The 41,307-nt window shown below is 41.6% G+C and carries 33 protein-coding genes; 9 read left to right on the top strand and 24 right to left on the bottom strand.

What is annotated here, in order from left to right:
- Nucleotides 1-187: 187 nt before the first annotated feature.
- The gene (locus tag FC30_RS00160; protein WP_010690149.1) at nt 188-754 is read right to left on the bottom strand and encodes an ECF transporter S component; all 567 of its coding nucleotides are present in this window, start codon (nt 752-754) and stop codon (nt 188-190) included.
- An 18-nt stretch (nt 755-772) separates the two neighbouring features.
- Nucleotides 773-1,597: a pyridoxamine kinase gene (locus FC30_RS00155; protein ID WP_010690148.1), complete on the bottom strand. Its 825-nt coding sequence runs from the start codon at nt 1,595-1,597 to the stop codon at nt 773-775.
- A gap of 191 nt (nt 1,598-1,788) precedes the next feature.
- Here FC30_RS00155 and FC30_RS00150 point away from each other — a divergent pair, with 191 nt between their 5' ends.
- On the top strand, nt 1,789-2,160 hold the full coding sequence (locus tag FC30_RS00150) for a DUF1304 domain-containing protein (RefSeq protein WP_010690147.1): 372 nt from the start codon (nt 1,789-1,791) through the stop codon (nt 2,158-2,160).
- A gap of 52 nt (nt 2,161-2,212) precedes the next feature.
- Here FC30_RS00150 and FC30_RS00145 read toward each other — a convergent pair whose 3' ends face one another.
- Nucleotides 2,213-3,454, bottom strand: a complete 1,242-nt coding sequence (locus tag FC30_RS00145; RefSeq protein ID WP_010690146.1) for a NupC/NupG family nucleoside CNT transporter — start codon at nt 3,452-3,454, stop codon at nt 2,213-2,215.
- Between the two features lie 991 nt (nt 3,455-4,445).
- Between FC30_RS00145 and FC30_RS00140 the strand changes: the two genes are divergently transcribed.
- Both FC30_RS00140 and FC30_RS00135 read left to right on the top strand, forming a co-directional pair.
- Nucleotides 4,446-7,109, top strand: a complete 2,664-nt coding sequence (locus FC30_RS00140) for an HAD-IC family P-type ATPase (protein ID WP_010690145.1) — start codon at nt 4,446-4,448, stop codon at nt 7,107-7,109.
- A gap of 129 nt (nt 7,110-7,238) precedes the next feature.
- Nucleotides 7,239-7,748: an acyl-CoA thioesterase gene (locus FC30_RS00135; protein ID WP_010690144.1), complete on the top strand. Its 510-nt coding sequence runs from the start codon at nt 7,239-7,241 to the stop codon at nt 7,746-7,748.
- A gap of 52 nt (nt 7,749-7,800) precedes the next feature.
- Here FC30_RS00135 and FC30_RS09565 read toward each other — a convergent pair whose 3' ends face one another.
- The gene (locus FC30_RS09565; RefSeq protein WP_010690143.1) at nt 7,801-7,947 is read right to left on the bottom strand and encodes a hypothetical protein; all 147 of its coding nucleotides are present in this window, start codon (nt 7,945-7,947) and stop codon (nt 7,801-7,803) included.
- An 810-nt stretch (nt 7,948-8,757) separates the two neighbouring features.
- On the opposite strand from FC30_RS09565, the gene FC30_RS00130 reads away from it, so the two are divergent.
- Complete coding sequence (locus FC30_RS00130; protein WP_235804157.1) at nt 8,758-9,465, top strand: SAM hydrolase/SAM-dependent halogenase family protein; 708 nt, start codon at nt 8,758-8,760, stop codon at nt 9,463-9,465.
- Nucleotides 9,466-9,470: 5 nt separating this feature from the next.
- Here the strand turns inward: FC30_RS00130 and FC30_RS00125 are convergent, their stop codons facing one another.
- The 10 genes from FC30_RS00125 to FC30_RS00080 form a co-directional block, all read right to left on the bottom strand.
- Nucleotides 9,471-9,980, bottom strand: coding sequence for a hypothetical protein (locus FC30_RS00125; protein WP_010690141.1), 510 nt, complete (start codon nt 9,978-9,980; stop codon nt 9,471-9,473).
- Nucleotides 9,981-10,116: 136 nt separating this feature from the next.
- The gene (pflA, locus tag FC30_RS00120; protein WP_010690140.1) at nt 10,117-10,959 is read right to left on the bottom strand and encodes a pyruvate formate-lyase-activating protein; all 843 of its coding nucleotides are present in this window, start codon (nt 10,957-10,959) and stop codon (nt 10,117-10,119) included.
- A gap of 39 nt (nt 10,960-10,998) precedes the next feature.
- A complete protein-coding gene (pflB, locus tag FC30_RS00115) occupies nt 10,999-13,260 on the bottom strand; it encodes a formate C-acetyltransferase (RefSeq protein WP_010690139.1) in 2,262 nt (753 codons plus the stop codon).
- Between the two features lie 191 nt (nt 13,261-13,451).
- Nucleotides 13,452-14,717, bottom strand: coding sequence for a glycosyltransferase family 2 protein (locus tag FC30_RS00110; protein ID WP_010690138.1), 1,266 nt, complete (start codon nt 14,715-14,717; stop codon nt 13,452-13,454).
- Nucleotides 14,718-14,874: 157 nt separating this feature from the next.
- Complete coding sequence (locus FC30_RS00105; protein ID WP_010690137.1) at nt 14,875-16,173, bottom strand: adenylosuccinate synthase; 1,299 nt, start codon at nt 16,171-16,173, stop codon at nt 14,875-14,877.
- A gap of 192 nt (nt 16,174-16,365) precedes the next feature.
- On the bottom strand, nt 16,366-16,665 hold the full coding sequence (locus FC30_RS00100) for a hypothetical protein (RefSeq protein WP_005920938.1): 300 nt from the start codon (nt 16,663-16,665) through the stop codon (nt 16,366-16,368).
- Between the two features lie 39 nt (nt 16,666-16,704).
- Entirely contained in the window at nt 16,705-17,424 is a 720-nt protein-coding gene (locus tag FC30_RS00095) for a MerR family transcriptional regulator (RefSeq protein WP_010690136.1), read from the bottom strand.
- Nucleotides 17,425-17,703: 279 nt separating this feature from the next.
- A complete protein-coding gene (locus FC30_RS00090; RefSeq protein ID WP_010690135.1) occupies nt 17,704-19,053 on the bottom strand; it encodes an NCS2 family permease in 1,350 nt (449 codons plus the stop codon).
- 197 nt (nt 19,054-19,250) lie between these two features.
- On the bottom strand, nt 19,251-20,174 hold the full coding sequence (gene cysK, locus FC30_RS00085) for a cysteine synthase A (RefSeq protein WP_010690134.1): 924 nt from the start codon (nt 20,172-20,174) through the stop codon (nt 19,251-19,253).
- 13 nt (nt 20,175-20,187) lie between these two features.
- Nucleotides 20,188-21,015: a homoserine O-acetyltransferase/O-succinyltransferase family protein gene (locus FC30_RS00080; RefSeq protein WP_010690133.1), complete on the bottom strand. Its 828-nt coding sequence runs from the start codon at nt 21,013-21,015 to the stop codon at nt 20,188-20,190.
- A gap of 162 nt (nt 21,016-21,177) precedes the next feature.
- Between FC30_RS00080 and pepF the strand changes: the two genes are divergently transcribed.
- A complete protein-coding gene (gene pepF, locus FC30_RS00075) occupies nt 21,178-22,980 on the top strand; it encodes an oligoendopeptidase F (RefSeq protein ID WP_010690132.1) in 1,803 nt (600 codons plus the stop codon).
- 335 nt (nt 22,981-23,315) lie between these two features.
- On the opposite strand, the gene frc is transcribed toward pepF, so the two are convergent.
- Entirely contained in the window at nt 23,316-24,674 is a 1,359-nt protein-coding gene (frc, locus tag FC30_RS00070) for a formyl-CoA transferase (RefSeq protein WP_010690131.1), read from the bottom strand.
- Nucleotides 24,675-24,680: 6 nt separating this feature from the next.
- Nucleotides 24,681-26,417 carry an oxalyl-CoA decarboxylase gene (oxc, locus tag FC30_RS00065; protein WP_010690130.1) on the bottom strand — a complete coding sequence of 579 codons (1,737 nt, stop codon included), beginning with the start codon at nt 26,415-26,417 and terminating at the stop codon, nt 24,681-24,683.
- Between the two features lie 287 nt (nt 26,418-26,704).
- Between oxc and FC30_RS00060 the strand changes: the two genes are divergently transcribed.
- Nucleotides 26,705-27,883: an AEC family transporter gene (locus FC30_RS00060; RefSeq protein WP_010690129.1), complete on the top strand. Its 1,179-nt coding sequence runs from the start codon at nt 26,705-26,707 to the stop codon at nt 27,881-27,883.
- A gap of 125 nt (nt 27,884-28,008) precedes the next feature.
- On the opposite strand, the gene FC30_RS00055 is transcribed toward FC30_RS00060, so the two are convergent.
- The 8 genes from FC30_RS00055 to FC30_RS00020 all read right to left on the bottom strand — a co-directional run bounded on the left by FC30_RS00055 (nt 28,009) and on the right by FC30_RS00020 (nt 36,953).
- Nucleotides 28,009-28,674: a hypothetical protein gene (locus FC30_RS00055; protein WP_010690128.1), complete on the bottom strand. Its 666-nt coding sequence runs from the start codon at nt 28,672-28,674 to the stop codon at nt 28,009-28,011.
- A 203-nt stretch (nt 28,675-28,877) separates the two neighbouring features.
- Complete coding sequence (gene hemH / locus FC30_RS00050; RefSeq protein ID WP_010690127.1) at nt 28,878-29,831, bottom strand: ferrochelatase; 954 nt, start codon at nt 29,829-29,831, stop codon at nt 28,878-28,880.
- Nucleotides 29,832-29,916: 85 nt separating this feature from the next.
- Nucleotides 29,917-30,192, bottom strand: coding sequence for a hypothetical protein (locus tag FC30_RS00045; RefSeq protein ID WP_010690126.1), 276 nt, complete (start codon nt 30,190-30,192; stop codon nt 29,917-29,919).
- Nucleotides 30,193-30,946: 754 nt separating this feature from the next.
- Entirely contained in the window at nt 30,947-31,663 is a 717-nt protein-coding gene (locus tag FC30_RS00040; protein ID WP_010690125.1) for an aspartate/glutamate racemase family protein, read from the bottom strand.
- A gap of 6 nt (nt 31,664-31,669) precedes the next feature.
- Nucleotides 31,670-32,926, bottom strand: coding sequence for a carboxylate--amine ligase (locus FC30_RS00035; RefSeq protein ID WP_010690124.1), 1,257 nt, complete (start codon nt 32,924-32,926; stop codon nt 31,670-31,672).
- Entirely contained in the window at nt 32,926-34,473 is a 1,548-nt protein-coding gene (locus FC30_RS00030) for a UDP-N-acetylmuramoyl-L-alanyl-D-glutamate--2,6-diaminopimelate ligase (protein WP_050778957.1), read from the bottom strand. Before FC30_RS00030 ends, FC30_RS00035 begins: the two co-directional genes overlap by 1 nt.
- Before the next feature lie 320 nt (nt 34,474-34,793).
- Nucleotides 34,794-35,666 carry a homoserine kinase gene (thrB, locus tag FC30_RS00025; RefSeq protein WP_010690122.1) on the bottom strand — a complete coding sequence of 291 codons (873 nt, stop codon included), beginning with the start codon at nt 35,664-35,666 and terminating at the stop codon, nt 34,794-34,796.
- 3 nt (nt 35,667-35,669) lie between these two features.
- The gene (locus FC30_RS00020; RefSeq protein WP_010690121.1) at nt 35,670-36,953 is read right to left on the bottom strand and encodes a homoserine dehydrogenase; all 1,284 of its coding nucleotides are present in this window, start codon (nt 36,951-36,953) and stop codon (nt 35,670-35,672) included.
- 171 nt (nt 36,954-37,124) lie between these two features.
- Here FC30_RS00020 and thrC point away from each other — a divergent pair, with 171 nt between their 5' ends.
- The 3 genes from thrC (at nt 37,125) to FC30_RS00005 (ending at nt 41,275) form a co-directional block, all read left to right on the top strand.
- Nucleotides 37,125-38,618, top strand: a complete 1,494-nt coding sequence (thrC, locus tag FC30_RS00015; protein WP_010690120.1) for a threonine synthase — start codon at nt 37,125-37,127, stop codon at nt 38,616-38,618.
- Nucleotides 38,619-38,641: 23 nt separating this feature from the next.
- On the top strand, nt 38,642-40,000 hold the full coding sequence (locus FC30_RS00010; RefSeq protein ID WP_010690119.1) for an aspartate kinase: 1,359 nt from the start codon (nt 38,642-38,644) through the stop codon (nt 39,998-40,000).
- Nucleotides 40,001-40,618: 618 nt separating this feature from the next.
- Complete coding sequence (locus FC30_RS00005) at nt 40,619-41,275, top strand: hypothetical protein (RefSeq protein ID WP_056938445.1); 657 nt, start codon at nt 40,619-40,621, stop codon at nt 41,273-41,275.
- Nucleotides 41,276-41,307 lie beyond the last annotated feature (32 nt).

The raw sequence follows: 41,307 nt of genomic DNA, 5'->3' as shown, positions 1-41,307 counted from the left end.
AACCCTGGACCCACGGATTAAGAGTCCGTTGCTCTGCCAGCTGAGCTAACCACCCAATTTATCAACAAAAAATATTATAGCAAAGAAGCCCTGCTAAAACAAGCAAAATTTTAAAAATATTTTTATGGATAAAAATAAGATCTGTTTGGACAACCCCAAACAGATCTTATTTTCTAAATTCAGTTGTTTATAATGAGCCTCGGCGCTGATGCACCAAGGTGTAGATCTTTTTGATCACGAAATACAATAATGGTACGCAGATCGCCGTTGAAATGGAATTGATGACAGTCGCCGGTAAGCTGAAAAAGGCGGCCACCGCAGCTGTTTTAAAGCTTGTCCCGACCATCAATGCTTCAACGATCGAAGCTAGATACGAAGTCACGATCTTAGTCGATCCTGCAGCTATCGCCAAAATCATGATATTTCGCTGACTGTCAACATATCTCATAGCCTTGAAAAGTCCGGAAATTATCAAAGCTACAACTATGACCTCAAGCATCGTCAGCCAAGAGACAGCAATGTATCCATTTAAGATATCAAAACCACCCAGGCCAATGATACCGGCCAACATACCATTGCGTTTTCCCAAAAAAAGAATCGCTGTTACTGTCAATGTATTGCCAAAATGGATAAACGGGCGGCCGACCATCGCAGGGATCGGGATCCGTAACGTCCAAATGCCAATATAGATCAGTGCAGCAAATAGACCCGTTAAAATGACCGCCCGCAATGTATTTTGCTGGTCACGCAACATAGTATTTCCTCCAAAAAATCATAACTTTTCTAACAAATATGGTAATGCACGCGCATAATCGACGCCAAAACGCTGATCTCTAGGGGTCGGTGTCAGCTTTATCGCCTGAAAAATAAATTCCATCGCGAGATTCGCAGCAGCCTTGACCGCTTTTCCCTTCATGATCCCCGCCAGTAAAGCACTGGCAAACAGATCACCTGTCCCAAAAAAGTTCCCAGCCAATTTGGGACGCGTCAAGATCCAAGTTTGGCCCATTTCATAACCGATCACGGCGATCTTGTCACCGCAGTCTATCCCAGTTAAGATCGCAGTTTCTAACTTGAATTTAGTTGCAAAACGCACAAGCAGTTGCGTTGCTTCAGCGATCGCTAGTGGAGAAGTAGTCAAAGCCTCATCTAAAAGCAGTTGGGCTTCCGTTAAATTTGGAGTTGCGATCGTTGCTTGGTGCACTAATTTGCGCATCTGTGCTACATAATTCATGTCAAAACCGCGGTAAAGTTTACCATGGTCGGCCATTACGGGATCAACTAAAAAAAGCGTTTCAGGTGTCTTAAGAACTGACAAATGCTGTAAGATCACATCTAAAGGTCTAGCCCCCAAATATCCCAGATAGACGGCTGAAAACCTAAGTTGTAATTTTTGCCAATGCTGGAGAATGTGTGACATTTCAGAAGAAAGATCTAAGTAGGTATTTTCACCAAAGCCCCCCGTATGCGTTGATAAGAGTGAGGTCGGTAAAACATCTGGTCTCAAGTTTGCAGCCGCCAGCAAGGGTAGCGCTACACTCATGGAAACCTGACCCACACAGGACAGATCCTGACTGATCAAAACATCGGCATGCATTCTGTCACATCCTTTTCATACATCTGCAACTGATATCTGTTAGAGCGCTCAAACATAAGAGCTTGTATGTATTATATCATCTTTAATGTTTACTAACCACGGCATTTGGCATTCTTTTGCATTTAATTGTGGAATTATTGCATGCAACATTATATAATACTTCTATTAATTTAGTTAAAGGAGTTTTTTGTATGTCGATCATCTCAACTGTCCTGATCATAGTCGTTGCCCTGGAAGCTCTCTATATCATGGGAATGGAAATGTTTGGGAGTGAAGAAAAATTACATCAAACTTTTGGCCTTAGAAAAGAGTATCTCAAAATGCCCGAAGCGCGTGTCGCAATGGCTAACCAAGGACTATACAATGGTTTTATCGGTATCGGTCTCTTGACCTGTCGCTTTATTTTCCCAGAAAATGCTCAATATATGGGGAGTATGATGTTTGTGATCTTCGTTATTGTCGCCGCAGTCTATGGCTGGTTAAGCGCTAAGAACCCTAAGATCCTACTTGCCCAAGGAACACCAGCTATCCTGGCTTTACTTGCACTTTTGATCTTTAAATAAAAAAGGGTCGCCTGAATGAAAATTCAAGCGACCATTTTTATTACTATTTATTTTACCAAACGAATAAACCAACCATTGCTGCAGATAAGAGGGAAACTAAGACCCCTGAAAGCAACATGTAGCCAACGTTTTTGGAGATAAGATCGTTCTTTTCACGATCAACGATACCTTTGAAACAGCCAATGATCATCCCGACCGTTGAGAAGTTAGCAAAGGAAGTTACAAAGACTGTCAAGACAGCTTTGTAGTGTGGTGCAAAGTCATTGATCGTGCTTGTTACACGACCCATAACAACAAATTCATTTGTAACTAATTTTGTACCCATATATTGTGCAAATTGGAAAGCTTCGCCGTGTGGTAAGCCCATCAACCATGCAAGTGGGTACATAATGATCCCGAGAATGTGTTCCAAGGAAAGCCAAGGATTGATCATACCAAGTAACTTATCGATCAAGGCTGCCAAAGCAACAAAGGCGATAACGTTAGCGGCAATGATCAAGACCAAGCGACCAGCGCCTAAGATGGAATCACCCAAGAAGGAGAAGAATGGTTCTTTTTTAGCATTACCATCAGCATCAACATCACCGATCTCAGTTTCAGCCATCGCTGAGCCTTTCATCGTAGCGATCGTGTCTTCTTCTGGTGTAACAGTGACTGGGTTCAATAAAGCAACTACGATCAACGCATTGATAACGTTGACTGGAACCGCCGTAAGGATATATTCCCCAGGCATCATTTGCGTATAAGCACCGATGATCGAAGCTGTCACACAGCTCATCGACATCATCGCTAACGTTAAATTACGTTTAGCATTGATCTGCTTAAGTTGTAAAGAAGAAACCGCCAAAGCTTCTGTGTTACCAAGAAACATCATTTCGATCGCAAAGAATGATTCAAACTTAGGTTGTCCTGTAATAAAGGATAACCCACGTCCGATCCACTTGATGATCCATGGCAAGATACCGATATAAGTCAAGATATCAAACAATGGAACGACCATCAAAATTGGAAGCAACACTTGCACGAACCAGTCCATTTGTTTAACTTGGACCATGCTTGGAAGTGCAAATTCGATCCCGATATATGCGATCTTCATCAATTCGTTAAAACCAGCAGCAGCACCTTGAACGATCATCCGTCCACCTTCAAAGCTGGTCAAGAACCAAGCTAATACGAGGTTAAAGATGACCATCGTACCTACACCACGCCAATTGATCTCACTGCGGTTCTTAGAAAAGATCACGCCGACCGCAAGGAAGATCACTAAACCTAAAACATTTATTGCTAAATACAAGATTATTTCTCCTCTCTCTATCAATAAAATAAATAGCAATTTATAAATGACTGTAAAACTTCAATTAGTATATCTATTTCTTTGGGATTTGTAAATATTTTTATTAACATGGTTTAATTTTTAAAAATAATAAAAATATAATTTAATCCGCCAAAAGATACGTACCAATCGCAAGTAATAAACTTAACAAACTACAAAAATAGCAAACATTGCTCAATACCATCTCCGAACGATTACCTAGAGATTATAATGTTAACCAAAAAATAATTTAAAATCACACTTAATTTTAGCAAAACATTCGGAAGTGGTAAAGAATGACGCCCAAAAATGAAAGCGCTTGACTTTTGAGTGTCATTTAGTATAATTAAAGGTGAAAAGGGGGCAATTAAGCCTTCACATGTTGCGCACATACTAGCGTCTGACATTGACGTAGCAGGTGTTTTGGACACTTTGGTCTGAGGGCTTGGATCCTCCTTTTAGAACCACCCCGACAGTTCAAATAAACGGATCGCCAATAATGTAAAATAAGATCGTGAAAGAACATAAAGGTGGCGATGAAAGGTCTATTTGACTGTGCTATATATAATATAGACCATGGAACTCCTAGCTAGCTTCCATGGTCTTTTTCTGTATTTAACAAGGTTTTTAGAAATTAAAACGAATGTTATATCCAATGTAGATCATATTTTTCGTTTTTTATTAATATCATCACTATTTACTAAGCCATACCTCTTAAACTTTACCTAAGCTGTTTTAAGTTTACTTTAAATCTCTTTGTAACCAGTTCCATCCCCTTGCTTATCATAGTAAAATATACTTAAATTATTCGAACTATTAAATCACATAGAAAGGTAGGTAACACGAGTGGACGACCCTTATCCGCCTCGCGCTATTTTTGTACGCTTAGAAAAGATTTTCTTTGTCTATCGTAGTTAGTGCTAGGCAGCAAATGTTAGTGCTAGATATGAATTACAGAAAGGAAATATAATAAGTGAGACCTTATCAGAAGAATTTAGAAGAATTACTACAAAATTATGAGCAAGAGGACCCTTTACAGGGCCTTTCAACCAAAACTGCAACTGAAAGACTAGCAAGTGACGGGCCTAATGCCCTAGTTGCTAAAAAAACACCAAACTGGCTGTTATTTATCCGCCAGTTCAATAACATGATCATCTATATCTTGTTATTTGCGACACTATTGACGCTTTTTCTAGGACACTATACCGACGCGATCGTGATCAGTGTCGTGATCATCGCCAACGCTATGATCGGTTACTATCAAGAAGCAAACGCCGCTGATGCTTTAGCTAAGATCAAAGACTTGCTGGCAACTAATACCACGGTCTACCGTGATGGGATCCGACAAGATATCGATGCGACCAAATTAGTTCGGGGCGATGTCGTCTTTCTTGAAGCGGGTGACCAAGTTCCCGCCGATCTAAGTTTGATAAATACCGCTGACCTTAGGATCCAAGAGTCCGCTTTGACGGGTGAAGCAGATGCGGTGACCAAACACGCTGATGCTTTAGAAACAGCTGACTTACCTTTGGCTGAACAAGCAAACATGGCTTTTTCATCCACTACAGTCGTCAACGGTTCTGGTTTAGGCGTGGTCGTAGCGACCGGTGAAAAAACCGAATTAGGAAAGATCTCGACCGCAGTTGCTAGCGCTAAAACGCGGCCAACTCCATTAGTCAAAGAGATCAACGCTTTAGGTAAAACCGTTTCACTTTGCGTTTTAGGGGCAGCCGTCTTACTGTTTATCTTAGGTTTTATCTTTGAGACCTATTCCCTACCCGTCTTGACTTTAGCGATCGTAACGATGATCGTTGGCTCGATCCCTGAAGGCCTGCCAGCTACAACTTCGGTGATCTTAGCTTTAGGTGTGTCTGACCTCGCTAAAAATAAAAATGCGATCGTTAAATCACTGCCTTCAGCTGAAACATTGGGGGCGGTCGATGTGATCGCAACAGATAAGACCGGGACATTGACTAAAAACGAAATGACCGTGACCGACATTTACATTGATGAACGTCATTTTTCCGTCAGTGGTAGTGGTTATGCTCCAACTGGGACGTTATTTATCAATGGTGAAGCGACTACTGAACGTGAAGCTAAGCTAAAAGAGCTTCTCTTAGCTGGTTATTTTGCCAACGATACGACTTTGACCCAAGTTGATGATACTTGGACGATCAACGGTGAACCAACTGACGGAGCTTTCTTGACCGCTTATCACAAGTTGATGCCAAACAAAGAAAGTGTCCAACTAGAAAAATTAGATCTCTTGCCTTTTGATTCGTTCCACCGTTACATGGCAAGCCTTATCCAGCTTTCAAATGGTGCTAAAAAGATCTATCTGAAAGGTGCACCAGATAAGTTGTTCAACTTTGCCCAACAACAAGATCCAAACTTTGAGCGTTCATTTTGGCAAGCCAAAGCCGACCATTTAGCCAACCAAGGCAAACGCATCGTGGCTTTAGGTGTGATTAAAGACGCTGACCAAATCACTGAACTAGAACATGAACATCTCGAAAATGGCTTTACCTTCCTGGGCTTGACCGGGATCATCGACCCGCCACGCCCAGAAGTTATCACAGCTTTACGTGAGATGAACAAAGCCAAAGTCGAAGTCAAAATGATCACCGGCGACGCTCCCCTGACCGCAGCTGCGATCGGACGTCAATTAGGCTTATCTGATGGTGAATTGCACACGATCACTGGGGTAGAATGGGATCAACTGACGGCAAAAGAAAAGTGTGAAGCAGCCGTTAAAAATCAGATCTTTGCTCGGACAACACCGGAAAACAAACTCGAGATCATCGAAGCTTTACAGCAAAGTGGCAAGGTTACGGCGATGACTGGTGACGGTGTCAATGATGCCCCTGCGTTGAAAAAAGCTGACATTGGGGTTTCTATGGGGATCAAAGGAACTGACGCTGCTAAAGAAGCTTCCGATATGATCTTAACCGATGATAACTTTGCGACTTTAGCTACTGCGATCAAAGAAGGTCGCCGGATCTACGACAATATCAAAAAGAGTATCCTCTTCTTATTGCCGACCTCATTTGCTGAAGGGCTGATCATCTTCTTGACGATCCTTTTCAACCAAGAGATGCCTTTGCAAGCGACCCAACTGCTTTGGATCAACTTAGTCTCTGCGATCACGATCCAATTTGCGTTCATCTTTGAACCAGGTGCAAGTGACTTGATGAAACGTCCACCACGTAAGAGCAATAGCCGCTTGATCTCAGGACGTGAAATGCTTCAGTTAGGCTATGTTTCATTACTGATCGCCTTAGTCGGCTTAGGTGCTTATGAGCTGCTGATCGCGACAGGTGCTTCGGCAACGCTAGCAAGTACAGCGATGGTCAATATCATCGTCTTTAGCAAGATCTTCTACTTGTTCAACATCCGCACCGAAGAATCGGCCTTCTCGAGTGCTTCATTTACAAATAAAAAGGCCTTCTCGATCATCTTAATCATGATCTTGTTACAAATGGGATTGACCTACTTGCCATTCATGCAAGATGCCTTTAGCACAACGGGGATGCAACTAGGCGAATGGATCTTGACGATCGTCTGCGGTTTTAGCGTGCTAGCTGTGACTGAATTGGATAAATTCTTTAAACTTCGCTTAGCTCGGGCTAGAAACTAATTTTAAATGAGAAGCTCACCATGGTGTTTAGGCATCATGGTGAGCTTTTTTGCTATCCATTGCCACACGCTTCTTGCACTAGATCTCAAACACCTATGTTACAATAAAGCTAAAAAAGAAGGTGTCTACATGTCCGAAACTATCTCGTGTCGGCAAACACTTGCCGTGACTAGCCATCGCGTCCTAGCTAGCGACCTAAACGAACATGAAACTGTCTACGGGGGCGCACTACTATCTCTACTCGACGGGACGGCCTCGATCTCTGCCAGTCGTTTTGCCCGCTCACAATGTGTCACAGCTGCCCTCGACCAGGTCAACTTCATCAAGCCTTTTGTGCTAAATGACTCACTATGTATCGAAAGCTACGTGACTGGGCACGGTAAACGGTCGCTCGAAGTTTTCGTCAAAGTCATCGGCGAGCATCTCGATACCGGTGAACGTTTCTTAGGGATGACCGCCTTTTTGACCTTTGTTGTTTTAGATAAACAAGTCATTTTACCCGAACTGAGCGCTGAAACACTGGAAGAAAAAAGCCTCTGTGCTGACTTTCAAAAACGCGAAGCTTATCGACGCCAAAAAATAGCCGAACAAAAGAAACTTCAAGCTTCATTGAGCCTAGATTTTCCGTGGCAAAGTTAAAATTATCAAAAAAGCACGCCTTGAGCCGATCTCAAGACGTGCTTTTTTAATATTATTTTTTGTTCGTTAAAGAACCACTATCGACCGCACCTTGCGCCAAGTTCAATAACAACTTGATCGCTTCTTCATAACTACAAGCTCTTTCGTTCATAACTGTCCTGATCAACTCTTCAGTTGACGTCTTAGATGAGATCATCATACTAGTTCCGCACTATATCATGTGAGCAACACCAAAAGGATATAGCCTTCCTTTCTCCAAGATCTGAAGCGCCCCGCTTCTCTTACCGTACATTGAACACTCATAGCAGGCCCACATCTAACCTTTGATCTGCCACGTATGTCTACCACCAACTAGCAAACACGTGTTCATTTATTTTCGTTACTTTTATATTCTAGCGCGCCACCATCAAAAAATAAAGCATTAATATTATTCAATTTTTTTAACTATCGCAACTATCCGTGGTAAGACAAGCAAACTTCCCTATAAAAAAATTTTGGACTTCTTTTTTATTCATTTTCACTCGCAAATATTCATTAAAAGCTTTAATAACAACAATAATACGATTTTTCTTATAGTCCGCCACAAAGCCTTATCCAACTTGCTTTTATAGTCATTTACATTCCTTTATATGTTATTATTAATTAAACTTTTAATATACATAAGTTAATAGTTATGTTTGTTTGAGATAAAATTTTGCGTAGCTAGTTAAAAACAATTGACGTTCATTTCAAAAACAGCTATAATCGCACTAACTTGATCGAACTATCGCTTTGATGAGATGAGTGGCAACGCCCAACAGAGACTAGCTCAATGCTGAGAGAACTAGATGTTAGCCACGGATGAACTCGGAGCTGTCCAACGGTGCGAGCCGTTAACGTCCGAACTGGGCCTCCAATTCATGAGATAGCCAGTGTGAGCTGACTATAAATCAAGGTGGTACCGCGGTAAAACGTCCTGACGATTCTTTCGTGAGGGCGTTTTTTGTTTCTAGCAAAGAAAGGTGGAATTTTGATAACAAATAAGCAATTAGTATTACAAACTGATTTTGGTTTAGGAGATGGTGCGGTCAGTGCGATGTATGGTGTCGCTAAAACGATCGCTCCCGCATTGCATGTGGCCGATCTGACCCATGAGATCACACCTTACAACATTTGGGAAGCTTCCTATCGTCTCTACCAAACGCTCAGTTATTGGCCAGTTGGAACGGTCTTTGTTTTCGTCGTTGATCCTGGCGTCGGAAGCGAACGTAAAAGCGTCTGTGCGCTCACTAAAACGGGTCACTATGTTATTACACCAGACAACGGTACCCTTACGCATATCGCCAAATTTTTTGGTTTAAAAGCCGTCCGTAAGATCAATGAAACTACGAGCCGCTTGCCCCACTCCGATGAAAGTCACACCTTCCATGGCCGCGATGTCTACGCTTATAATGGTGCCCGCTTAGCCAGTGGCCAACTCGATTTTTCTGATATTGGACCTAAGATCGACCCAGCCACGATCGTCAAATTGCCACCAGTCGTCACTGCCGATTCGATCACCGGCATGGTCGATATCTTAGATGTGCGCTTTGGCTCAAAGAAAAAGCGGACTTGGTATACACAACAACCGTTCAAAGCAAGCGACTGGTTCGTCGTCATTTTAGCTATCGCATTATTTGGGATTACACTTTACCTCTTCAAATTGAATCATAGGCGTTTTTATGACCCATTCAACTAAAAAAGCTACCAGTCTACACTGATAGCTTTACATAGAACGATCCCGATCACCTCTAAAACAGCATAGGTCCCGGTCAGATATAATGTTCCACGCTTATCTTGTTTACTCAACTGATAGTAGATCACACCAAAGAGCAGTATTTGTAAGATATTATTATTCACGTAAGCTGATCCAAAGACTGATCCTGTGATCACTATATAACTAGCCGAAAAAACACTAAGCAGACAATTAACGATCACCAGTGTCAAAAATAATGCCTCTTTATCGCCTTGATCGCTAGCTATGATCACTAAGAGACCGATACCCCATATTACTAAAAAACCAATCAAAGAGCCGATCGCTGTCCCAATGAGCGTGATTGCATTAATAAAGAATTTTCCTTCAAGCGGTACCTCAGCTGGGAGGGGCGTTGCTACTTGTGTAACAAGATAGACCCCCGCCACTGAAAGAGCAACGACTAAAAAGACAAGGCCCACCTTGGTCAACACAGATAATTTAAGTCCTGAATGTGACATCTCGAACACCTCTTTTTACAATTATTTTCTTCAGTATATACTGTTTTATCACATGGTAGTCCAAGTAAGCATAAGTGGTCATTTATTCGACTTATTTGGCTATCAAAAAAGCAGAGACCATAATGATCTCTGCTCGTTAGCAACGACTTAAAGCCCCCTGCTCTTTTGTATTTATCCCTGGCTTCCAAGTTAAATAGCCTTTATAGTCATCTACGCAAAGGAGTTTTTCAGCATTTTCGATCCGATCAGCCGTTGGCGGTTCAACACCTTCCAAGCGATACTTGATCCCCATTTCCTTATACTTACGAACTCCCATTGTGTGATAAGGCAAGACTTCGACTTTCTCGACATTTTTCAACGTCTTGATATATTCGCCGAGTTCTTTTAAATACTTATCATTGTCGGTGATCCCTGGGACCAAAACGTGTCTGATCCAAACTGGTTTACCGAGTTCAGATAGATACTCACACATGTCAAGAATGTTCTCGTTTGGATAACCGGTCAAGAGTTTATGCTCATCGGAGTTGATATGCTTGATGTCCACCAATAAAATGTCGGTATATTCCAGCAACTCATTGAATAAGCTAAACCATGGTTCACGGCGCGTAAATGGCGCTCCACATGTGTCCAAGCAAGTGCTGATACCAGGTTCTTTACACTTCTTGAACACTTCCAAAGCAAATTCTGGCTGCAATAAGATCTCGCCTCCTGAGAGGGTGATCCCACCGTCTTCACCCCAGAATGCTCGGTACGGTAAAGCTTTTTCTAAAAGTTCACTGGCGGTCATTTGCGTCCCAACATTTTTCTTCCAAGTATCTGGATTGTGGCAAAACTTACAACGCATATTGCATCCCTGCATGAAAGCCACAAACCTGATCCCTGGTCCATCGACTGCGCCAAAGGTTTCAAGGGAATGCACGTAGCCTAAAACCTGACCGTCTTTAGTTGGAACTGGATTAATATATGGATTAGCTTTCATTATTACGCCGCCTTTACTAATTGACTGTTGTGCTCTTAACTACATTGAAGTATGGAATGTTCTTGAAATAACGTCATCTTGTTGTTCCTTGGTCAGATCAGCGAAGTATACACAGTAACCAGAAACACGCACGGTCAACGTTGGATATTCTTCTGGATGTTTTTGAGCATCAAGTAAAGTATCACGGTTGAAGACGTTGATGTTTAAATGGTGACCTTCATTCTTCATATAACCACTGATCATGTTTACCAAGGTCTTTTCTTCTAATTTTTCATCGTGACCAAGTGTTGATGGTGTTACGGCGAAAGTATTGGAGATCCCGTCTGTTGCGTAGCGATATGGTAATTTAGCTACGGAAAGCAAGGATGCCAATGCCCCGTGTGTTTCAGCACCGTAAGCTGGGTTAGCACCTGGTGAGAATGGTTCGCCTGCTTGACGGCCATTAGGTGTTGTCCCGGTATTCTTACCGTAAACAACATTAGAAGTGATCGTCAAAACAGATGTTGATAACTTAGCATCACGGTAGAGGTGATGTTTGTTCATCTTGGTGTAAAGTTGTCTTACTAACCATGCAGCGATCTCGTCAGCACGGTCATCGTTGTTACCATAACGTGGGAAGTCTTTTTCAGTCTTGAAGTCAACTGCCACACCGTTTTCATCACGGATAACTTTAACTTTACCGTACTTGATAGCTGAAATGGAGTCAGCAGCAACTGCTAAACCAGAGATACCTGTCGCAAATGTACGATCTAAACGTGTATCCTTCAAAGCAAGTTGGGCTGATTCATAGTAATACTTGTCGTGCATGTAATGGATCACATTCAAAGCATTTACATAAACGTCAGCGACCCATTCCAACATGTCATCGAATTTCTTCAAGAATTCATCATAATCAATGTATTCTGAAGTGATCGGTGCATAAGCTGGACCACATTGCATCTTGGTCAATTCATCGACCCCACCGTTGATCGCATAAAGAACGGTCTTAGCCAAGTTAGCACGAGCCCCGAAGAATTGAACACCATCAGCGATCGGTTGCGCAGACACACAGCAAGCAATGCCGTAATAGTCTGTGCCCCATGTTTCCATCATCAATTCATCGTTTTCGTATTGGATCGTTGAACTTGCGATCGATACACTAGCTGCGTAGTTCTTGAAGCCTTCTGGCAAACGTTCTGACCATAATAAGGTGATGTTTGGTTCTGGCGCAGCACCCATGTTATGCAAGGTGTGCAAGAAACGGAAAGCTGTCTTTGTAACGTGGTGACGGCCATCCATACCCATCCCAGCGATCGATAACGTTGCCCAAATTGGGTTACCAGAGAACAAGGAGTTGTATTCTGGTGTCCGAATGAATGTTACCATCCGGAGTTTCATTGTGAATTGGTCGATCAATTCTTGTGCTTCTTTTTCGGTCAATAAACCGTTGTCCATATCACGTTTGATATAGATATCGATAAATGAGTCGATCCGGCCGATAGACATCGCAGCCCCATTTTGTTGCTTGATGGAAGCTAAGTAGCCGAAGTACAACCATTGGATAGCTTCACGCGCATTGGTAGCTGGATAAGAAATATCGTAGCCGTAAGAAGCAGCCATTTTCTTCATGTCTTGTAAAGCACGAATTTGTTCGGAAACTTCTTCACGTAAGCGAATAACTTCATCTGTCATTTGACCGTCGCCATAGTTAGCTAAGTCATCTTTCTTAGCTGCGATCAAGCGATCGATCCCGTAAAGAGCAACACGAGGGAAGTCAGCGATGATTCGACCACGACCGTATGAGTCAGGTAAGCCTGTCACGATCTTGTTGTGGCGTGCACGCTTAATTTCGTCATTGTATGCATCAAAAACGCCTTGGTTGTGTGTCTTATGCAAGTCGGTGAAGATCCGTTCTGTTTCCGGATCAATTTCCATCCCGTAAGCAGCCAAAGCAACTTTAGCCATCCGAATACCACCATAAGGCATCAAAGCTTTTTTCATTGGCTTATCTGTTTGCAAACCAACGATCTTTTCTAAGTCTTTATCTAAATAGCCTGGTTTGTGTGAAGTGATCGTAGAAACAACTTTGGTGTCAGCATCTAAAACGCCACCAGCAGCACGTTCTTTCATCTTGATGTCAACTAACATGTCGTTTAATTTTGTGGTTGCTTCAGTTGCTTCTTCAAGGAATGATTGATCACCATCATAAGGTGTGTAGTTACGGTTGATGAAATCACGTACATCGATCTCGTCTTGCCAGTCCCCGCCGTTAAAACCGTTCCAAGCAGTTGTTACTGTTTCTTTGCTGTTATCTTTGAGCATCTATATTCCTCCCTGTGTAAAAAATCCGTCTGACCTAAATAATATAACCTAGCACGTACTAAAAAACGTTTGTTAACGTTTTCATCCTTATATTATCTAAAATCGCGCATAAAAACAAGTCATAATCCATTATTTTTGTACAATTTTAAAAAAATGTTATTTCTATTTTTTTACTTAAATATAATGAAATATTAAGCTTTTTCGCCCACGCCAACATGGGTCGTTTTGACCCACTTAGTCTGGCGCCGAATTTTCTTATAACAGGCCAAAACGATCGCAAAATAAAAAAGGTAATTATACCCCAATATGATGGTCATAAAGAACAGCTTCTTAATAATTCCTAAGCGCCGAGTCTCGTGTTCATAAATACTTAGAATATAGAAATTAAAACAACTATTGATAAACAATAGACTCACTACGATCGGCCAATACAACTGGATAAACCAACTGACAAAGACCAAGACTAACAGATTCGCAAGCCCTGTCGCTAGCGAGATGAATGGTAACAACAAATAAAATGTCATTTCCATTTTAGCTTTAGTTCCTATGGCTTTACTTAATAAGATCTTGGGCCAATAACCCACTAAGCAGTCTAATCCCCCTTGAGTCCAACGAGCACGCTGGCGGATAAAGGGCCGAACTTGAGCAAGTGCCTCTTGATAGACCACGATCTCAGAAGCATAGTGGGTCGCTTTAGCTTGCAGTAAAAAGCGCGTGCTAAACTCAAAGTCTTCCAGCAAAGCATTGCCCCACGGATAATACCCGTTTACTGCACTGACCCGGATAAATTGGCCATTCCCTGACGCTGCTGCATTACCTAACCGATTCCGGATGTTTTGGATCCAATTATTGATGATGACAAATTCGATATCTTGTAGTTTTTGTAGCCAATTTTGCTCCTTAAACATAGCTACACGTGTTTGTAACAACGATAATTCTGGATCAAATGCAAAGTGTTCCATGACCCGCAGATAAGCTGCTTCATCCATATAAGCGTCGGCGTCTAAAACACCACAGATCACGCGCTTACGCAAACTTGGGGCTAGTGGCTCAACGAGTTGCTGGTACGCCCAATTTAATGCCTCGCCCTTACCCTGTTGCGCTTCTGGCAAATACCGTTGCAGCAGCTGGACTTTGCTCCCACAGGCCAGTTGTTGCAACGTTTCATTAACGACTTGAGCTGTCTGATCACTTGAGGCATCATCAATGATCACCATTTTAACTTGTGGTAAGCTTGCTGTCTGCGCCACAAAATTGGTGATCGTCTGCCTGATGACTAGCGCTTCGTTTAGCGCTGGGACCAAGATGATCAGTTGCTCAATGGGCTCTTTCAGCTGCGTTTGTTGCAGCTTTTGATCTTGCCCAAATAAAATTAAAATCAGCACCCACACCAAATAGATACCTATTCCAACAAAAGAGACACTAAAGATCAATTCATCGATGACCGATCCCTCCATTTAGTGCTTTTTGTTAAAAAACCATATAGATTTTACCACACGATTAACTCTAAATGATATAGCTAATTTATTTTAAATAAAAGTAGATATTTTTTAATCTTTTTACCTAAAAAGAGGCTGATAGCCACGAATGACTACCAGCCTCTTTCTAATTTATTTAAATTTCTTCCCAAATATCCTTTAAGACATTTGTTTGATCACGATCTGGACCAACAGAGAAGGTCGAAACTTCGACGCCAACTAATTCTTCGATACGTTTAACATAGTTACGCGCATTTTCAGGTAGATCAGCTAAAGTCTTAGCCCCTGTGATATCTTCTTTCCAGCCTGGCATTGTTTCATAAATTGGCTTGCATTGTGCCAATTCTTTCAAGCTAGCTGGGTAACGGTCGATCTTTTCACCGTTCAATTCATAAGCTGTACAGATCTTGATCTCATCTAAGCCAGTCAAGACATCCACACAGTTCAAGCACAAGTTGGTCAAACCTGAGACCCGCTTGGAGTGACGCATTACGACACTATCGAACCAACCGATCCGACGTGGGCGTTTCGTGACTGTCCCATATTCATGACCCGCTTCACGGATGTAGCTACCGATCTCATCGTGTAACTCAGTTGGGAATGGACCATCACCAACACGTGAAGTATAAGCTTTGCAGGCACCCACAACTTTATTGACCTTTTCTGGACCAACGCCAGAGCCAGTTGTGACCCCACCGGCGATCGGGTTAGAAGATGTAACGAATGGATATGTCCCATGATCAACATCTAACATAACACCTTGAGCACCTTCAAATAAAACGTGTCCGCCGTTGTCCAACGCATCATTTAAAATAACTGATGTATCAGCTACATACTTCTTGATACGTTGACCATATTCATAATATTCATTGTAAATTGTTTCAAAATCAAGCGGTTCGCCTTCATAATCGTACATCTTTTGGAATAAACGATTCTTTTCTTCCAAATTACGACGTAGCTTTTCAGCAAATGTATCTGCTTCTAACAGATCTGCGACCCGAATACCGATACGAGCTGCTTTGTCCATGTAGCAAGGACCGATACCCTTATTAGTCGTACCGATCTTGTTGTCTTTTTTGGCGCTTTCTTGTAAGCTGTCCAAGACAATGTGGTATGGCAAGATCACGTGCGCACGGTTTGAAACACGAAGGTTATCTGTTGGGATTCCATTTTCATGCAAGTATTCCAACTCAGCAACTAACGACTTAGGATTCAAAACAACGCCATTACCAATGACACTGATCTTATCGGAATAAAAAATTCCAGATGGGATCAAGCGCAATTTATAGGTCTTACCATCAAAAGCGATCGTATGACCGGCATTGTCTCCACCTTGATAACGTGCGATAACATCGGCATTTTTACTCAAGAAATCAGTGATCTTTCCTTTGCCTTCATCGCCCCATTGACTACCAACAACTACTACTGATGACATATACAGTCCACCTCATAATATTTCTAAGCATTACTCTGCTTGCTAGTCTAAATTAATGACCTTGATAATTGTAACAATCAAGCTTAGTTTTTTCAAGCAATTACGAATATTACTTCGCTAAAAAAAGGCTAAGTTTATTAATTGCGAACTTTAGCCTTTTTAATTTAAATTATTCTGATTTAAAACGAATAACTAATCCCAAGGATCATAGCGCCGAAAGGGCAATAAGCTACGCGTCCGGGATAATTCTTCCATTTGTTTGACGATCGCTAGTGTTTCTGCACTCATTTTGATCTTACCTTTGCCCCGTAGCACCGCCTCATAGGACGCTGTTACCATTTTTTCCATAATGATCTGGGGCGCGATCTGGCGGTCTGCCAAGGCATCTTTTCCGTAAGCGACGATCTTTAAAAATACTTTGTCATCGGTGCTTTGCTCAAAAGACTGTGTCAATTCATTTGCCAGCCGTGCGATCTCTTTGCGTGACTTCATCTCACTCACCTCATCTACATCTTACACCAAAGCTAAAAATTAAGCTTGTTTATCGGCATAGACTTCGATACAAAAATTTTTCTGTCTACAATTTGGACACACTAACTTTCGTGTACTCGGAGTGTGGGCAGACCAAAAATACTCTTTGAGTCCTGGACGAAATTGGTGCTGACAGTTAGGACAAATATACGCCGTATGCTGCCAAACATAGCGCACTAAAGCTGTTGTGAGCCCGATCGAGATCACTAAAGCCCCGGCTACTAACCACCATGAGCCATGGGTCAAGAATACATAGATGATACTGCCCCACAAGATCAAGTCGATCACCAGTCCAATACCGATCATTTGCCAGTGTAATTGATGTAATTTCTTTGTCTTTTCCATTTCAAACTCAATTCCTTTCGTAAAATTTCCCGGGAAAACTTGAAATTTCTCCAGTTGCTCGGCTAAATAATCCAACTTGGCGGCGCGTTTTTTAACCAATTCCAAAGCCTTAGCATTTTGTTCTTGGTGCTCCGCCACTAACAGCTGTAAAATTTTATAGTTTTCCGGTGTATCTAATAGACCTTTGATATCTTTTAGCGTGAAACCTAGTTCTTTATAGGTCAAGATCAGTTCTAAACGTGTGACTTGATCTTCAGCATATAAGCGGCGATCTGCTTCAGTACGACTAGCGACTAATAATCCTTGCCGTTCATAATACTGCACCGTCCGCAAAGTGACATGACACTGTTTCGCTAATTGTCCACTTGAATACATTATTTACCCCCTTTCTAACTTCACTATAAATGATAACGTTACGTCATCAGCAAGTAAAAAGATAAGAGTGTGGGCCAAAGCGGTCAGCTCCGTACAGATAACAGAAAAATCACTATGATGCGCTTTTTGCATCGTGATCAGTTCATTCATATGCGTGCTAAAAAGGCCCTATCACGCTGCAAAACATACATCATGATAGGACCTGTTGTTATTCATACAATGCTGATCGTATTGTCGAACATTGTGTATCTAAGTCGTGCTCCGAAAATCAGCACTGTGTTAGTTATGTGGCAAGATATTTAGTACATACAACATCGCGATGAAGATGAAGAACAAGACGATGACCACTGGATTTAATTCTTTCCGACGGCCAGCCGCGATCATTGTGATCGGATAGACTAAGAAACCAAATGCGATCCCGTATGAGATGTTAGAGGTCAACGGCATTGCAATGATCGTTAAGAACGCTGGTAAGGCGATCTCGAATTTTTCCCAGTTGATAAAGCGCATCGATTGTGCCATCAAAGAGCCAACGATGATCAAGGCTGGGGCTGTAACTTCAGTCGTCACCACACTCAATAATGGTGAGAAGAATAAACTTAGCCCAAACATACCCGCGATCACTAATGAAGTAAAACCAGTCCGCCCCCCGACTGCGATCCCAGCAGAAGATTCAACATAAGCTGCCGTCGGAGTCGTTCCCATCACAGAACCAGCTAACATTGAAAATGAGTCAGCCATTAAAGCGCGCCCGATCCGAGGCATCTTATCATTTTTCATCAAGCCAGCCTGTTGGGCTAACCCGACTAAAGTACCTGCTGTATCAAAGAAAGTCACCAGTAATAACACGATGATCACAGCTAACATCTGTGGCGTGTTGATATTACCTAAGTTTGCTAGTCCGACCCCAAAAGTTGGTGCCAAACTTGGGATCGAAGAAACGATCTTATCTGGCATTGGGATCAAGCCTGTCACTAGGCCTAAAAGCGTTGTAGCTAAGATCCCGATAAAGATCGAACCTGGGACGCGGCGTGCCATCAATAAAGCAGTCACAAAGAAACCAAAGATCGTTAACCAGGTAGTTGGAACCGTCAATGATCCTAATTCGACTAACGAAGATTTGCTGGCAACGACTATCCCGCCACCCTTTAAACCGACAAAAGCGATAAAGATCCCGATCCCAGCCGCCATTGCGAGCTTGAGATCATGTGGGATCGCATCGATAACGATCTCGCGGATCTTGAATAATGAAAGTAACGTAAAGATAATGGAAGCCACCACGACTCCAGCCATTGCAGTCTGCCACGGGATCCCCATCGTCAAAACAACGGAATAAGTGAAGAACGCATTATCCCCTAGACCAGGTGCGATCCCGATCGGATAGTTAGCTAAAAATGCCATCAAGGTACAACCAATGATCGCTGAGAGGGCAGTTGCTGTGAAGACAGCACCCTTATCCATCCCTGCAGCCCCTAGGATATTAGCGTTGACGAACAAAATGTAGGCCATCGACACGAACGTAGTCAAGCCAGCAACGGTCTCCCGTTTAGTATTAGTTTTTAATTCTTTAAAATGGAAGGTTCTTTCGAGCCAACCTGCTTTGGTGGCTGTTGTTTGACCATTATCCAATTTCTTTCACCTCTGATTTATTTTTACTTTGATAAGTATTACACGTATGATTATAAAAATCAACCCCTAAATAGTTCGTGTTTTTATCAAAATATATCCATTTTAAGGTAAAAAACTTCTGCTTCGGTTGAATAGCAGTATTTTAGCATGAATTTTCACAAAAAAAGACCACGCAAATTCACGTGGTCTGGCGGCAATTAGCCTTCAAATAATTCAGTTGAAAGATAACGTTCGCCGTTATCTGGGGCAACAGTCAAGACACGCTTACCAGCACCCAATTTTTTAGCTACTTCGATCGCGCCATAAATATTAGCACCAGCTGAGATCCCAGGTAAGAAGCCTTCATTTTTACCAACTTCGCGGGCCATCTCAAGCGCTTTTTGGCTTGGAACTTCTAAAATATCATCGTAAAGTTTTGTATCCAAGATCGAAGGCACAAAGCCAGCTGAGATCCCTTGGATCTTGTGCTTGCCCTTCTTACCTTCTTTTAAGACTGGAGATTCACTTGGTTCAAGAGCGTATACTTGAATATCAGCCTTCTTAGCCCGCAAAGCACGACCTACACCCGTCAACGTTCCACCCGTGCCGACCCCAGCAACAAAAGCATCGGGTAAGTCAGCTCCAAAGGCGCGCAAGATCTCTTGGCCAGTCGTTTGTTCGTGGATCAAAGCGTTAGCAGGGTTATCGAATTGCATCGGTAAGAAATAACCGTTCTTCTCAGCTAATTCCTTAGCGAGTTTGATCGCACCACCCATGCCTTCTTCACCTGGGGTCAAGATCAATTCAGCTCCATAACCTTGCATCAATTTACGCCGTTCGATACTCATCGTTTCTGGCATCGTGATCAATAAACGATAGCCCTTAGCCGCCGCTACTGCAGCTAATCCAATACCGGTATTGCCCGAAGTTGGTTCGATGATCGTGCCACCCTTGGTCAACTTGCCAGCTGCTTCAGCGGCTTGGATCATCGCTAAAGCTACCCGATCTTTGACTGAACCAGCTGGATTGAAAAATTCAAGCTTAACATAAACATCAGCTGCCTCAGCTGGAACAACATTATTCAACCTGACGATCGGTGTGTTCCCAATAGTATCTAAGATCGAATCATAAACTTTACTCATATCAAGACCTCCATTAATTTTTGATAAGTTCTTTAGCTTTGCGCGTCCCAGCTACTTGCTGTAACCAGTTAGCAAAGAATTGTTTTTGTAACGTTTCCCATAAAAACTGTGGTTGTCCATCAACATAGTAATTTTGGGGACGAGCTAGTGAATCTTTAGCACTTGGATCAGCCGCTAATTCGCGTGTATATTCTTTTTGTAAGGCATCTCTACCATACTCCAAATGCGAAAATAAAAATGTCTGATGTTTTGTCGGCGCTTCAAGCAAGAAAGCTTCCCCTGTCTGCGAGACTGCTGTGATCTTTAACTCAGGGATCTGTTTTGCCTGACTAAGATCAATATCAGCATAACGCGCATGTGGGGCTAAAAAGCCCGGCGCTACTTGAGCTAATAACTTGGAATCACGTAAGACCTCTTGCGGATAGATCCCAAATAGTTTTTGGGGCAATAAGTATTTATCCACCCCATAAAAGTAGTTGACTGCAGCCATGGCGCCCCAACAGACATACAGCTGCTCGATCTTATTTTGAGCCAAACAGTCAAAGATCTCCTGCAATTCATTGATATATGTGATCTCTGCAAAATCCAGTTTTTCGATCGGTGCCCCAGTTACGATGAAAGCATCCAGTTGCTTAACCTCATCTAACTCCAACGGACGAGCAATTCGCGTCACTTGAGCTGGAACTGGACGATCTTGATAGTGCTCTTTAGGATAAAAAAAAGTCAGTTCAACTGGATATGTCGTACTATTCAAGACCCGTTCGAATCGTCTTTTGGTGTCCAGTTTATCGTGCATCAAATTCAATACCCCGATTTTTAAGACATTTTCAGGCGTACGCATGACTATACCTTCCTTTCTCGGTAATTACAGCCAAGTCAATTTACTTGTATTCTGTAAGTTAAATTATACACTAGCTGCTTATAAAAGACAATTATACTACTATAAGTACTGAGCTTTATGCTATAATTTGGCAAACATTATTTTTACGAGGGGGACTTGCTAATGGCATTACCAAATCGAAAAGACATTGCACCAGAACTCACTTGGGATCTAACCGCACTTTACCCGAATGACACTGCTTGGTACGACGAGCTTAAAGCGTTAAAAAAACTCGTCACTGATTTTTCAGCTAACTTCGACGGACAGTTGACCACTCCACCCCAGATCATTGCTGGCTTGACCGCTTTAGAACAGATCGAACAAAAAGCATCTGTGATCGAACATTACGCTTTCTTGCAACAGGCAAGTGATATGACAGATCCTCACTACAATCAGCTACTAAAGCAAGCTGAACAAGTTTTAGCCTTTGTCAGTGCTAATATCGCCTTCTTTGATATCCAAGTTAGCCAAAATGACACGGCTAACCTAGACGAAGTTGCAGCACGAGCACCGCATTTTGCTTCTGTCATTCGCCATTTAAAGAATGAGAAGCAACATCTTCTTGATCCTAAAACTGAAGCAGCTCTGGCCTTGTTAGGTCCGACTTTAAATGCACCGGAAGGGATCTATACAACGGCCCGCGCAGCAGATATGACATTTGAAGATTTTGAGGTCGATGGAAAGCTCTATCCTATGTCATTTGTCCTGTATGAAAATACCTATCAATACCACCCTAACTATAAAATACGCCAAAAAGCCTTCAAATCATTTTCCAAAACCTTGAAAAAATATCAGGATACCGTAGCAGCTACTTACTACACACAAGTCGCTAAGGAAAAGACTATGGCGACCCTCCGCGGTTTTGATTCAGTTTTTGATTATCTACTAGCTAAACAAGAAGTCTCACGTGAATTGTTTGACCGCCAGATCGATCTGATCTTAGATAAACTCGGACCAGTTATGCAAAAATATGCTAAACTCGTCCAAAAAGCTCATGGTCTAGAACAGATGACTTTTGCTGATCTACAGATCGATCTTGATCCTAGTTTTGCACCTAAAGTTAGCTTAGAAGAAGCACCTGCCTATATTCAAAAAGCAGTTTCGATCCTAGGCGTTGACTACGCCAAGATGGTCATGCGCGCCTTTGACGAACGGTGGATCGATTTTGCTGTCAATGCCGGTAAAGAAACTGGGGGCTTTGAGACCGATCCCTATGGCGTTCACCCCTATATCTTGATGTCATGGACTGACGAATTAGCTGACGTTTATACTCTGGCCCATGAACTCGGACACGCTGGTCAAGCGATCCTGACCGCTCAAAACAACTCGATCTTAGGTAGTGATCCGTCAATGTATCTGATCGAAGCTCCTTCAACCTTTAATGAATTATTGTTGACACACTCTTTGGAACAGAGTACGACCGATCCACGAATGCAACGTTTTGCCTATGCCAAGATGCTGACTAATACGTTCTACCATAACTTTGTGACTCACTTGCTGGAAGCTGCTTTCCAACGTGAAGTTTATCAACTTATCGATGCAGGTGCTTCATTTGATGGTGCTAAACTTGGCGAACTCAAACAAAAAGTGCTCAAGCGTTTCTGGGGTGATACGGTCATGATCGATGACCAAGCCGCTTTGACTTGGATGCGTCAATCACATTACTATATGGGCTTATACTCTTATACCTACTCAGCTGGTCTGACGATCGCTACCCAAGCTTATCTAAAATTACTAGCTGATCCACAAAAACAAGTCGGTGCTTGGCTTGAATTTCTAAAACTCGGCGACCAAAAAACACCGGTAGAAGCAGCTAAAGTTGCTGGCGTTGATATTTCAACTGCTGATCCGCTTGAAAATACGATCGCCTTTTTGGATGAGACCGTGGAAAAGATCAGAACTTTGTCCCAAGAGATCGCTAAATAAAGTTTCATGTGAAACATGTCAAGAACGCAATATCATTAAATTAAGAGAACTAGCTTACACTGTTTTGCTAATGGTGTGAGATAGTCTCTTTTTTACTTTTATCATCTTCAGCGCGATCATCGTTCAAAAAAGACCAGCCTCAAACGAAGCTGGTCTTATAATTGACCTTTCAACTCACAAGCCCCATACCCTTGACCACGGATATTGAGCAAAATAGGTAAACTTTTGGTGTGGAACGCTAATTGTCATTTGAGGTAAAATGAACAAACCGTGACAACACTATGAAATATCTAGCTTGTCAGCAAAAAGTTTTACTCTAGCTTTTAAGTGAGCGATCAGTGTTCTTTCCCATCGATAATAACGTGAACTCGTGGGTTCTTAGGGCTTTTAACTTTAGAAATAACACCTTTGTCAACTAAGTCTTCAATTTGATCTGGATCATAACCTAACTTAGTCAAAATTTCCTTGTTATTTTCACCTAGATCTGGTGCACGGTCGTAGGATGGAGTATAATTTGAAAGCGTAAATGGTAAACCAATAGTCTTAAAGTCACCACGACTCCCACCTTGGTCGATAGTAACGATCGCACCATCCTTATTTAAATCAGGATCATTTTCAAGTTCATGCCAGTCAAGAATAGGACCAACTGGAACACCAGCGGCACCGAGATCTTTAGTCAAAGTGTACTTATCGTATTGCATAGTGTAAGCTTCGATCAATGGATAAAGCTCTTCCTTATGTAATTGACGATGTTGCCAGTCGATAAATCTTGGATCTGTTTCCCATTCTGGGTGGCCCATTGCTTCACATAGTTTATCCCACTTCTTGTTCTCATTTTGAATAACAATATAAACATAGGCGTTTGGATCTGTTTCCCAACCTTTAGCTTTGTAGGTCCAGCCGATAACTTGGCCACCTTCAGTGTTTTCTGCTCGTGGGATCGCCTTACCCCATTTCCAGTCAGGGTAAACAGCATAGTGAGGAAGCGCACCGAGATTGTCCAACATAATTTGGTCACGTAATTTAATACGACAAAGATTTAATACAGCATCTTGCATTGATTGGTAAACAAAGGTCCCTTCACCAGTATGTTCACGTTGTAGTAAAGCTGCTAAGATACCAATAGCTAAGTGCATCCCTGAATTCGAGTCACCTAAAGCAGCGGCAGATTGGGTCGGAACATTGTCTTTACCCTTGTTCCAACCAGTAGCAGAGGCAGCCCCACCAGCAGATTGAGCAACTGGTTCAAAGGCCTTAACATTTTCAAAACGTGAACCTTGGTTGAAGCCCTTTAATGAAGCGTAGATCAATCTAGGATTCATTTTATGAAGTTCTTCCCAGCCAAAGCCATTTCTATCAGCAGATCCAGGAGCGATATTTTCCACGAAGATATCAGCTTTTTTGATCAAGTCGTACATGATCTTTTTACCTTCAGGGGTCTTGATATCTACAGTTAAGGATTTCTTATTTGCATTCAATTGTAAGAAATATAGACTCCAAGAATCTTCGATATCAAGTAATTCATTTCTAGTTGGATCACCAGTATTAGTCCGTTCGATCTTAATAACTTCAGCACCTAACCAAGCTAAAAGTTGAGTACATGAAGGACCAGATTGAACTTGAGTCCAGTCAATAACTTTGATCCCTTTTAATGGGGCATATGCATTTTGTTCATTTTTCTCATTTTCACTCATTATCACTCACTCCTTGTCAAGTTTTTCTTGTTCCGCTTCTTCAAGTGGTTTTAAGTTTAAGGTTGGATTTAAATTGCCAATGTGTCCCGATTCTTTACCCATTGATGGATCGATCTGAACATTTATGAGGCTTGGTCGGCCAGATCCAACTGCCTTAGCAAAAGTATCTTTCATCTCTTGATAATTAGTTACATAATAATTATCGCCGCCAAATGCTTTAGCGATCAGATCATATCTCCCAGTTGGGTCTAAGGTAGTTGGACCTAATTGATCAGGGACCACATTATCAATACCGTTATAAATACCACCATTGTTAATGACCACTACGGTGATAGGCAATTTGTAGCGACAGATCGTCTCTACATCCATCCCATCAAAACCAAAGGCACTATCACCAGCTAAAACAACTACATGTTTGCCAGTTTCAACAGCAGTGGCAATGGCATATCCCATGCCAACACCCATAACGCCCCAAGTACCAGTATCAAGTCTATGACGTGGCAATTTCATACCGATCATATCACGACCAATATCAAGGGTATTAGCACCTTCACTTACAAGATAAGTGTCTGGATGGTCTTGGAAGTATTCATTGATAGGTTCGATCGCACCGTAATAGCCAAATTTTGGATTGGTTTCGCCAGCTTGGATCCGCTTAGCAAATTTTGCATCATTTTTCGCAGTATCTTGAGCAATAGCTTCGGTCCAATCAGAAGGAACTTTATATCCTGTCGCTGTAAGAGCTGGGACTAACTTGTTTAAAATAGAAGTCAAGTCACCTTGAAGAGGGGCAGAGATCTTTTGAGCAGAATCGAATTGCGTAGGTTCAATATCCAATTGAATAAACTTAGCATTAGGGTTAAATTGAGGTGCACTTCCGTATGAAAGCATCCAGTTTAATCTAGCACCTACTAGAATTACAACATCAGCATTCTTTAACGATAATGAACGAGCTGCAGCAGCTGAATGTTTGCTGTCATCAGGAACAAGTCCCTTAGCCATAGACATTGGCAAGAACGGGATGTTGGTCTTATCTATTAATTCTTGAATTTGTTTTTCAGTCCTGTCATACGCAGCACCCTTACCAAGAATTATTAACGGCTTTTTAGCTTGCTTAATAATATCAACAGCCCGAGCGATCGCTGCATCACTAGGTTCTTGTAAAGGAGCAGGGTCAACTAATTTGTAAACACCCATGTTCTTTTCACCCAGATCTTCGTTTAACTGTGCGATCGTATCTGCTGGCAAATCAAGATAAACACCACCTGGTCTACCGGAAACGGCAGTCCGAATAGCACGTGCAACTGCTAAACCAACATCTTGCGCTCTGTCTACACGATAAGCTTTTTTGCAGAAAGGCTTGGCAACATTATATTGATCTAAGCCTTCATAATCTCCTTGAGATAAATCAATAATATGCCGTTCCGAAGAACCAGAGATCATGATCAATGGAAAACAGTTTTTTGTTGCTTGAGCTAAAGCAGTTAGACCATTTAAAAATCCCGGTGCAGATACTGTCATCGCAACACCAGGTTTTTTAGTTAAAAATCCAGCTGCAGCTGCAGCATTTACAGCTGAATCTTCGCGACGAAAGCCGTAATACTTCATCCCACGTAATTCAGCTAATCTAGCTAAATCAGTGATCGGAATACCTACAACTCCGTACAGGTTATTAATACCATTTTTTTGTAAAGCGTCAATTAATAAACTGGCACCAGTCCTACTTAAAGATTTATCTACCATAACGCACCCTCCATGGTAATCGATTTATATAAAGGTACCAAATTACAAATTGGATACCCACACCTAAGTTATAACTTTTTTTATATTTATTAGCAAGAAAAAACTATCGGAAATTTTATATCAAAAAATAAAATATTTAGTTACTACTTATGGCGCTGATCTATAAGAATGTAAAATTACGCTTAAACATCAGCTAAAATCTTAAATTTTTGATTTACATTATGATGAGTGTTATAGTCGACTTGAATGTAACACCTATCAAATATAATTATAAGGAAGTTATGTAAATGATTAGCATTTTAGTAAATGATATATGTCCAATTTTAGTGATCATGTTACTCGGTTATCTTTGCGGAAAATTTTACTTTTTCGATAATGACCAACGGCAAGGGCTAAATAAATTAGTTCTTAATATCGCATTACCAGCCGCTTTATTCATTTCGATCGTTAAAGCTACAAGAAAAATGTTTGCGCAAGACATTATCTTAACGCTGATTTCTATTTTTGGTGTTGTGGGCTTATTTATGTTAAGTTACTATTTGGATAAGTTGTTCTTCCATAGAACTACCCAGCAAGCGGCGGTTTGTGCCTTGATCGCTGGTTCTCCCACAATTGGTTTCCTTGGTTTTGCTGTTTTAGACCCTATCTACGGGAATAACGCATCAACTAACCTTGTCATCGGGATCGTATCCATTGTTGTCAATGCGATCACTATTCCATTGGGGTTAGCTTTGATCAATAAGGGGCAAGCTATAGCTAAAAAGAAGGCTAAAGCAAATAATAATAAGGGAACTAACGTAGAAGTAGAAGATATAAAGAAGCAAGGGTCCACTAAAATCAAGCAAAAAGTCATGGTAACTATTCCCGATGGTGTTCCAGTTACTGATGCCGAAGCTAAGGCTCTAAAAGAAAAGGGATTAGAACGTGAGATCGACTTGGCTCGAGCAGAAATTGCCGACCATGCTGATGAACCTCATAAACCAATGGATCCAACTTTGAGATCTGTAATTGACGCTATTAAGCAACCAGTGGCTGCTGCTCCATTAATTGCGGTGCTTTGTGTTTTAATTGGGATCAGAATCCCAACTGCTTGGGCACCAACTTTTGACCTAATTGCTAAAGCTAATGCCGGGGTCGCTGTTTTAGCAGCCGGGCTCGCTTTATCGACAGTTAAGTTCTCAATTAATAAAGAAGTACTTTGGAATACCTTCTTTAGATTATTCCTAACTCCTGCAGTTATTGTGCTCGTCGCTTATCTTTGTGGTATGGGGTCAGATCCAACTAAGATCTCTATGCTTTGTTTGGCGACTGCTTTGCCACCGGCATTTTCCGGAATTATTATTTCTAGTCGCTACAACATTTACGTTAAAGAAGGTGCAAGTTCAGTTGCAGTTTCAACTGTCTTCTTTGCAGTAAGCTGTATTTTCTGGATCTGGTTATTACCAATTTTAGCACATCTGTTTTAATGAAATGAAAAAGGGGGCCACCCCCCTTTTTGACTACATATGTAAAGAGTAAATAGTTTTAGAAAAGCTCTGTGAGAATGGCTTAAGCTGTTTTCACAGAGCTTCTTTCTTATGCCTATTATTTTCTAGTAGTTTGACATACTGAAATAAGCACTCATTGCTGCATAATCTGCTTGCGTGATCCCTGCGATCGTCATAAAAGCTAATAATTGACCCAAGATCACCGTGAGATCATGCTTTTCGAGCTGTGATCCTGAAAGTTCTGTTCCAGTAGCTGTAACTAGTTCATAATAAGCGACATCCTTGTATGAAAAGATCCCCAAATTAAAGAAATCAAATCGTGCTAACATCACTTTTTCTGATGCTTGAAACTTATCCTCAAGCATCAAATATAATTCATCTCTTGTCTCCACAAAGATCGTTGGTCGCTTAAACAATGCATTGATCCCGGTAAATAACAGGCGTTCTGGTCGTTCTTCTGGAAGTTCTGCCAATTCTTTTTTTAGCTGTAGTAACTTAGTTTTAAATATCTGAACTAATTGCTCATTTGCCGTCTTATCGGTATTTGCGGTAACATAGAGCCCCTCTAACTTAGTCACTGGATAGCTCATACAGCTAGTGATATCACGTTTGCCAGTCCATAGTCGCTTATCGTAAAAAAGATTATTATATTCGGGATAACGCGTTTGAGCCAAGCGTAAAGTCTTACCCAAATTCCCGATCAAATTGACAGCCATCCCATTAATATTTTGTTCTGTCAAAAAGGCTACGACAAAATCTTTGACCTTCATTATAGATCCCCCCTCACTTTTCAAATTTATCATAGCACATTTTAAAGCTAAGCGAAATATATTTTTAGGATAACCTAAACAAAGGGTATGTTCTAAGTCGCTATTTGGCCTTCGAAATAACATAGTAGTTACCGCTGGCTGGGTTAGACAGTAGATAAAAAGAAGGCACAATGACGCAAAATACGCCTCATTGTGTCTTCTTTTTATCTGTAATTAGTTACCTCACATAAGTCATGTAAGATCTCAATAAATTCGGGATCATCGTTCAAACAAGGTACGACATCAAAAATCTTTCCTCCTGCTCTTTTAAAGATCTCTCGATTCTCGATCCCCAACTCATACTTCGTCTCCAAACAATCAGATATAAATGACGGTGAGATCACTAGTAGATTCTTACACCCCTGGCTAGGTAAACGATCGACGGTCGCATCAGTTGCCGGTTCTAACCACTTAGCCGGTCCGAATTTTGATTGATATGTATGTAAGATCTCGATGTTTGGTAATAATGCTTGTAGTTTGGCAGTCGTTTCTTCGCATTGCCTTTGATAAGGGTCTCCCTTTTTGACGTAACTGACTGGAATACCGTGATATGAGATGATCAATTTATCATATGGTTTCTTTACCCACTGAGTTTTGATCTTAGTAGCAACTAATTTCAAATAAGTCTCATTTTCGTAAAACGAAGTGATAAATTTAATATTTGGGATATAAGTACGCTTATGATAAAAATGCATCACATCATCACTGACCGAGCCCACCGTTGTTGTCGAATATTGCGGATAAAGCGCAACGATGCACAGATCAGTTATTTTTTCTATTTCAAATTCTGCTAAAACCTGAGCAATATCAGGCTCGCTATAACTAAAAGCATATTTGACTACTGTATCAGGTACTAGAGCCTGTAATAATTCACATTGCCGCTTAGTATAATAGGCCAACGGTGAACCGTATTCTTTTGACCAGATCTTTTGATACATCTGAGCAGAAAATTTAGGTCGCCGGGGTAAGATCATCAATTCCAAAATCGGTTTCCAGATCATATCTGGAGTATCGATCACACGCTTATCTCCTAAAAAGCGTCTTAAATAAGGTCGTAAGTGCTTAACATTCGGACTTTTAGGTGTTCCAAGATTGATCAATAATATTCCTTTTTTCATCAATTTGCCTCTAAACTTTTAAATTTATTACATACCTTAAAATACCATATCTATCTATGCTGGGCAATTATCGCGCTTTTTTTAATCATTCTAATCCTTCTAAATGTTTTTGGTATAGAACTTTTGCGATCGAGCAGGGTAAGATCCGTTGCTCGACTAAAAAATCCAAATACGCCTTAAAATCACTATCTCCCGTTGTTTTTTGAACTAGAGCATGTTTTAACTTTTGCATCCGCTTTTTAAGCATAAAATACGATTCCTCTGTCTCAGCAGATAATTTTGACAGCTTAAAATTTGCCTGTGCTAACTGATGTAAAAAAGTAACATCTTCTTGATCTAGTGCTTCATACCATTTCTTCACATTTCTCTCCCCTTTGTTTAAACTCTACTGTTATCATACCGCCGAGTTCAATTGTGAGCAATACTAAAGTAATCATTACAATGTTTTTTAAAATAATATCCATAAAAAATCCGATTATATCAACTATTTTCCCCGAAAATTATTTTACCTTACTTAGTAAATGTTTAAGTGAATTTTAAATTTTGATAAGTCAGATAAATTTTATTATCGGCTTAAAATAAAGCTAGGCTTATATATGCATATTTTGGTAGAAAATCAATAGTTTTTCGCAAAATACTGAGGTATATACTTATCTACGTTGAGAGAACCTCAACTATCCATAATGAAAGAGGTGATGAATCGGTGCTGTTAGCTTTTAGTGGTTGCGCCCACCCCAGCTTATAGCTCGATCTATTGACATTGTGGTAAGTAGTCTTAACATCCTGCTTAACTTTTTAGGCTGCCCCTGTCCACGTGTCACATAGTTTCATCGATCTCACTCTCTAACTAATAATTGCCAAAAAGTCGTTAAACAAGACTACCCCCTTGTTTAACGACTTTTTGATCTGTTCACTTTTTCAGTATTTTGACTAACTCACGCGCTTTGCGGAAGGAAACTTTACACTCGACAGTCTCTTTAGCATCAAAAAAAGCTATCTCACACTCTTTTGAAACGTGTTCGTCAAAGCAACGCCTAGCAGATAACAAAAAAATCACCATGATGCCAAAAACGCATCATGGTGATTTTCCCGTTATCCGTACGGCGCTAATCGCTTTATCTCACACTCTTTTGTGTTTTATCAGCCCACTCGATCGTACGGTCGACCAAAGTAGATTGGCTATCCACGATCGGTAAGTCAGTGATCGGTTCGCGCTCTTGGGCAAGTGATAATTCAGTACAGCCCAAGATCACAACATCACAGCCCGTTTCTTGGATCATTTGGGCTACTAGGTCATGGAATAGCTTACCATCAACCACGTCTTGTTCCTTGATATCATCATAGATCAATTCGTCAGTCATCTTTTGAACGGCTGGACTTGGCTTAGCTAAGTCATAGCCAGCAGCTAAGATCTCTTTATCGTAGATCTGATCACGGATCGTACCTTGCGTTGCAACTAAGCCGACTTTTTTAGCTTCCGGATAGCGCTTTTTGATCTCAGCGACCGTTTCTTTAGGCATGTGTAAGATCGGCACATCGACAGCTTTAGCAAGCTCATCATAAAAATAATGCGCCGTATTACATGGTAGAGTGAAAAAGTCTGGTCCCAGCGTTGCATATTGCTTAAAATCTTCGATCAATTCTGGTAGCGGGTTAGGCTTGGTATTATCCAAAATATACGCCGTTCGATCTGGCACTGTCGCATGATTGACCAAGGTGTAGTTGTAATAATCTTGGTCTTGGTGCGCCTTAGTGCGTAAATTCAACTGGTGGATATAACTTTCGGTCGCCATCGTTCCCATACCACCGATAATTGTAAAAAAGTTTTTCATCGTATCTTATCCTTTATTTTCTGCAAAATAACGGGCAAAATTCTTTACATAATTGTGGTTCATCCACTTGATCAATAACCACCGCTTAGGATTCATATCTTCAGAATATTCATATGTTGTTCCATAACGGTTTTCTTTGATCAACTCTAAAGCACGTTCCTTTGCTTCATTTTCACGGGCATATTTTTTGAAAGTCTTCACTGGAACACCCAACCATAAAGCAGCGTGGTCGTTATGTTCATTGCAGTAAAGCGTTTCTGCGTCCTTAAGATCACCCGTCACGTAATCACGTACGACCCACTGTGCCAAGTTATAACCATTTAAGGTCACAAAGAAGCTACTGCGGCCTTGGCGCAAGTTGATCTCAAAGAGCTTGTATTTGCCGTCACGCACATCGTATTTCATATCAAAGTTAGCATAACCGGTAAACTTGATCTCTTCTAAGAATTTTTGGATCGTATCATAGATCTCTTGGTTGTATTCTGGCATGATCGCTACATAGTTACCGATCGCAGATGGAGCTGGATCTTCCAATAATGGATGACCTAAACACATCATCTTGACCTTGTGATCTTGGTCAACGTAGGCATTTAAGACCCGCATGTTACTATCATCACCTGGGATGAAATCTTGTAAGATAAAATCACCCGTATAGCCATTAGTGTAGGATAAGTCAACGATCCGGTCAAATTCTTCGCGCGATTGGATCCGGAAAGCCTTCTTACGTCCTTCGAATTTAACATCTAACCAAGCAATACTATTAGCCGGTTTTAAAGCTACCGGATAGTCAAATGGTTGCTCGATCTTCTCACCGCTGTCGTGCATTTCCTTGGTTATAATTTGAGTCTTAGGATAAGGGAGGTCATATTTTTCACAGACCTTATAGAAGTTTTCCTTGTTGTTCAACTGATGCAACATATCAACATCGATATATGGACAAACAAAGACATCCTCTAATTCCTTTTTGTGGCGCACGATGAGCTCTGCATACCCATCGCCACACCCGATCAAGATGACCGGTTCTGCATGGTCACGATAGCGTTCTTTGATCTTTAACATCTCTTCGATCCAGACTGGATCTTCAGCAAAACCATCGATCAATTCGAGATCCACGATCTTTGTAAAGCGTGTTGGAGCTAATTCTCGTTGCGCAAATGCTTTGACCGGCTTATGGAATATTTCATAAAATGAACGCGCCATGCCGTACACATTAAAATCGCTCCCCAAAAGGATCGGGGTAAAATCTGCTGTTTCAATTGCCATTACTCTAGTTCCTCCAAAATCTCTTGTGCCAATTCAACGTCGGTCGGATATAAAATCTCTTCACCTTTAACTTTTAGATACTTATCTTCACCGCGGCCCGCTAAAACAACAACATCTTCAGCTGTGCTAGCTTCGATCGCCAAACGGGTCGCTTTTTTACGATCAAGTTCAAAAATGACTTCAACACGCTCATGATCGATATGCGCATCGATCTCTTGGGCGATCTGCATTGGATCTTCAAATCCAGGATCATCAGTCGTCAAGTAAGCAATATCAGCTTCTTCGCTCAGTGCTTTCCCAAAGCCCTCGCGCCGTGAGACCCCTTTATCACCGGTACTTCCGACCACGACTCTGATCTTTCCGGCATGTGTCTGTTGCCGTAAAAATTTGAGCAACGCACTCAGACTTGCATAATTATGGGCATAATCAATGTAGACCGTTCCGTGTTCTTTGGACGTTAACATTTCCATCCGACCGGGAACTTTAACGAGTGGTAAAGCTTCTTGTGCGACTGCTTTACGTGCCCCGGCTAAAGCTGAAGCGATGATCGCACTCACCGCATTACCTTCATTGTAATCACCCGCTAAAGCGATCGTATAAGTGCCATCGATCGCCAAGGACTGTGCTTTTTTAGTCTTAGCGCTCAATTTAAATTCACTTTGTTTAAGATCTTCAAAATCATTAGCGATCTCAAAATCGACCGGCACATCAAAACTCAGCTGCGCATCTTTGCGGGCATAAAGATAGATATTTTCGGTCCCTACGCTCGCCTTAGCTGTTTGATAAACATCCAACAAATGTGCTGTTTCAGCATTGATCACACAAGTCTTAGAGTTCAAAAGTAGTTGTTCTTTGCAGAACAGGTAATCTTCAAAAGTCGGATGTTCATTTTTACCGATATGATCAGGTGAAATATTCAAAAATAGCCCGATATCATATTTCAGGCCATAGACACGACTCTTCTTATAAGCTTGTGAGGAGACTTCCATGACTAAATGATTCATCCCGTTATTGATCGCTTGACGCATATCGTGGAATAGATCCAAGGACTCGGGTGTGGTCAAGTTGGATTTAAAACGTTGGTCTGGTTCAGGTCCTAAGATCCGGTCGATCGTGGAAAATAACGCGGTCCGATCGCCAGTCGCTGTTTCTAAGATCCCACGGGCAAAGTAAGACGAGGTCGTTTTGCCCTTTGTCCCCGTATAAGCGATGATGAACAATTCATTTTGGGGATAATCGTAAAAAGCAGCACCCAACAAGGCCATTGCTTTTTGAACATCGGAAACGATGATCGCGGTCATCCCATCGCCTTCTGGGTAATACTGTTCCGCCACATAGCCTGTTGCCCCGGCTTTTTTGGCACTAGCTAAATACTCAGGTCTAAAATTACCCTTACAGATAAATAGCGTTTGGGCTCCAGCTTTACGGGAATCGTATGTAATTTCGGTAAACATTTCTGCTTTTGGTGCGATCACAAGTGATTGCAATAATTGGTGTTCTTGTAATAATTTCTTTATCTCTGGTACAGCTAGCACGCCTGACTGCATCTCCTCATACTCATTTTTATATCTTATTGATTATCTCATGTTTTCAAAAAAAAATACAATGCGAAGCCAAAGCACTACTATAATTTAGTTTGATACATCCATCTAAAATTCATGCTAGTCTTCCAAGTGTTATTTTATCCTATCTTTAAAGTAAATTAAAGCTAAGTTTATTATTTACAAGTATAAAGGAGGAAATTTTACGAACGATCCATTCGATCCCAGTTTCGGTAAAGTTTCTCATATCCCAATAATCGACTGCATAGATAAAAACAGACCTAAAACTACTCTTCCTAGTTTTAGATCTGTTTTAACAAGGTTATTTAAATTTCTTCACTACGGGCGCCTTTTTGATCGACTGCTAATTGGGTAAATTCACCGGTCAAGCCGTGTTCTCTGGCAGCCTTGATGAATGAAGCCATCTTTTCAGGTGCGATCAGCGTCATTACAGTCGGGCCAGCCCCACTCAAATACGTACCCTTAGCCTCTACTTTATGGCCTAATTCACGTAAAATTTTTAAATGCGGGACTAATTTTTCACGGTACGGCTCATGATAGCCGTCTTGTTCGATCAATTCAGCCACCAGCTCTAGATCGTCAGTCAATAAGGCTGCCACTAAAGCATTGCCCCCACTTCCCGCGCGGACTGCAGTCGCATATTCCAATCGTTCGGGTAAGACGCTGCGACTGACCTTAGTCTCTAATTCAAAATCAGGAATATACGCTAACAGCCCGATCTCAGGAAAGGTAGCCTTGATCGTTTGTGGGCGCTCATTTACCATCAGTGAGATCGTCAGTCCCCCGAATAACGCTGGAGCCACGTTGTCGGGATGACCTTCGAGCTTAGTAGCTACCTCAAGTAATTCTTGGTCCGAAAACTGTTTAGCCGATAAAACTTGGGCTAATTTCAACCCCGCCACGATCGCCGCCGAACTACTGCCAAGGCCACGCGCCAAGGGGATCTCAGAGTTCATTTTTATTCTGTGCGGTGTGAGATCTTTATCTAAGGTCAAAGCTGATTTAATGACTAAATTGGTTTCATCATGTGAAACTTCCGGGCCAAGGTCATGTTCGATCTGCCAGTTAGGCATTTTTTCCAACACCTCTAATGTCAAATAACGATCAACGGCTAGCCCTAGGGAATCAAAGCCGGGGCCCAAATTAGCACTGCTAGCGGGTACAATGATCTTTTGCATACATTACCCCTCCAATACTTTATACGCAGCCAGTAACTGCATCTCGGGCATTTCTTTTAACTCTGCCTTGATCGCATTCAGTTGCGCCTCGGTCATCGTATGTGTTACAAGCGAGATCCGCGCCGTACCTTGGCTTTCACCAGTCTGTTTGATCACATTGAAGCTAGCCTTTTGTTTGGCCATGATCTCAGTTAATTTCAACATCTGTCCCGGTTTGTCGGGAAGTACCAAAGAAAGATAGTATGGATAGATCACATCACTTGCTGGGGCCAAAGCAACGTTTTTGACATAGCCGTTAAAGCGACTACCAGTAGTCTCTAAGACGATATCTTTGGTGACCGCGATGATGTCGCTCAAAACACTGTTAGCGGTCGGCAATTCACCAGCACCTGGACCATAAAACATCGTCTCGCCGACAGCCTTACCGGTCACTAAAACGGCATTATTTTCATTTTGGATCGCTGCCAACGGACGTGAACTAGGGACGAGCACTGGTCCGACTGAAACGTCCAATTTATCATCGATGAGCTTAGCGATCCCTAACAATTTGATCGTATAGCCTAGTTGGGCCGCCTCATTGATATCGGCCAGCTGCACACCATCGATCCCCTCGAGCTTCACATCATCGACGGTGATATCTTTCCCAAAGGCAAACTGCGTCAAAATGATCATCTTATAAGCAGCATCCTTACCTTTGACATCATTAGTTGGATCAGCTTCTGCAAAACCTTTTTCCTGCGCAAGTTTTAAAGCTTGGGCATATGAGAGTCCATTTTGTGTCATCTGGGTCAAAATAAAATTCGTCGTCCCATTGACGATCCCTAAGACCGACTCTACTTGATCGGCCGCAAATGAATTGACGATCGTACGCAAGATCGGGATCCCCCCAGCAACGCTAGCTTCATAAAAGAGATCACAGTGATTTTGTTTGGCAAGCTCGGATAACTCAGGACCATGTTGGGCGATCAGATCTTTGTTAGCCGTCACCACATGTTTTTTTGCATTGAGTAGTTGCTTGATATAACTCCGCGCAGTCTCGACTGTCCCCATCACTTCGACGATGATCTTGATATCATCATCGGTCACTAACTTGGTAAAATCATCGGTCAATTCGATCCCCGTCAGATCCACGTTGCGCTTAGCGGTCACATCACGCACGACCACCGTTTTGACATTTAATTTGCAACCCGTGATGTCTGTGATCTTTTGTGCATTATCCTGTAAGATCTTCACGACCCCGCTACCTACTATTCCTAAGCCTAAGATCCCAATATCGATCGTCTTCATGCGCGCATTCCTCCGTGTCTAAAAAAGTCATATTTTCTTAATATTAACATATTCAAATTCCACTCAAAATATTTTAAACACCTAATTTAATTTAACTAATAAATTTTACTTGTTATTTTAACTTTACTTTGGTAGTATGAACTCAAATTTACTCGAAAGGAATGTGAGCTTATGGTAATTTCATACCGTAGCACGCGTGACCACCATGCTACTCCCTTTTCAGCCTCACAAGCTGTCTTACAAGGCCTGAGTCCCGATGGCGGTCTCTTTGTCCCAGATCATTTACCCCAACTAAACTTGGAATTAATGGATCTACCAAAATTAACTTATCAAGAATTGGCTTTAAAAATTTTACAACCATTCTTTAGTGATTATACTGCTACCGAATTACAAGAATGTATTGCCAAAGCTTATGGGGATAACTTTACCTCACCCCAGATCACGCCCGTCAAATTCACCGATGAGCTCGCTTATTTGGAATTATTCCACGGTCCAACGATCGCTTTTAAAGATCTTGCATTGCAATTATTGCCTCATTTACTGCAATTAGCAGCCCAAAAAAATCAAACAGCGCTAAAAACAGTGATCTTAACTGCGACTTCAGGTGACACTGGTAAAGCTGCCATGGCGGGATTTGCCGACGTTAAAGATACCCAGATCATCGTTTTTTATCCTAAAGACGTGGTCAGCGAAGTCCAAGAAAAGCAAATGCGCTCCCAGACCGGCGCTAATACCCATGTCGTGGCGATCACGGGAAACTTCGATGATGCTCAGACCAAGGTCAAAGAGATCTTCGATGATCCTAATATGATACTTGCGCTACGTCAGCAGGGCTATCAATTCTCCTCAGCTAACTCGATCAATATCGGGCGTCTCTTCCCACAAATGGTCTATTACTTCTACGCTTATGGCCAAATGCTCAAAGCCGGTAAGATCACCGCAGGGCAAGCGGTCAACTTCAGTGTACCAACGGGGAATTTTGGCGATATTTTAGCTGGGTGGTACGCTAAAAAACTCGGGCTACCGATCAAAAAATTGCTCTGTGCTTCAAATGAAAACAATGTTTTAACTGACTTTTTTGCCAGCGGGATCTATGACCGCAAACGTCCATTCCACGTGACGACTTCGCCTTCGATGGACATTTTAGTCTCCAGCAACTTAGAGCGCTTATTATTCTATACGTTAGACCAAGATGCAGCTAAAACGGCGCAATTGATGAACCAACTCAGTACTCGTGGCGTTTATACGCTTGACGCTGAGTTGATCGCTAAATTACAAGCTGAATTCTTTGCTGATTTCGCCACGATCGACCAGACAGCGACCGAGATCAAACGCGTTTTTGAAAAAGAAGCTTATCCGCTCGATCCTCATACTGCAGTCGGTTCGTTTGTCGCCCGCCAATACCAGTTAAAGACAGACGACCTCACTCCGATGATCGTCGTTTCTACTGCTAGCCCGTATAAATTCCCAGAAGCTGTCTTAGATGCTTTAGACAAGCGCCAAGAAGCAACTGGATTAGCGGCCTTGGAACAGTTACAGCAAGTGATCGCCCAGCCTTATCCGCAAACGATCGCGGAACTCTTTACTGCGCCACTCTTACATGATCTGACTTGTGATCCTAAAGATATGAAAAAATTAGTGTTCAAACTCGTTGAGCAAAATTAGATAAGATATAGAGGTTTTTTGTTATGAAAGTTGTTAAATTTGGTGGAAGTTCTTTAGCTAACGGAGAACAGTTCAAAAAAGTTATCGCCATCGTGACCGCTCAACCAGAGCGCCAAGCCGTGATCACCTCGGCTCCGGGCAAACGTTTTAGCGATGATATCAAAGTGACCGACCTTTTGATCACTTATGCGGAACGATTTTTAAATTATCTAGATACAACAGAAGTCCAAGCAAAGATCTTTGACCGCTACCAAGAGATCGCCCAAACTTTTGAGTTACCAGCTGAGGGACTTACTTGGCTCAAAAAAGAATTACAACAGCTCCAAGAGCGGACTTATCCCAGTGCCGAATATCTTTTAGCAGCTTTTAAAGCACATGGGGAATATTTCAATGCCCGCCTGTTGACCTTGATCTTAAATCATCTAGGGATCAAAGCTCGTTTCATCGATCCCCGTGTAGTTGGCTTATTAGTCAGCTCTGATCCTAACGACGCCACAGTCTTACCCGTGACTTATGAGAACTTAGCTCGTTTAGACTATGCGGATGAGAAATTGATATTTCCCGGGTTTTTTGGGGTAACAAAAGAAGGTGAGATCGCGACTTTCTCACGTGGTGGCTCAGACATCACCGGGGCGATCGTGGCCCGCGGGTTAAACGCTGAACTCTACGAAAACTTTACCGATGTGGATGCGATCTACGCGGCTAATCCTAAATTAGTCCATGATCCATACGCGGTCACCAAAATGACTTACCGTGAGATGCGCGAACTCTCATATGCTGGTTTTTCGGTCTTTCACGATGAAGCGATCGTCCCTGCGATCGAAGGACGGGTCAAGATCAACGTTAAAAATACTAACCATCCAGAGCGTCCCGGCACAATGATCATTCCGTATCAAGAATTTACTCCGATCACCCCGATCACTGGGATCTCAAGTGCTAAACATTTTTCCGCACTGTACTTGCACAAATTCCTGTTGAACAAAGAAGTCGGGTTCACTCTAAAGATCTTAAACATCCTTTACAAGTACGGGATCTCCTATGAACACATGCCTTCTGGGATCGATGATCTGACCATCATCTTTGATAACAGTCAGTTGACTGAAGCTAAAAAAGAAGCCGTATCCCGTGATATTCGTGCGGTGATCCAACCCGATGAATTGCGCTGGATCGATGACTATGCCTTGATCATGGTCGTTGGCGAAGGGATGATCAATCGTATCGGGATCATGAAAGATGTGATCCTAGCTATCTCAGATCACAATATCAACATCCACATGATCAACCAGGGGTCATCTGAAGTTTCGATCATGCTCGGGACTAAGAGCGCTGATGCTGATAAAGCTGTCAAATACATTTATGAAGCTTTTTTTGAACAAAAATAACTGTCAATAATAAGAGTCTTACCACGATGTCACACATCAGGGTAAGGCTCTTTTATTTATCGCATTTGCTTACACTCTACACGCACAATATAGCTTAAGATCTGGGTGGGATCTTAAGCTATATAGCGTATCAGATCAAAACTCATATACTAAGTCTCAAACCTAAATAATGAATCAAAGTCTGATCCATCAAAAATCAGCAATATATTATACAGGAGCTATATTGGGTGGATGCGTTTCTGTAATAAAGTGTCTCTTTTATGGATTTTGTGTTTCTCTCTTACAGATATATATTAGCTGATCTATAGCTATATTCTAATCTATCTTTAGTTTTTTGACCTGTTTTTGTGCTAAAAAGGTACTTTTGTGTCAGATTAGGCACTTTTCTTGTAAACGTTCTCCTTAGAAAGTACTATATATAAAAAGATAAAACTAATACTACTATGGAAAGCAAACTCCCCCATAACTGAGCTACAAACCATCTTAGAAAGGTAAAATGTGGAAGATGGGCTTACTTTTCCCGTAGTTATTGCACAAAATTATGAAAGGAAAGCTATATTTCTTTCTAAATTATGCAACTTGCATAATTCCATATTCGCTATATAGCGCTTTAAAGCAATGGAATATCACAAAGTTATTTCAGAGCTTAGAACCAACAAGAACATCAAGGTCTCTGACCTGATCGGCGATAATATGTCGCGTTCAAGCTACAACCGTTTTATTTCTGGAAAGACCGATATCTATAGCCAACACTTACTCGCTTTACTCGCTTTACTCGCTTTACTCGCTTTACTCGCTTTACTCGATCAGCTCCATGTTTCATTTTCCAAGCTAGAATATATTGCTAACGGCTATAATACTTCTAAAGAAGATACGTTCTTTCTCAAAGTCATCCTGGCTGCGCGAGCAAAGGATCATGAGGGGCTGATCCTTTGTTATCGCCAAGCGCAATCACTCGCCCAGCCAAAGCACAATGATTTTTACACCCATGTTTTAGGTGCCTTAGATCTAGTGATCCGTCAACTTAAGTCACAACCATATAACTTAAGTGACAATGCTTTATACACATATTTGATCCAAGCTTTTTCTTGGACCGACTATGAGTTTAAGTTCTTCCAATTGATCTTACCCGCACTTTCCCCCGCAGAACTCGAACCATTTTTGGCCAAGATCGAACGTAATCTAGCTAAATTTGGCAGTGCTACACCGTATAATCAGAAAAGTTTCAATTTGATCTGTGATATTATTTTTTCGCAGTTTGTAAAATTAAGTTAGAAAAATAAAAAGCCATTTGTGATAGACTTTTG

It is taken from the genome of Ligilactobacillus animalis KCTC 3501 = DSM 20602 (assembly GCF_001434535.1).
Lineage (GTDB): Bacteria > Bacillota > Bacilli > Lactobacillales > Lactobacillaceae > Ligilactobacillus > Ligilactobacillus animalis.
The sequence above is the reverse complement of the archived record's forward strand: the minus strand, read 5'-3'. Positions and strand labels throughout refer to the sequence as shown.

Coding starts and splice junctions, on each gene's coding strand:
- FC30_RS00160 (WP_010690149.1), bottom strand. CDS start 754: ATGTTGCGTGACCAGCAAAATACATTGCGGGCGGTCATTTTAACGGGT.
- FC30_RS00155 (WP_010690148.1), bottom strand. CDS start 1,597: ATGCATGCCGATGTTTTGATCAGTCAGGATCTGTCCTGTGTGGGTCAG.
- FC30_RS00150 (WP_010690147.1), top strand. CDS start 1,789: ATGTCGATCATCTCAACTGTCCTGATCATAGTCGTTGCCCTGGAAGCT.
- FC30_RS00135 (WP_010690144.1), top strand. CDS start 7,239: ATGTCCGAAACTATCTCGTGTCGGCAAACACTTGCCGTGACTAGCCAT.
- FC30_RS09565 (WP_010690143.1), bottom strand. CDS start 7,947: ATGATGATCTCATCTAAGACGTCAACTGAAGAGTTGATCAGGACAGTT.
- FC30_RS00125 (WP_010690141.1), bottom strand. CDS start 9,980: ATGTCACATTCAGGACTTAAATTATCTGTGTTGACCAAGGTGGGCCTT.
- pflA (WP_010690140.1), bottom strand. CDS start 10,959: ATGAAAGCTAATCCATATATTAATCCAGTTCCAACTAAAGACGGTCAG.
- pflB (WP_010690139.1), bottom strand. CDS start 13,260: ATGCTCAAAGATAACAGCAAAGAAACAGTAACAACTGCTTGGAACGGT.
- FC30_RS00110 (WP_010690138.1), bottom strand. CDS start 14,717: ATGGAGGGATCGGTCATCGATGAATTGATCTTTAGTGTCTCTTTTGTT.
- FC30_RS00105 (WP_010690137.1), bottom strand. CDS start 16,173: ATGTCATCAGTAGTAGTTGTTGGTAGTCAATGGGGCGATGAAGGCAAA.
- FC30_RS00100 (WP_005920938.1), bottom strand. CDS start 16,665: ATGAAGTCACGCAAAGAGATCGCACGGCTGGCAAATGAATTGACACAG.
- FC30_RS00095 (WP_010690136.1), bottom strand. CDS start 17,424: ATGTATTCAAGTGGACAATTAGCGAAACAGTGTCATGTCACTTTGCGG.
- cysK (WP_010690134.1), bottom strand. CDS start 20,174: ATGAGTAAAGTTTATGATTCGATCTTAGATACTATTGGGAACACACCG.
- FC30_RS00080 (WP_010690133.1), bottom strand. CDS start 21,015: ATGCGTACGCCTGAAAATGTCTTAAAAATCGGGGTATTGAATTTGATG.
- pepF (WP_010690132.1), top strand. CDS start 21,178: ATGGCATTACCAAATCGAAAAGACATTGCACCAGAACTCACTTGGGAT.
- frc (WP_010690131.1), bottom strand. CDS start 24,674: ATGAGTGAAAATGAGAAAAATGAACAAAATGCATATGCCCCATTAAAA.
- oxc (WP_010690130.1), bottom strand. CDS start 26,417: ATGGTAGATAAATCTTTAAGTAGGACTGGTGCCAGTTTATTAATTGAC.
- FC30_RS00060 (WP_010690129.1), top strand. CDS start 26,705: ATGATTAGCATTTTAGTAAATGATATATGTCCAATTTTAGTGATCATG.
- FC30_RS00055 (WP_010690128.1), bottom strand. CDS start 28,674: ATGAAGGTCAAAGATTTTGTCGTAGCCTTTTTGACAGAACAAAATATT.
- hemH (WP_010690127.1), bottom strand. CDS start 29,831: ATGAAAAAAGGAATATTATTGATCAATCTTGGAACACCTAAAAGTCCG.
- FC30_RS00040 (WP_010690125.1), bottom strand. CDS start 31,663: ATGAAAAACTTTTTTACAATTATCGGTGGTATGGGAACGATGGCGACC.
- FC30_RS00035 (WP_010690124.1), bottom strand. CDS start 32,926: ATGGCAATTGAAACAGCAGATTTTACCCCGATCCTTTTGGGGAGCGAT.
- FC30_RS00030 (WP_050778957.1), bottom strand. CDS start 34,473: ATGCAGTCAGGCGTGCTAGCTGTACCAGAGATAAAGAAATTATTACAA.
- thrB (WP_010690122.1), bottom strand. CDS start 35,666: ATGCAAAAGATCATTGTACCCGCTAGCAGTGCTAATTTGGGCCCCGGC.
- FC30_RS00020 (WP_010690121.1), bottom strand. CDS start 36,953: ATGAAGACGATCGATATTGGGATCTTAGGCTTAGGAATAGTAGGTAGC.
- thrC (WP_010690120.1), top strand. CDS start 37,125: ATGGTAATTTCATACCGTAGCACGCGTGACCACCATGCTACTCCCTTT.
- FC30_RS00010 (WP_010690119.1), top strand. CDS start 38,642: ATGAAAGTTGTTAAATTTGGTGGAAGTTCTTTAGCTAACGGAGAACAG.
- FC30_RS00005 (WP_056938445.1), top strand. CDS start 40,619: ATGGAATATCACAAAGTTATTTCAGAGCTTAGAACCAACAAGAACATC.